At 56.3% G+C, this 56783-nt stretch carries 58 protein-coding genes (1 of these 58 only partly in view); 31 read left to right on the forward strand and 27 right to left on the reverse strand.

Going from position 1 to position 56783, the window contains the following annotated elements; genetic code table 11:
• The 3 genes from V6940_RS04130 to pcaH form a co-directional block, all read right to left on the reverse strand.
• Positions 1-714 carry the 5' portion of a LysR substrate-binding domain-containing protein gene (locus tag V6940_RS04130; protein ID WP_333494928.1) on the reverse strand. 210 nt of this gene lie to the left of the window's left edge, so 714 of the gene's 924 nt are visible here — the first part of the coding sequence; its start codon is at positions 712-714; its stop codon lies beyond the left edge, outside the window.
• Positions 715-882: 168 nt separating this feature from the next.
• A complete protein-coding gene (gene pcaG / locus V6940_RS04135) occupies positions 883-1503 on the reverse strand; it encodes a protocatechuate 3,4-dioxygenase subunit alpha (RefSeq protein ID WP_333494929.1) in 621 nt (206 codons plus the stop codon).
• Complete coding sequence (gene pcaH, locus V6940_RS04140; protein ID WP_333494930.1) at positions 1500-2240, reverse strand: protocatechuate 3,4-dioxygenase subunit beta; 741 nt, start codon at positions 2238-2240, stop codon at positions 1500-1502. Before pcaH ends, pcaG begins: the two co-directional genes overlap by 4 nt.
• Before the next feature lie 226 nt (positions 2241-2466).
• Here pcaH and hglS point away from each other — a divergent pair, with 226 nt between their 5' ends.
• The 4 genes from hglS to rimL all read left to right on the forward strand — a co-directional run bounded on the left by hglS (position 2467) and on the right by rimL (position 7794).
• The gene (gene hglS / locus V6940_RS04145) at positions 2467-3810 is read left to right on the forward strand and encodes a 2-oxoadipate dioxygenase/decarboxylase HglS (RefSeq protein ID WP_333494931.1); all 1344 of its coding nucleotides are present in this window, start codon (positions 2467-2469) and stop codon (positions 3808-3810) included.
• A 46-nt stretch (positions 3811-3856) separates the two neighbouring features.
• Positions 3857-5362 carry a carboxylesterase/lipase family protein gene (locus V6940_RS04150; protein WP_333494932.1) on the forward strand — a complete coding sequence of 502 codons (1506 nt, stop codon included), beginning with the start codon at positions 3857-3859 and terminating at the stop codon, positions 5360-5362.
• Between the two features lie 113 nt (positions 5363-5475).
• On the forward strand, positions 5476-7131 hold the full coding sequence (locus V6940_RS04155) for a glucan biosynthesis protein D (protein ID WP_333494933.1): 1656 nt from the start codon (positions 5476-5478) through the stop codon (positions 7129-7131).
• A gap of 114 nt (positions 7132-7245) precedes the next feature.
• Complete coding sequence (rimL, locus tag V6940_RS04160) at positions 7246-7794, forward strand: 50S ribosomal protein L7/L12-serine acetyltransferase (RefSeq protein WP_333494934.1); 549 nt, start codon at positions 7246-7248, stop codon at positions 7792-7794.
• Here rimL and ydcK read toward each other — a convergent pair.
• Positions 7789-8769 carry a YdcK family protein gene (gene ydcK, locus V6940_RS04165; RefSeq protein WP_333494935.1) on the reverse strand — a complete coding sequence of 327 codons (981 nt, stop codon included), beginning with the start codon at positions 8767-8769 and terminating at the stop codon, positions 7789-7791. The genes rimL and ydcK overlap by 6 nt on opposite strands.
• Positions 8770-8916: 147 nt before the next feature.
• Here ydcK and V6940_RS04170 point away from each other — a divergent pair, with 147 nt between their 5' ends.
• From V6940_RS04170 to V6940_RS04195, 6 genes are all read left to right on the forward strand, one after another.
• Positions 8917-9885, forward strand: a complete 969-nt coding sequence (locus tag V6940_RS04170) for a threo-3-hydroxy-L-aspartate ammonia-lyase (RefSeq protein WP_333494936.1) — start codon at positions 8917-8919, stop codon at positions 9883-9885.
• A 58-nt stretch (positions 9886-9943) separates the two neighbouring features.
• Complete coding sequence (locus V6940_RS04175) at positions 9944-10579, forward strand: helix-turn-helix transcriptional regulator (protein WP_333494937.1); 636 nt, start codon at positions 9944-9946, stop codon at positions 10577-10579.
• 48 nt (positions 10580-10627) lie between these two features.
• Positions 10628-11257 carry a LysE family translocator gene (locus V6940_RS04180; RefSeq protein ID WP_333494938.1) on the forward strand — a complete coding sequence of 210 codons (630 nt, stop codon included), beginning with the start codon at positions 10628-10630 and terminating at the stop codon, positions 11255-11257.
• A 58-nt stretch (positions 11258-11315) separates the two neighbouring features.
• Positions 11316-12320, forward strand: a complete 1005-nt coding sequence (gene tehA, locus V6940_RS04185; protein ID WP_333494939.1) for a dicarboxylate transporter/tellurite-resistance protein TehA — start codon at positions 11316-11318, stop codon at positions 12318-12320.
• Positions 12317-12913 (forward strand): tellurite resistance methyltransferase TehB, encoded by a 597-nt coding sequence (gene tehB, locus V6940_RS04190; RefSeq protein WP_333494940.1) that lies wholly within the window; start codon positions 12317-12319, stop codon positions 12911-12913. The genes tehA and tehB overlap by 4 nt, the downstream gene beginning before the upstream one ends.
• Positions 12914-13059: 146 nt before the next feature.
• On the forward strand, positions 13060-13728 hold the full coding sequence (locus V6940_RS04195; protein WP_333010617.1) for a DUF3313 domain-containing protein: 669 nt from the start codon (positions 13060-13062) through the stop codon (positions 13726-13728).
• Between the two features lie 62 nt (positions 13729-13790).
• On the opposite strand, the gene V6940_RS04200 is transcribed toward V6940_RS04195, so the two are convergent.
• The 5 genes from V6940_RS04200 to V6940_RS04220 all read right to left on the reverse strand — a co-directional run bounded on the left by V6940_RS04200 (position 13791) and on the right by V6940_RS04220 (position 19302).
• Complete coding sequence (locus V6940_RS04200; RefSeq protein WP_333494941.1) at positions 13791-14963, reverse strand: cytochrome c biogenesis protein DipZ; 1173 nt, start codon at positions 14961-14963, stop codon at positions 13791-13793.
• Between the two features lie 99 nt (positions 14964-15062).
• Entirely contained in the window at positions 15063-16397 is a 1335-nt protein-coding gene (locus V6940_RS04205) for an ATP-binding protein (RefSeq protein WP_333494942.1), read from the reverse strand.
• The gene (locus V6940_RS04210) at positions 16394-17131 is read right to left on the reverse strand and encodes a response regulator (RefSeq protein WP_333494943.1); all 738 of its coding nucleotides are present in this window, start codon (positions 17129-17131) and stop codon (positions 16394-16396) included. Before V6940_RS04210 ends, V6940_RS04205 begins: the two co-directional genes overlap by 4 nt.
• 37 nt (positions 17132-17168) lie before the next feature.
• Positions 17169-18110 carry an alpha/beta hydrolase gene (locus V6940_RS04215; protein ID WP_333495005.1) on the reverse strand — a complete coding sequence of 314 codons (942 nt, stop codon included), beginning with the start codon at positions 18108-18110 and terminating at the stop codon, positions 17169-17171.
• 292 nt (positions 18111-18402) lie between these two features.
• The gene (locus tag V6940_RS04220) at positions 18403-19302 is read right to left on the reverse strand and encodes a DMT family transporter (RefSeq protein ID WP_333494944.1); all 900 of its coding nucleotides are present in this window, start codon (positions 19300-19302) and stop codon (positions 18403-18405) included.
• A 183-nt stretch (positions 19303-19485) separates the two neighbouring features.
• On the opposite strand from V6940_RS04220, the gene V6940_RS04225 reads away from it, so the two are divergent.
• Positions 19486-20355 (forward strand): AraC family transcriptional regulator, encoded by an 870-nt coding sequence (locus V6940_RS04225; RefSeq protein WP_333494945.1) that lies wholly within the window; start codon positions 19486-19488, stop codon positions 20353-20355.
• Here the strand turns inward: V6940_RS04225 and V6940_RS04230 are convergent.
• Positions 20332-21498 carry a benzoate/H(+) symporter BenE family transporter gene (locus tag V6940_RS04230; protein ID WP_333494946.1) on the reverse strand — a complete coding sequence of 389 codons (1167 nt, stop codon included), beginning with the start codon at positions 21496-21498 and terminating at the stop codon, positions 20332-20334. The genes V6940_RS04225 and V6940_RS04230 overlap by 24 nt on opposite strands.
• 135 nt (positions 21499-21633) lie before the next feature.
• Between V6940_RS04230 and V6940_RS04235 the strand changes: the two genes are divergently transcribed.
• Complete coding sequence (locus V6940_RS04235) at positions 21634-22209, forward strand: helix-turn-helix domain-containing protein (protein ID WP_333494947.1); 576 nt, start codon at positions 21634-21636, stop codon at positions 22207-22209.
• Positions 22210-22408: 199 nt separating this feature from the next.
• Positions 22409-24367, forward strand: a complete 1959-nt coding sequence (locus V6940_RS04240; protein ID WP_333495006.1) for a peptidase U32 family protein — start codon at positions 22409-22411, stop codon at positions 24365-24367.
• Between the two features lie 88 nt (positions 24368-24455).
• On the opposite strand, the gene V6940_RS04245 is transcribed toward V6940_RS04240, so the two are convergent.
• From V6940_RS04245 to V6940_RS04265, 5 genes are all read right to left on the reverse strand, one after another.
• Positions 24456-24815, reverse strand: a complete 360-nt coding sequence (locus V6940_RS04245) for an acid shock protein (RefSeq protein ID WP_333494948.1) — start codon at positions 24813-24815, stop codon at positions 24456-24458.
• Between the two features lie 126 nt (positions 24816-24941).
• Positions 24942-25067, reverse strand: coding sequence for a DUF2474 domain-containing protein (locus tag V6940_RS04250; protein WP_333494949.1), 126 nt, complete (start codon positions 25065-25067; stop codon positions 24942-24944).
• Positions 25067-26077: a cytochrome d ubiquinol oxidase subunit II gene (gene cydB, locus V6940_RS04255; RefSeq protein ID WP_333494950.1), complete on the reverse strand. Its 1011-nt coding sequence runs from the start codon at positions 26075-26077 to the stop codon at positions 25067-25069. Before cydB ends, V6940_RS04250 begins: the two co-directional genes overlap by 1 nt.
• Complete coding sequence (locus V6940_RS04260; protein WP_333494951.1) at positions 26074-27465, reverse strand: cytochrome ubiquinol oxidase subunit I; 1392 nt, start codon at positions 27463-27465, stop codon at positions 26074-26076. Before V6940_RS04260 ends, cydB begins: the two co-directional genes overlap by 4 nt.
• A gap of 145 nt (positions 27466-27610) precedes the next feature.
• Positions 27611-27937, reverse strand: a complete 327-nt coding sequence (locus tag V6940_RS04265; RefSeq protein WP_333494952.1) for a hypothetical protein — start codon at positions 27935-27937, stop codon at positions 27611-27613.
• Between the two features lie 127 nt (positions 27938-28064).
• Between V6940_RS04265 and V6940_RS04270 the strand changes: the two genes are divergently transcribed.
• The 9 genes from V6940_RS04270 (at position 28065) to V6940_RS04310 (ending at position 36132) form a co-directional block, all read left to right on the forward strand.
• Positions 28065-29477 carry an aminotransferase-like domain-containing protein gene (locus tag V6940_RS04270; RefSeq protein WP_333494953.1) on the forward strand — a complete coding sequence of 471 codons (1413 nt, stop codon included), beginning with the start codon at positions 28065-28067 and terminating at the stop codon, positions 29475-29477.
• A 273-nt stretch (positions 29478-29750) separates the two neighbouring features.
• Positions 29751-30896: a putative ABC transporter substrate-binding protein YdcS gene (gene ydcS, locus V6940_RS04275; RefSeq protein WP_220440131.1), complete on the forward strand. Its 1146-nt coding sequence runs from the start codon at positions 29751-29753 to the stop codon at positions 30894-30896.
• Between the two features lie 17 nt (positions 30897-30913).
• Positions 30914-31927 (forward strand): ABC transporter ATP-binding protein, encoded by a 1014-nt coding sequence (locus V6940_RS04280; RefSeq protein WP_333494954.1) that lies wholly within the window; start codon positions 30914-30916, stop codon positions 31925-31927.
• A 12-nt stretch (positions 31928-31939) separates the two neighbouring features.
• Positions 31940-32869: an ABC transporter permease gene (locus V6940_RS04285; RefSeq protein ID WP_255581374.1), complete on the forward strand. Its 930-nt coding sequence runs from the start codon at positions 31940-31942 to the stop codon at positions 32867-32869.
• Positions 32859-33674 carry an ABC transporter permease gene (locus V6940_RS04290; protein ID WP_333494955.1) on the forward strand — a complete coding sequence of 272 codons (816 nt, stop codon included), beginning with the start codon at positions 32859-32861 and terminating at the stop codon, positions 33672-33674. The genes V6940_RS04285 and V6940_RS04290 overlap by 11 nt, the downstream gene beginning before the upstream one ends.
• A 14-nt stretch (positions 33675-33688) precedes the next feature.
• Positions 33689-35113, forward strand: a complete 1425-nt coding sequence (patD, locus tag V6940_RS04295; protein ID WP_333494956.1) for an aminobutyraldehyde dehydrogenase — start codon at positions 33689-33691, stop codon at positions 35111-35113.
• Between the two features lie 35 nt (positions 35114-35148).
• The gene (locus tag V6940_RS04300; protein ID WP_333494957.1) at positions 35149-35394 is read left to right on the forward strand and encodes a hypothetical protein; all 246 of its coding nucleotides are present in this window, start codon (positions 35149-35151) and stop codon (positions 35392-35394) included.
• 130 nt (positions 35395-35524) lie between these two features.
• Positions 35525-35761 (forward strand): hypothetical protein, encoded by a 237-nt coding sequence (locus tag V6940_RS04305; protein WP_333494958.1) that lies wholly within the window; start codon positions 35525-35527, stop codon positions 35759-35761.
• A gap of 197 nt (positions 35762-35958) precedes the next feature.
• Complete coding sequence (locus tag V6940_RS04310; protein WP_185669074.1) at positions 35959-36132, forward strand: GhoT/OrtT family toxin; 174 nt, start codon at positions 35959-35961, stop codon at positions 36130-36132.
• 2 nt (positions 36133-36134) lie between these two features.
• Here V6940_RS04310 and V6940_RS04315 read toward each other — a convergent pair whose 3' ends face one another.
• A complete protein-coding gene (locus tag V6940_RS04315; protein WP_333494959.1) occupies positions 36135-37166 on the reverse strand; it encodes an AI-2E family transporter in 1032 nt (343 codons plus the stop codon).
• A gap of 402 nt (positions 37167-37568) precedes the next feature.
• On the opposite strand from V6940_RS04315, the gene mdtJ reads away from it, so the two are divergent.
• The 3 genes from mdtJ to V6940_RS04330 all read left to right on the forward strand — a co-directional run bounded on the left by mdtJ (position 37569) and on the right by V6940_RS04330 (position 40517).
• Entirely contained in the window at positions 37569-37937 is a 369-nt protein-coding gene (gene mdtJ / locus V6940_RS04320; RefSeq protein WP_185669073.1) for a multidrug/spermidine efflux SMR transporter subunit MdtJ, read from the forward strand.
• Positions 37930-38259, forward strand: coding sequence for a multidrug/spermidine efflux SMR transporter subunit MdtI (gene mdtI / locus V6940_RS04325; RefSeq protein ID WP_185669072.1), 330 nt, complete (start codon positions 37930-37932; stop codon positions 38257-38259). The genes mdtJ and mdtI overlap by 8 nt, the downstream gene beginning before the upstream one ends.
• Before the next feature lie 92 nt (positions 38260-38351).
• A complete protein-coding gene (locus V6940_RS04330; RefSeq protein ID WP_333494960.1) occupies positions 38352-40517 on the forward strand; it encodes a putative bifunctional diguanylate cyclase/phosphodiesterase in 2166 nt (721 codons plus the stop codon).
• Here the strand turns inward: V6940_RS04330 and V6940_RS04335 are convergent.
• From V6940_RS04335 to V6940_RS04350, 4 genes are all read right to left on the reverse strand, one after another.
• A complete protein-coding gene (locus tag V6940_RS04335) occupies positions 40514-41338 on the reverse strand; it encodes a trypsin-like serine peptidase (protein ID WP_333494961.1) in 825 nt (274 codons plus the stop codon). The two genes, V6940_RS04330 and V6940_RS04335, sit on opposite strands and share 4 nt — an antisense overlap.
• Positions 41339-41671: 333 nt before the next feature.
• Positions 41672-42160 (reverse strand): acid resistance repetitive basic protein Asr, encoded by a 489-nt coding sequence (asr, locus tag V6940_RS04340; protein ID WP_220440138.1) that lies wholly within the window; start codon positions 42158-42160, stop codon positions 41672-41674.
• A 171-nt stretch (positions 42161-42331) separates the two neighbouring features.
• The gene (locus V6940_RS04345; RefSeq protein WP_333494962.1) at positions 42332-43528 is read right to left on the reverse strand and encodes an MFS transporter; all 1197 of its coding nucleotides are present in this window, start codon (positions 43526-43528) and stop codon (positions 42332-42334) included.
• 187 nt (positions 43529-43715) lie between these two features.
• Positions 43716-44966, reverse strand: a complete 1251-nt coding sequence (locus tag V6940_RS04350) for an MFS transporter (protein WP_185669067.1) — start codon at positions 44964-44966, stop codon at positions 43716-43718.
• A 114-nt stretch (positions 44967-45080) separates the two neighbouring features.
• Between V6940_RS04350 and V6940_RS04355 the strand changes: the two genes are divergently transcribed.
• The 3 genes from V6940_RS04355 (at position 45081) to bioD (ending at position 48156) form a co-directional block, all read left to right on the forward strand.
• Entirely contained in the window at positions 45081-45998 is a 918-nt protein-coding gene (locus V6940_RS04355) for a LysR family transcriptional regulator (protein ID WP_333494963.1), read from the forward strand.
• A 113-nt stretch (positions 45999-46111) separates the two neighbouring features.
• The gene (gene mlc / locus V6940_RS04360) at positions 46112-47329 is read left to right on the forward strand and encodes a sugar metabolism global transcriptional regulator Mlc (RefSeq protein WP_333494964.1); all 1218 of its coding nucleotides are present in this window, start codon (positions 46112-46114) and stop codon (positions 47327-47329) included.
• Between the two features lie 131 nt (positions 47330-47460).
• Positions 47461-48156, forward strand: coding sequence for a dethiobiotin synthase (gene bioD, locus V6940_RS04365; protein ID WP_185669100.1), 696 nt, complete (start codon positions 47461-47463; stop codon positions 48154-48156).
• Here the strand turns inward: bioD and clcB are convergent.
• Genes clcB through ynfE form a run of 5 tightly spaced genes read right to left on the reverse strand, consistent with a single transcriptional unit; the run spans position 48109 to position 54004 of the window.
• The gene (gene clcB / locus V6940_RS04370; protein ID WP_333494965.1) at positions 48109-49404 is read right to left on the reverse strand and encodes a voltage-gated ClC-type chloride channel ClcB; all 1296 of its coding nucleotides are present in this window, start codon (positions 49402-49404) and stop codon (positions 48109-48111) included. The genes bioD and clcB overlap by 48 nt on opposite strands.
• A 15-nt stretch (positions 49405-49419) precedes the next feature.
• On the reverse strand, positions 49420-50034 hold the full coding sequence (gene dmsD, locus V6940_RS04375) for a Tat proofreading chaperone DmsD (protein ID WP_333494966.1): 615 nt from the start codon (positions 50032-50034) through the stop codon (positions 49420-49422).
• Between the two features lie 47 nt (positions 50035-50081).
• A complete protein-coding gene (locus tag V6940_RS04380) occupies positions 50082-50939 on the reverse strand; it encodes a dimethyl sulfoxide reductase anchor subunit family protein (RefSeq protein ID WP_333494967.1) in 858 nt (285 codons plus the stop codon).
• A 1-nt stretch (position 50940) separates the two neighbouring features.
• The gene (locus tag V6940_RS04385) at positions 50941-51558 is read right to left on the reverse strand and encodes a DMSO/selenate family reductase complex B subunit (protein ID WP_185669061.1); all 618 of its coding nucleotides are present in this window, start codon (positions 51556-51558) and stop codon (positions 50941-50943) included.
• Between the two features lie 10 nt (positions 51559-51568).
• Positions 51569-54004, reverse strand: coding sequence for a selenate/tellurate reductase subunit YnfE (gene ynfE, locus V6940_RS04390; RefSeq protein WP_333494968.1), 2436 nt, complete (start codon positions 54002-54004; stop codon positions 51569-51571).
• A 271-nt stretch (positions 54005-54275) separates the two neighbouring features.
• Here ynfE and V6940_RS04395 point away from each other — a divergent pair, with 271 nt between their 5' ends.
• Complete coding sequence (locus V6940_RS04395; protein ID WP_333494969.1) at positions 54276-54677, forward strand: dTDP-glucose pyrophosphorylase; 402 nt, start codon at positions 54276-54278, stop codon at positions 54675-54677.
• A gap of 33 nt (positions 54678-54710) precedes the next feature.
• Here the strand turns inward: V6940_RS04395 and V6940_RS04400 are convergent, their stop codons facing one another.
• Complete coding sequence (locus tag V6940_RS04400; RefSeq protein ID WP_333494970.1) at positions 54711-54965, reverse strand: DUF1161 domain-containing protein; 255 nt, start codon at positions 54963-54965, stop codon at positions 54711-54713.
• Positions 54966-55149: 184 nt separating this feature from the next.
• Between V6940_RS04400 and V6940_RS04405 the strand changes: the two genes are divergently transcribed.
• Positions 55150-55860: a YnfC family lipoprotein gene (locus tag V6940_RS04405; RefSeq protein WP_333494971.1), complete on the forward strand. Its 711-nt coding sequence runs from the start codon at positions 55150-55152 to the stop codon at positions 55858-55860.
• Between the two features lie 57 nt (positions 55861-55917).
• Here the strand turns inward: V6940_RS04405 and V6940_RS04410 are convergent, their stop codons facing one another.
• The gene (locus V6940_RS04410) at positions 55918-56256 is read right to left on the reverse strand and encodes a DUF1283 family protein (protein WP_185669057.1); all 339 of its coding nucleotides are present in this window, start codon (positions 56254-56256) and stop codon (positions 55918-55920) included.
• 150 nt (positions 56257-56406) lie between these two features.
• On the opposite strand from V6940_RS04410, the gene V6940_RS04415 reads away from it, so the two are divergent.
• Positions 56407-56733 carry a YnfA family protein gene (locus V6940_RS04415; protein ID WP_333494972.1) on the forward strand — a complete coding sequence of 109 codons (327 nt, stop codon included), beginning with the start codon at positions 56407-56409 and terminating at the stop codon, positions 56731-56733.
• Positions 56734-56783 lie beyond the last annotated feature (50 nt).

The raw sequence follows: 56783 nt of genomic DNA on the forward strand, positions 1-56783 counted from the left end.
GAGCGAGGCGGAGAGCGTCTCGATACAACCCGCAGGCATCTTGCAGCCCTGACTTTGCAGCAAGGTTTCCGCGTTCTGGCGTGGGACGGTGCCTTTTGGTGACACCACCACTGGCCACTCCAGTACGCGGCTCAGGGTAATATTCTCGTGCAGTAGTGGGTGATCGGGACGTACCACCAGCTTCAATGACTCCAGGAACAGCAGTTCATAGTTCAGCCCGGTCATCAGTTCCGGGTCAGACATGCGGCCAATCCCCAGATCGATATCCCCGGACTTCAGCGCGGCCAGCAGCATGGTGTTATTCATGGTGGCCACCTGGAGCGTTACGTCTTTTTGCTGCTGGTGGAACTGACCTATCACGGCAGGTAATACACCCAGGGCAGCGGTCGGCAGGGCACCGATGCGTACCACATCATTGTTAACACCTTCTTTACGTATTAACGCCTGACCGGCAGTATTCAGCGCATCAAGCACCTTCACCGCATGGGTTAAAAACTGTTCACCGACGAGAGTCAACTGCGCGCCCAAACGGCCGCGTTCGAAAAGGCGAGTACCGGTAAGTTGTTCGAGTTCGTTGAGCGTCTTGGAGAGCGCTGGCTGGCTTAAATTAAGGGTTTCAGCCGCACGCCCTAAAGTTCCCTGTTGGGCGACGGCTACGAATGTGTGCAGATGGCGCAGACGAATGCGCTGACTAAAGAGAGCATTTTTTTCCATAAGCGATGTTAAAAACAGAGCGGTACGGGTGACAAGTGATGTTGTTTAAATTTGATAACTTGCTAGCAAATTATTATTAACATTTGTACGGTTTAACCGACAAGTGATTTGTTAGATTTGAAGATATCCCCGGCGTTGCGTTGCTCGGCCGGGGAAAGCGCACCGACCTTACAGATCAAAAAACACGGTTTCGTTCTCACCCTGTAAATAGATATCGAAACGGTACACCGTCTCGTTGCCACGCGTCTCTTTGTGCCCAATCAGCGTCTTGCGGCGCACTTCCCATTCAATCAAATTCAGCACCGGGTCTTTCGCGTTCGCCTCCTGCTCATCGGAGAAATACATCCGCGTATTGAGGCCGATATTGATCCCGCGCGCCACGATCCACAGATTGACGTGCGGAGCCATCATGCGCCCGTCGCGACCTACGGCCTGGCCGGGTTTTATGGTGTCAAAGCGCCACACGCCGCTATCAAAGTTAGAGCAGGCGCGACCCCAGCCGCGGTAATCCTCATCCAGCGCTTTTTCCTGCTGCTGGTCCGCCACATGGTTGTAGCGCCCGGCGGCGTTAGCCTGCCAGATCTCAATCAGCACATCGCGCACCGGCGTGCCGGAACCATCGAACACGCGCCCCTCAATGGCAATACGTTCGCCGGGCGTATGGTTGTTGGCAAGCGTAGCGCCGAAGTTCTTCTCAAAGATATGGAAGCCCGCAGCATCCGGAGCCAGGCCGATATGCACATACGGGCCTGCGGTTTGTGAGGCGGTTTCCGGTAAATAGTCTTTCATCGTGCAGCCCCCTGGGTGCGATTTTCAAACAGCGTGGCGCGTTGACCACGCAGCACCAGATCAAAACGATAGGCCAGACAGTCCAGCGGCACGGCGGCGTGGGTATCCAGCTCAGCAATCAGTGTGCGAACGGCATCATCGTTATTGATGGTTTTGACGATAGGGCACTGCTTGATAAGCGGGTCACCCTCAAAGTACATCTGGGTAATCAGGCGCTGGGCAAAGGCTTCACCAAAAATGGAGAAGTGAATATGTGAAGGACGCCAGTCGCTTACCTGGTTGCGCCACGGGTACGGGCCGGGCTTGATGGTGCGGAAGAAGTAGTAGCCGTTTTCGTCGGTCAACACGCGTCCACAGCCACCGAAGTTAGGATCAATCGGAGCCAGATACTGGTCTTTCTTGTGACGGTAACGCCCGCCGGCGTTGGCCTGCCACACCTCAACCAGCGTGTTTTTCAGTGGACGACCGAAGCCGTCGCGCACGTAGCCGTGAACGATAATCCGTTCGCCAATCGGCAGACCGTCTTTGGCATAGTTGAGGATTAAATCGTTATCCAGCGGGCCGAGATCCTGCTGCGAAAAGACCGGACCGGTAATTTCTGACAGTGAATTTTGCAGCGAAATAAGGGCGTTACGCGGTGAACGCAGAACGCTGGTTTTATAGCCTGGCGCGTAGGCTGGGGGATGGTTATTGTAATCCCGGTGAATCACTTCTTGCGGTGACCATTTCGTGCTCATAGGTGGCTCCGTGTAGGGTATTTATTATTGCCGCAGACAGTGTGTGTAAATACATTGTTAATTTAAAGTGAATTTAAGGTGTATTTTAAATAACCTCTGGTTATGTAATCAGAACCATTCACTCAATAAGTTCAGTCAGTTGCCGCGATCACAGTTTGTAAATTCTTACCGCATAGCGTCATGGCCTTTCCTACACTGCAAATATATCCACAGGAGACATGGCATCATGGCGCACACCCTTTCGGCAGATGATATTCGGGAAGAGTTTTCACAAGCGATGTCGGCTATGTATCAGCAAGAAGTTCCGCAATATGGAACGTTGTTGGCATTAGTGGCTGACGTCAATCTGGCGGTACTGGAAAATAACACGCGTCTGTATGAACAGCTGGCTAACGCGGACGAACTGGCACGCCTCAACGTTGAACGCCACGGCGCGATTCGTGTCGGTACGGCACAGGAGCTCGCTACGCTGTGCCGGATGTTTGCCATTATGGGAATGTTGCCGGTGGGCTATTACGATCTGTCGGTGGCTGGCGTGCCGGTACATTCGACGGCGTTTCGCCCGGTGGAGGATGCGGCGCTGCAGCGCAACCCGTTCCGTATCTTCACCTCTTTATTACGCCTTGAGTTGATTGACGACCCGGCACTTCGCCAGAAAGCCGCGCAAATCCTCGCCCAGCGCGATATCTTTACCCCGCGCTGCCGGGCGCTGATGGATCTCCATGACGAGCAGGGCGGATTAACCGCGCCGCAAGCGCAGGAGTTTGTCCGCGAAGCGCTGGAGACGTTCCGCTGGCATCGACATACTACCGTGGATAAAGAAACCTATCAGGCGCTACACCAGCAGCACCGGTTGATTGCCGACGTGGTCTGCTTCCCCGGTTGTCACATTAACCACCTCACGCCGCGCACGCTGGATATTGACCGCGCTCAGGAACTGATGTCTGACTACGGTATTGAACCGAAGGCGGTGATTGAAGGCCCGCCGCGCCGCTCGGTACCGCTGCTGCTACGCCAGACCAGCTTTAAAGCGCTGGAGGAACCGGTGCAGTTTGCGGGTGAGTCGAGCGGCACGCATACCGCGCGCTTTGGTGAAATTGAGCAGCGCGGGATCGCGCTAACGCCAAAGGGCCGGGCTTTGTACGACAAGTTGCTGAGCGAGGCGGGGGTGGGCAAGGATAACCTGAGTCACCAGCAGCATCTGCAAGAGGTGTTCAAAGCCTTCCCGGACAGCGAGTTCTTACTGCGCCAACAGGGATTGGCCTGGTTCCGCTACCGCTTAACGCCGACCGGCGACGCCCATCGGCAGGCGATTCATCCGGGTGATGATCCACAGCCCTTTATCGAACGCGGCTGGATTATCGCCCAGCCGATCACCTATGAAGATTTTCTGCCGGTCAGCGCGGCGGGGATTTTCCAGTCGAATCTGGGCGGCGATGGGCAGACGCGTACGCACGGTAACGCCAGCCGAGACGCATTTGAATCAGCGCTGGGTCGCCAGGTACTGGACGAATTCAGTCTGTACGAGGAGGCGTCGCTGCGTAGCAAACGTCGTTGCGGTCTGCTCTGAAACAGGTACTCTGCATAGCAGTGAAGACAATCAGGATGAAGAGTGAATGCAGAATAGCGCAACGCGGGTGGAGACCCGGCAGGGGACGTTAACGGGCGTCGTGGACGAGGATGTGTATCGCTGGAGCGGCATTCCTTACGCCGCACCGCCGGTGGGTCCGCTGCGCTGGCGCGCGCCACAGCCGGTTTCACCGTGGCAGGGCGTGCGCCAGGCGGATACATTTTCGGCTGCTTGCTGGCAGAGCGCGGAGTACTGTCAGGAGCTGGGCGGCGGCGATCCTGGCCGCTTTTCTGAAGACTGCCTCTATCTGAACGTCTGGTCGCCCATTAAGCGTCAGAAGCCGTTGCCGGTCATGGTCTGGCTGCACGGCGGTGGTTTTACCATCGGTTCAGGCGGGTTGCCGCCTTACGATGGCAAGGCGCTGGCGCGACGCGACGTGATTGTGGTCACGCTCAACTACCGCCTTGGCCATCTCGGCTTCTTTGCTCATCCGGCATTGGAGAGCGAAGACGGCGAACGGCTGTACAATTTTGGCCTGATGGATCAAGTCGCTGCGCTGCGCTGGGTGCATGAGAACATCGAATCGTTCGGTGGCGATCGTGACAATGTCACGTTATTTGGTGAGTCAGCCGGGGCGCGCAGCGTCCTGTCGCTAATGACTTCACCGAAAGCCGCCGGCCTGTTCCACAAAGCCATCATTCAAAGCGGCTATACCTTGCCCGACCTACCGCGCGACGACGCGCTGGCTCGTGGCGAGCGACTGGCCGAACATTTCAATCTGCCGAACGCGACGGCGCACTCTCTGCGAGAGATTCCTGCCGAGGCGTTCTGGCCGCTCACTGCCCCCCATAATATTGGCCCAGCCCCGATTGTCGGCGACGCGGTGCTGCCGCTGCCAATGCTCGACGTTTTCTTTGCCGGTAAGCAGCACCTCATGCCGGTGCTGGTTGGTTCTAACAGCGATGAAGCCAGCGTGATGGCGGTATTCGGCGTGGACTTAGCTGGGCAGATCCAAAAACTTCGCCGCGAGCGCCGTCTGGGGCTAGGGCTGATTAAGCTGCTCTATCCGGGCGTAAAAGGCGATGAGGAACTGGGCCGTCAGGTGTGTCGTGATATGGCGTTTACCACCCTGGGCTACGTGGTGATGCAGGCCCAGCAACGGGTGAATCAACCTTGCTGGCGTTACTGGTTTGATTATGTTGCCGAGGCCGAACACGACACCTATCGTCACGGCGCGTGGCATGGCAATGAGGTGCCCTATGTCTTTGATACACTGGGGCAAATAACGCCCTCGTGCGACTACGTCACGCCACGCGATCTTCAGGTGGCGGCTCAGGTCGCCGACTACTGGGTCAGCTTCGCCCGTGATGCTAGCGCAAGCCATACCGTATTGACGGGGCCGGTACGCTGGCCCGCCTGCGTACGTGGTCGCGACCGGCTTTTACGTATTGGTTTACGCAAGCACGCCGGGTTCCATGTGGAAAATCGCTTTATGCGCGCGCGCCTGGCGCTGTTCAAACGCGTAATGAAGCATCATGTGAGTCTGGATTGACAGTTTTTGTTGCGCTAGCAATTGGATTATCAATCAATTTTGTCTAGAGTGGGCGGCAATAACGCCATTTTTATTTTGCAGCATTCCGACTTTAAAAGGACGCTTTGCCAGGCATGAACCGCAGACACTTTCTTAAATCTTCAATGGCTGTTGCCGCCGTGTGCGGGACTTCCGGTTTCGCATCGCTCTTCTCCCAGGCCGCGATGGCAGAGGACTCCGGCATTGCCGACGGCCAGACGCGTCGCTTTGATTTCGGCGTACTGCAATCCATGGCGCACGATCTCTCTCGCCAACCGTGGAGTGGCGCACCGCGCCCGCTGCCGGATACCCTGGCTAATCTGACGCCGCAGGCCTACAACAGCATTCAGTACGACGCTGAACATTCACTGTGGAACAACGTCAAAGAGCGCCAGTTGGACGTGCAGTTCTTCCACGTTGGGATGGGCTTCCGTCGTCGCGTGCGCATGTTCTCGCTGGATCCAACAAGCCACCAGGCGCGTGAAATTCACTTCCGCCCGGAGCTGTTCCAGTACAACGATGCCGGTGTTGACACCAAACAACTGGAAGGGCAAACCGACCTCGGTTTTGCCGGTTTCCGCGTCTTTAAAGCCCCGGAGCTGGCGCGCCGCGATATCGTTGCTTTCCTCGGCGCGAGCTACTTCCGCGCGGTAGACAGCACCTACCAGTACGGCCTGTCCGCGCGCGGTCTGGCGATTGATACCTATACCGACTCGCTGGAAGAGTTCCCGGACTTCACCTCCTTCTGGTTCGAAACCGCGAAGCCGGGCGATACCTCCTTTACCGTCTACGCGCTGATGGATAGCGCCAGCGTCACCGGGGCGTACAAGTTCGTGGTCCACTGCGAAAAAGCACAGGTGATCATGGATGTGGAGAACCATATCTATGCGCGTAAAGACATCAAGCAGCTCGGCATTGCGCCGATGACCAGCATGTTCAGCTGCGGCAATAACGAACGCCGCGTCTGCGATACCATCCACCCGCAAATTCACGATTCTGACCGCCTGGCGATGTGGCTTGGCAACGGTGAGTGGGTGTGTCGTCCGCTGAATAACCCGCAGAAGCTGCAGTTCAATGCCTACCAGGATAAAAACCCGAAAGGCTTCGGTCTTCTGCAGCTTGACCGCGATTTCACCCACTACCAGGACGTTATGGGCTGGTACAACAAACGCCCAAGCCTGTGGGTTGAGCCGCGTAACCAGTGGGGTAAAGGGGCCGTCAGCCTGATGGAGATCCCAACCACCGGCGAAACGCTTGATAACATCGTCTGCTTCTGGCAGCCGGAAAAACCGATGAAGGCGGGCGATACGCTGAACTTTAGCTACCGCTTGTACTGGAGCGCAATGCCACCGGTACGTTCTCCGCTGGCGCGCGTACTGGCGACCCGTACCGGTATGGGCAGCTTCCCTGAAGGTTGGGCACCGGGTGAGCATTATCCGGAAAAATGGTCCCGTCGTTTCGCTATCGATTTTGTTGGCGGCGATCTGAAAGCCGCTGCACCGAAAGGTATCGAGCCGGTGATTACCCTCTCCAGCGGGGAAGCGAAGCAGATTGAGATCCTCTACGTTGAACCGTTCGACGGCTACCGCATTCTCTTTGACTGGTACCCAACGTCCGATTCGACCGACCCGGTGGATATGCGCCTGTTCCTGCGCTGCCGCGGCGACGCCATCAGCGAAACCTGGCTGTATCAATACTTCCCGCCAGCGCCGGATAAGCGTCAGTACGTTGACGACCGCGTAATGAAATAACCTCGCTGTCGTCATGTAGGCCGGATAAGGCGTCGCCGCCATCCGGCTCTCTGCGCCGTTATGCCTGATGGCGCTGCGCTTATCAGGCTTACGATCACTTGCTGAGAATTGAGAATGACCACCGCTGAAACCATCACCGTCAATGATTCCGTTACCCTCCATGCCGTCAATGAAAGCCACGTTTCGGGGCTGTACCAGCTGGTGCAGCGCAACAAAGCGTGGCTTCAGCAGACGCTGAACTGGCCGCAGTACGTCAACAGCGAACAGGATTCCCGCCAGAACGTGCAGGGCAACATGATGCTGCATCAGCGCGGCATCGCCAAAATGTTCCTGATTTTTGTCGATAACCAGATGGCAGGCGTGCTGTCGTTCAACCAGATCGAGCCCTCGAATAAAACGGGCTATATCGGCTACTGGCTGGATGAGGGCGCGCAGGGAAAAGGGACGCTGTCGGCGGCGTTACAGGCGTTTATTCGCTATTACGCCGAACGTGGAGAAATTCGCCGCTTTGTGATCAAGTGTCGGGTAGATAACCTGCGCAGCAACCAGGTGGCGCTGCGCAACGGTTTTCAACTGGAAGGGTGCTTACGCCAGGCGGAGTTCCTTAACGGCATTTATCACGACCAGAATATCTACGCGCGGATCGTCGACGCCACGCTATAGCGCACCGAAGAGCGGGGTGCGGGTAATTCGCTGTGCCCCGGTTATCGCCTTACGCCCGCGAAGATGAATCGCCTCTCCCGGTAGCGCTTCCACCACCACGCTATCGGTGATATCAATGTGATACTCGATCAGCACATCGCCAATGACCCGTGCATCCCCCTGAATCAGCACGTGATCGTCGAGCAAAATCGGCCCGCCCTGTAAGTGCGCATTGCCGCCGACCAGCACGTGGTGCTTCAACACGCAGTTGCCTTCAACCACCGCGTTTTCCGCCACCTGCGAGCTGTAGCGCAAGGTGGGGATCTCATCCTCGGCGCGCCCGGCGATAATGCGCGCATGGCCGTAGACTTTGGCGCAGTCGCACACCCAGATATTGTTCTCTTCGTTGCCGTCTAAGCGGGCGTTGTCGAAAACCTCCGCCCGATGCTCAACAAAGGCATGAACCAGCAAAGCTTTGCCGTAGATTTGCGCCTGATGTACAACCCGACAGTGCCGCAGTTGGGCAGCATCGTAGATTTGGAGCACCTGTTCGCTATCGGCGGTTAAGCCTCGGGCACCAACGACCTGCGACTGCTCGGCGATATGGGCGTAGCCAAACAGGTGGCAGTAGCCATGAACCTGCGAATCGTGCACGGTAGCATCGCCGCTCACCCGCGCATGGTGGCTGATGCGGCTGGCCTGAATCCACGCATTGCCACCAACCTCAGCCTGATGGCTGATTTCACAAGGCTGCGTCACCCTCGCGTTTTCGGTCACTCTGGCCCCGGCATAGACCAGGCTGTTCTCATCATAAATCCAGCATTCGCCATCGTGGCTCAGCGACAGTTCGTTTTCGACCCAGCCACCGAGGCTACCGACGGTCACATCGGCAAAATCCTGCAAAGCAATAATCTGACGCACCATTACGCTCTCTCTGGCGCCGGGTTCGCCAATTTGCACGCTGCGCGTTTCATCGCTGAGACGATATTTTTTCATCATGGCCTCGGTGGGTATGCAGATAGAGTAAATGTAGCAAATCATCGCGAGAGTTGAGTGAATCAGTGGTGGTGAAAGCTGAAGAGGTGTATAACCCATAATTAAACAAAGTGTATTAATTAATACGAAATGTATTGAGGTGATGAGATGAGTGAACAAAAGCTCCCTGACTATGGCGATGTGGTGGCGGCGGCGGAACGTATTGCGGGTTATGCCAATCGGACGCCGGTCATGACATCGCGGACGGTCAACGACGAGTTTGGCGCCGAAGTGTTCTTCAAATGCGAAAACTATCAGCGCATGGGCGCCTTCAAATTCCGTGGCGCCATGAATGCGCTACAGCAGTTTACCCCCGAACAGCGGGCCGCGGGCGTGGTCGCCTTTTCCTCCGGCAACCACGCCCAGGCCATTGCGCTGTCGGCAAAGCTATTGGGCATTCCGGCAACCATTGTCATGCCGCTGGACGCGCCAGCGGTTAAAGTGACGGCGACGAAGGGCTATGGTGCGCAGGTTGTCACCTATGACCGCTATACCGAAGACCGCGAGCAAATTGGTCGCGACCTGGCAAAACAGCACGGCCTGACGCTGATCCCGCCGTACGACCACCCCCACGTGATTGCCGGGCAGGGTACGGCGGCGAAAGAGCTGATTGAAGAGGTTGGCCCGCTGGATGCGCTATTTGTCTGCCTCGGCGGCGGCGGGTTACTCTCGGGGTCGGCGCTGGCGGCGCGTCATCTATCACCGGAATGCCTGATCTACGGCGTTGAGCCAGAGGCGGGCAACGACGGGCAGCAATCCTTCCGCAGCGGCAGCATCGTGCATATCGATACGCCTAAAACCATTGCCGACGGCGCGCAAACTCAGCATCTGGGAGCGATCACCTTCCCGTTAATTCAGCAGAACGTTGATGACATTCTGACCGCCAGCGACGACGAACTGATTTCCGCGATGACCTTCTTCGCCGAACGCATGAAAATGGTGGTAGAGCCAACCGGTTGTCTCGGCTTTGCTGCCGCACGAGCGCGTAAAGCCGCGCTGCGCGGGAAAAAAGTGGGGATTATCGTCAGCGGCGGCAACGTGGATATCAGCCGCTATGCTGCCTTGCTGGCAGGTTAATACTCAGCTGCCTGTGCAGGCAGGCGGCATTCATCTTATGGAAGGCAAGGCAAAACAGATGGCAAATGATGACGACCACTCCCTGCTGAACCAGATTGAGACCATTGCTAAAGGGCTCAGCGACACCTTTTCGCCGTTCTGCGAAGTGGTGGTGCATGATCTGACACACCCGGAACACTCAATACTGGCAATCCACAATAATTTGTCCGGCCGCGAGGTGGGGGAACCTACGACAGAAATGGGGCTCGCGCGTATCGCCTCACCGGACTTCCCGTCGGTGGTGGCCAACTACGCCAACCAGTTTGCCGACGGTCGCCCGGTGAAAAGCACCTCAATCGGTATTAAAGATACCTCGGGGCAGTACGTCGCCGCGCTGTGTCTGAACGTTGACATGACGCTGTTTCGTGGGATGCAAAGCGCGCTGGCGCAGTTTACCGCGCTGGACAGCGCTCCGGTTGAGGAGCACCTGGAGCCGTCGGGGCTGGAGACGATTCGCCAGCGCATTGACCGCTTCGCCGCTCAACGTGCCACTACCGCGCGGGCGCTCAGCCCAGATGACCGAAAAGCGGTGATTCAGGCGCTGCGAGCGGAAGGTTTGCTGGCGCTGCGTAAATCGATGGATACCGTGGCGCAGCATCTGGGAATATCGCGGGCGACGTCCTATCTTTATGCGCGACAGAAAAATGAAGTATAACGGGGTACTCGTTTTGTCCTTCAACACCGACAGCCTCCAGGGGGAGCGATGCTTTTATCCAGTCTGATAGCAATTGCAGCCGTATTAGTGATGGGCGTAATGAGCCCCGGCCCGAGTTTTATCTACGTGGCGCGAACTGCCGTGGTGCATTCCCGCATGCACGGCCTGGTGACGGCGCTGGGCACCGGCGTTGGCGCGGCGACATTTGCCATGATGGCGATGCTGGGGCTGCAAAAGGTGCTTAATGCGGTGCCGGAGCTGTTTATCGGCCTTAAAATTGCGGGCGGAGCCTACCTTATCTGGATGGGGATTAAAATTTTCCGCGGTGCGCGCCAGCCAATGGCGATAGCGGTAGGGGGCGAAAAACGGGAAATTTCGCTGTGGAAAGCATTTCGTGACGGCCTGCTTACCCAATTGAGCAACCCCAAAACGGCGATTGTCTTTGCCTCTATTTTCACCGCGCTGCTGCCGGCTAATATTCCGACCGCGTTTTACTACATCGTGCCGGTAATGAGCTTTGTGATTGATGCGGGTTGGTATTCGCTGGTGGCGCTGGTGCTGTCGGCGGAAAAACCGCGTCGCGTTTATCTGCGCATTAAAGGCGCAGTAGACCGCACTTCTGCCACGGTATTGGGGATCTTAGGCGTGAAGCTTATCTATACTTCCTTTTCGCGCTAGCGTGTCATTAAAGAATCATTTAAAATACAACTTAACAAAATTTGATTAATTAAACTAAATGCATAATAACGAGAATGAAGCTCGGGTGCTTAATCTGCCCGTCGGCTACTTTGGGATGGTATTGGGGACCATTGGAATGGGCTTTGCCTGGCGTTACGCCAGCACCATTCTGCCGGTAAGTCATAGCATTGGCGATGCGCTGGTGGTGCTCGCCATCGTGATGTGGGGGTTGCTGACACTGGCTTTCCTGACGCGGGCGGTACGCTTTCCGTATAGCGTCTGGCAGGAGATGAATCATCCCATTGCCAGCAGCTTTGTCAGCCTGTTTCCGGCGACGACTATGCTGGTGGCCATTGGCGTAACGCCGTGGTCGAGACCGCTGGCGCTGGCGCTGTTTTGCGTTGGCGTGGCGTTGCAACTGAGCTACGCGGCCTGGCAAACCGCCGGGCTGTGGCGTGGGGAGCATCCGGCGGACGCCACCACGCCAGGGCTCTATCTCCCCACCGTGGCTAACAACTTCATCAGCGCGATGGCCTGCGGGGCGCTGGGCTTTAACGACGCCGGGCTGGTATTTCTTGGCGCAGGGGTTATCTCGTGGATTACGCTCGAGCCTGCCATTGTCCAGCGCTTACGCAGCGGCGGGGTGCTCTCCGTACCGCTACGTACTTCGCTCGGCATTCAACTGGCACCGGCGCTGGTGGCCTGTAACGCCTGGTTGAGTATCAATGGCGGCCATGCGGATGTGTTTGCCAAAATGCTGTTCGGCTACGGCCTGCTGCAGCTGCTGTTTATGTTGCGCCTGATGCCCTGGTATCTGCGCCAGGCGTTTAACGCCTCGTTCTGGAGCTTCTCGTTCGGTATTTCCGCGCTGGCTTCCACCGGGCTGCATCTTGGCCACGCCAGCGGTTCCGGTTTTTTCCATAACCTGGCGCTGCCGCTGTTTATTTTCACCAATATCGTGATCGGCCTGCTGCTGATTAAAACGCTGCTGTTGCTGCTTCAGGGTAAACTTTTGACTCGTGTTGCTCCGTCAACACTGATGAAACCGAAGGATGAACAATGACCACTCGTGACGAAAACTACTTCACCGAAAAATATGGCCTGACCCGCACCCATTCCGACGTGCTGTACGCAGCAACGCAGGTTGCGCCGGGTAAAACGTTGGATCTTGGCTGTGGCAACGGACGTAATAGCCTCTATCTGGCGGCAAACGGCTACGATGTGACGGCGTGGGATAAGAACCCGATGAGCATCCAGAACCTGCTGTCGATTCGCGAAGCGGAAGGGCTGGAAAACCTGCAGGCGGCGGTGAAAGATCTCAACACGCTGACCATTGACGGTGAATATGATTTTATTCTCTCCACGGTGGTAATGATGTTCCTTGAGTCGAGCACCATCCCGCGCCTGATCCCCAATATGCAGCGCTGCACCAAACCGGGCGGCTACAACCTGATTGTCGCCGCAATGGATACCGACGATTTCCCTTGCACCGTCGGTTTCCCGTTTGCTTTTAAAGCTGGTGAGCTGAAAAACTATTACGAAGGGTGGGATCTGCTGAAATATAACGAGGACGTCGGCGAACTTCATCGTACCGATGAAAACGGTAATCGCATCAAATTACGCTTTGCCACCATGCTGGCACGCAAGAAATCATAATTGGTATTTATATAACGGGCGCAAGCCCGTTATGCCATGAATCATTTTTGCGAATAATGAGAGCCCACTCCATTTTTGCCGCGACAAACTCCTGATTCATTTGCTATAACTTACTGGCATTTGTGCATTTATCAGGGATTATTCTCATGCGTACTCAAGCGTTTTTCAAAGCGGCGGCCCTTGTGGGCGTTCTGGCATTAGCGGGCTGTGCATCGAAGACCACCACTCCCCAACAATATTCAGGATTTTTAAAAGATTATTCTGGCCTGAAGGAAGCAACCACGGCGTCAGGAAAAACGGAACTGCGTTGGATCTCTCCGGACTACAAACCGGCTAACTACGCCAACGTCGTCTACAACCCGGTAACCTACTACCCGGTACCGAAGCCGACGACGCAGGTTGGGCAGAAAGCGCTGACCGACATTCTGAACTACACCAACACCGAGCTGAAAAAAGCCATCAGCGAGCGTAAGCCGCTGGCGACGACGGCTGGCCCGCATAGCCTGATCTTCCGCGGTGCGATTACTGCCGTTGACTCCAGCAAAGAAGGCCTGCAGTTCTACGAAGTGATCCCAATCGCGATGGTGGTTGCGGGTACTGAAGCGGCGACCGGCCACCGTACCATGAATACCAACCTCTATTTTGAAGGCGAACTGATTGACGCGGCGACGAATAAACCGGTCATTAAAGTGGTACGTAAAGGTGAGGGTAAAGACCTGTCTAACTCCAACTCCCAGCTGACGCTGGATACGTTGAAACAGGTTATCGATGATATGGCCATTGATGCCGTTAAATTCGATCCATCCCAGAAGTAATTTTACTTTAGGGTGAAAATGAATAAAGGGCGACACGCAGGTGCCGCCCTTATTTTATTCATTCATGCTCTGGCTTCTTTTAATAGTTGCGCAATTGCAGACTCCTGCTCGGCATAATTTCCTTCGCCGAAAAAGGTATAGCGTAACTGCCCCCGAGCGTCGAAAAGATAGTGGGCCGGCCAGTATTGATTCCCAAAAGCGCTCCAGATTTGGTAATTATTGTCGGTGACGACGGGATAGTTTATTTGCCATTTTTTTACTGCTTCCTGCACCGCGCTTAAATTTTTCTCATGCGGATACTCCGGCGTATGTACCCCAATCACCTCCAGCCCCTGCGGCCGATACTTTTCCGCCCACTGCCGCACGTGCGGTAGCGTATGCTGGCAGTTAATACAGTCGAAGGTCCAGAAATCGATCAGTACCACTTTGCCCTTCAGCGATTCGCTAGCGAGCGGTGCGCTGTTGATCCAGCCTGTACCGCCGCTCAATGGTGGCAAAGCGCTGTCAGCAACCGGCTGGAGCTTCACTGGGGTGGCCGGAAGCCAGCCGACCAGATTTTTCTCCAGTTGGGCAGAAAGCCCCGTCGCCCCTTGCAGTACGCTGGTGGTACCGGAAGCAATGAGCGCCACGGAGGCCAGCATCGTTACCCCCGCTAGCTGTTTTAACCGCTCGACCATCACCGTCCTGTTGCGTAGCCAGTGCAGTACACGCTGCCCGCCGAGCCAGATCAAGCCCAGCATGATGGCACAACCGCTACCGTAGGCCGCAAGCAGCACGCCGCTGGAGACGCTGTTGCCCTGAACGATGCCGAGACTCAGGATAGCACCCAGCACCGGCCCTGCGCACGGTGCCCACAATAGCCCGGTGGCAATGCCCGCCAGCAGGGCGGCAATCACGCCACGACGGTTCAGACTGCGGTCGTTCACCTGGTTTCCTAATCGCACCACCGGGTCCATCAGCCGCTGGGCGAGACGTGGTGAGATGAGCGACAGCGCCACCGCGCTAAGAAAGGCAAGCGCCAGCCAGCGACCCGCCAGTGTGACCTGAGTGACCCAGGCACTGGCGACGGTGACCAGCAGCGACAGTGCGGTAAACATCACCACCATCCCGGCGAGCATCGCTGCCAGATGTCGTTTTTGTCCTTTCACGCTGGCAAACAGAAACGGGATCACCGGCAGCGTGCAGGGGCTTAGCAGGGTCAACATCCCGCCGAGAAACGCGATAATAATAGCCATCAGACACCTCATATCAATGAAGCCTGCCGAGCAGGCGATGAGGTGATTTAATCGTATCGATGTCGTGGGAATGTTTCGGCAATCGGCCGTTTTGTCAGCTTAATTGTCGACGATTGCCTCAGATACATCAGGATACAAAGGCAGCAGCAATCTGGCTGACAGGCCACCCTGCGGTCGATTGCTCAGCGTGAGTTTTCCCTGCAAGCGAACCGCGAGCTGCGAGGCGATAGCCAGACCCAGCCCGGTGCCGCCGGTATGGCGGTTGCGCGATGATTCCAGCCGATAGAAGGGTTGCAGTACGGCTTCCAGCTCATGCTCAGGAATGCCCGGCCCACTGTCGTCAATCACAATGGCCAGCCAGCGATCGTCGGCGGACTGGAGGGTCAGCCGTGCGGTGTCGCCGTACTTTAGCGCGTTATCGACAAGATTGGTCACGACCCGTCGCAGCGCCTGTGGGAAGGTGGTGAGCGGCATGGGGTGACCCGACGAAACGAACGTGACCGGATGCCCGGTATCGGTGTAGTCGCAGACCAGGGTATCCAGAAAGGCGTTAAGGTCGAGGCGCTGGCCCGGCTCCTGCATGCTTTCGGTGCTGCGGGCGTAGGCGATACCTTCGCGCACCAGCCGGGTCATGGCATCCAGATCCTGCATCAGCTTTTCCTGCAATGCGGGCTCCCGCGCCATCTCCACCCGAAGTTTCATACGGGTGATGGGGGTTTGCAGGTCGTGGGAGATAGCGGCGAGGATCTGCGTGCGCTCTTTTAGATAGTGCTGAATGCGCGCCTGCATGGCGTTGAACGCCCGCGCCGTTTGTTGCACCTCAAGCGGGCCGCGCTCCGTCATGGGCTGTGGGGTGGTGGCCGCCGGTTCGAGGGTTTCAACTGCGCGGGTAAAGCGCCGTAGCGGACGCACCACCTGACGCACTGCCAGCCAGGCGAAAATCAGCAGCAGTAATGGCTGTGCGACCAGGACAACGGGTAACCAACGTGCCAGCGCCGGGAGCTGCGGGTACATGTCGATGGTGAGCGGCTGACCATCACTCAAATGAAGGTGGGCCTGAATATGCTCCTGCGGGCCAGGCAGATGGCTGACGGTAAGGGCATATTTTTCCCCCAATGCATTTTGCAGTGTCTGCACGATGCTGCGCGTACGCCAACCGGTCGGCGCAGGGCCGGACTCGCCGCTTGAGATCAGGTATTGATAGTTACCACGTGCCAGACGGGGAAGCCAGACATTGCGCTCGCTGGCGGGGAGTCGGTCGAGAATAGCCACGCTGGTGGCAACATCATTTTCGAGGGTGTTGAGCATCACGCTGCGCGCGCTGGTCATTCGCTCGTACAGCAGCAGCGACAGCGTCAGGCCGTTGGCCAGCAGCAGGCCGCCAAGCACGATTAACACCAACTGATAGAGCAGGGATTTTGGCCATAGCCTCATTCGCGGTGTTCCCGAATTTCAACCGCCATCGCCAGCACGTAGCCTTCGCTGCGCACCGTTTTGATATAGGCCGGTTCACGGGCGTCGTCGTTTAAGCGTTGGCGCAGGCGGCTGACCAGAAGATCGATGGAGCGTTCGAACAGCTCCGCGTCGCGCCCCTGTGTTAAGCTGAGCAACTGGTCGCGGCTTAATACGCGCTGTGGATGATCAACAAACACGCGCAGCAGGCGATATTCCGCACCGCTTAATGCCACCGCCAGGCCATCATTATCTATCAGGTGGCGAGCGGCGGTATCGGGTTGCCAGTCGCCAAAGGCAATCAAACGTCCGGTTTCGGTGATTTGCAAATTGGGCGGCAGGGCGCGGTAGCGGCGTAGAATCGCCTTAATGCGTGCCAGCAGTTCGCGGGCGACAAACGGCTTCACCAGATAGTCGTCGGCGCCCATTTCCAGCCCCAGAATGCGGTCTGCGTCATCGCCGCGCGCGGTCAGCATCAGCACTGGGACGTTCTGGCGATCGTTACGCAACTGGCGGCACAGGGTTAACCCGTCATCGCCAGGCATCATAATATCCAGCACCACTAAGTCGACCTGATTACCACTCATATAGGCGCGCATCGCCTTGCCGTTGCTGGCCCCTGTTGCCCGGTAGCCTGATTTCTGCAAATAGTCGACGACCAGCTCACGGATGTCGTGGTCGTCGTCCACCACCAGGATATTGTCGATATGTTCCATGCATTCTCCAGAAAAGGGCTTGGGGGCCACTATCAGCTTACAGCTTATCGGCATCAACCACTGCCATGGTGAAATCAGCCGGGGCTTCCTGCGGCGGGTTATGGCCGACGTGGGTACCGAAGGTACGATGTTCATATTTGCCGGTAAAGTGTGCTGCATAGGTTTTCGGATCCGGGTGAGGTGCACCGTTGTTGCCACCTTCAATCGTGATCGTCGGTACCGTTATCGGCGGCAGCGTCGCCAGCTTCTGCTCATATTTATCATATTTTGCTTCACCTTTTTCCAGCCCCTGGCGCCAGCGGTAGTTGCTGATAGTTATCGCCACGTGGTCAGGATTATCCAGCGATGCGGCGCTGGTGTTGAAGGTGCTGTCGCTAAACTTCCAGTCCGGCGAGGCCTGCTGCCAGATAAGTCTGGCGAATTCGTGGGTGTGCTTCGCATAGCCTGCCTGGCCGCGTGGCGTGGCGAAATAGAACTGATACCACCACTGCAGTTCCGCTTTCGGCGGCAGCGGCTGTTCGCCAATTTTCTGGCTGCTGATCAGATAGCCGCTCACGGAAACCAGCGATTTCACACGTTCCGGCCACAGCGCCGCGACGATATCGGCGGTGCGTGCACCCCAGTCGTATCCGGCAAAATCGGCCTGCTTGATGTTCAATGCGTCCATTAGCGCCACAATATCGGCCGCCATGGCGGAAGGCTGCCCGTTTCGCGGCGTGCTGGCGGCGAGAAAACGAGTGCTACCGTAGCCACGAAGATGGGGGACAATCACCCGAAAGCCTTTGCGGGCAAGCGCTGGAGCCACTTCTGCGTAGCTGTTGATATCGTACGGCCAGCCGTGAAGCAAGATAACCGGCTGCCCGTCGCGGGGACCAATATCGACGTAGCCGACGTCGAGTACACCGGCGTGAATCTGATGCACCGTTTTGAACTCGCTGGCGTAGTCGGTTGTAGCCAGTGCGGGCAACGCAGAGGCCATCAGCAGAGTGGCCAGATACAGACGGTGAAAGCGGGATACGGAAGAGGCTGAAGCGTTCATGAATTTCTCCTGGACAGAGGCTTGATATCATCAAATCAAAAACGATAGCGAACGAAGTATAGGCGGCTATCGCGACCTGATAATAAAAACAGCCGGACGTGTCGAGGATGTGTGGGATTGCGGGGATTTTGCCAGCTAGTGTATCCGGGGTGAGGACAGATACAGTGTGATACAAACAAACGACCGGGCTACACGCAATATCGTAGCCCGGCCGAGCAACGCGATGCCGGGATCACGCCCGACTTAAAAACGGCACTCGCCACATTTCCGGTTTGGCAAACATCACCAGGTTCCCCAGCAGAATCAGTACCAGCCCGACCACCGCGTTCGCATGCCACTGGTAGCCCTCATAGATTGTCGACAGCGTCAGCGCGACCAGCGGGAACAGCAACGTACTGTAGGCGGCGTTGCTGGCCCCAATACGCCCGACCAGGGTGAAATAGACGCCGAATGCAATCACCGAGCCGAAGATCGCCAGATAGAACAGGGCGCCCATATAGCTCACCGTCCACTGCGGGGTGAAATCATCACCGCGAAGCAGGGCGATAACGCCGATGATGATGGTGCCGTAGAGCATCGCCCAGGTGTTGGTGGTCAGCGTCTCCAGGCCACGGCGCTGGTGACGCATGCTGAGCATATTCCCCAGCGAAAAACCGTAGGTTCCGAGCGCGCTGAGTAAAATCCCGGCCAGCAGCGTGCTGCTCATGCCCACCGCCTGCAGGTCATCCCAGAAGAGGGTGACGATGCCGCATAACCCCAGCAGCGCGGCGAGGTAGAAACGCTTCGGTGGCGTCTGACGGAAAAAGATAAAGCTGTTGATGGCGTTAAACAGCACCGCCATGGAGAAAATCACCGACTCGAGCCCGGTGTTAATCCATTTTGCGGCGGTATAAAAACAGAGGAAGTTAAAGCCGAACACGCAGCAGCCCTGCACGATGCAGAACAGGTGATCGCGCAGCGCCAACGGGCGTAGACGGCGCAGACTCAGTAAAATGGTCATCATGGTGAGGCTGGCAATGGCAAAGCGCCAGAAAATGGAAACCGCCTCAGGAACCGGGCCCTGCTGTAAAAAGATGGCAATCCAGGTGGTTCCCCAGATAACAACGACCAGAGCATAGAGCAGCGCGTTCATAATTCCTCGCAAAATCACAATGAAAAACGCAGTGTGCGGGAATGCGACACACGGCGCTTGCAGAAGGCTGCGGGGGACTTGCATATTCTTGCGGTTTTTTTGTCTGCGACGCGCTGAGAACGCTAGATTCTGCGGGCGACAGTCCCTAGACTGAGACTATCGATAATCGTGATAGATATGTTAATGGCCTACGCAACGTTTGAAAGATTACAGAGTCAGAATGCCCAACTGCGGGAAACCGTTGCGCTCAACTCTGGGATACAGCTGGCGGCCTGGTATAACAAATGCGATAACCTGACGGTGAAGAGCGATCATCACACCCTGAGCCTGTACGTGGCCGACGGCTATGAAAGCTACCAGAAAACCCCTCACGGCTGGAAAAACGGCGGCGGGCCTGACCGTTTTTGCCTGATGCCAAAGGACAGCGAATCAACGTGGGACATTCGCGGCGATCTGTCGTTTGTCCATCTCTACTGCACCGATGAACACCTGCGGAAGGTTGGTGAGCAGGTATGGGATCGCAGCCCGGCGACCCTGACCCTCGACGAACAGATTTTTGGCGATGACCCGAAAATTACGCTGCTCTACCGCCAGTTTCTGCTCGGTTATGATTGGCAGCAACCGGCAAACCAGCTGACGCTGAGCAGTGCCAGTACGCTGCTGCTAACGCACCTGATTCAACATCATGCCAACGTGCAGTGGCGGCTACCGACGGTAACCGGCGGGCTGGCGCCAGCGGTACTGCGTAATACACTCGACTATATCGATGCGAATCTCTCCGCGCCGCTGACGCTTGCCGACCTTGCCGCGCAGGCGACCTTAAGTGAATATCATTTTGCACGTATGTTCCGCCAGAGCGTGGGGCTGGCACCGCATCAGTACGTGATGCAGCGCCGGATGGACCGCGCACAGCAGTTGGTGCGCTACACGACACAATCCCTGACCGACATTGCTCTGGGCTGCGGATTTAGCTCAGCCAGCCACTTCAGTAACCGCTTTAAAGCGACGAACGGCGTGACACCGTCACAACTACGCGCGAGCCTTGCGGGATAACAGCGCAAAGCTGACGCCGCCAATCACTAATCCCCAGAATGCCGACCCTACGCCTGCCAGGCTTATCCCGCTGGCGGTGACCAGGAAGGTGACCATTGCCGCATCGCGTTCCCTGTCGCTGCTCAACGCCTGGAACAGGCTACCTCCCAGCGTACTGAGCAGCGCTAATCCCGCCAGCATTTGGATCCATGCCGTCGGTAATGCCGACATCAGTGCGGTGATGGAACCACCAAAGACGCCAGCAATCAGATAGAAAATGCCCGCTGCCGCCGCAGCCTGCCAGCGCTTTAGCGGGTCGGGATGCGCATCCGGGCTCTGGCAGATGGCGGCGGTAATCGCAGCAATACAGACGGAATAGACACCGAACGGCGCCAGCACAAGACCAAAGGCCCCGCTGACCACAATCAGCGGTGAAATCGGCACGCGATAGCCGGAGGCCTGAAGCGTGGCGAGTCCGGGTGCGTTTTGCGATGCCATCGTGACCAGGAAAAACGGGATACCGATGCTCAGTAGTTGAGTGAGAGAGAAATGCGGCGCGATATACTGCGGTGCGACCACTGCCAGACTTAGTGATTCGGTGACAACGTCACCTTTAGCCGCGGCGACCACAATACCGATCGCCAGCGCCGCTACCACCGCGTAGCGTGGGGCGAGCGCTTTAAACAACAGCCAGCCAACCAGCATACTGCCGCATAGCACCAGTTGCCCCTGTAGCGAGGCAAAGGCCTGTAGGCCGAAGCGCAGCAGGATGCCTGCCAGCATCGCGGCGGCCAGCGAATGCGGAATCAGCTTCATCAGTCGGGCAAACCAGCCGGTGAGACCGCAAATCACAATCAACGCATTAGCAAAGATAAAAATGCCCACCGCATCATTCAGCGTTGCGCCTTGCAAGCTGCCAACCAGCAACGCCGCGCCGGGGGTAGACCAGGCGGTTAAGATAGGCACTTTACGCCATAGTGTCAGCACCAGCGTACCGACACCCATTGCCAGGCCGAGCGCGGTCATCCAGCCGGAGATTTGTACCGCGGTTGCGCCCGCCGCCGCTGCGGCCTGCCAGATGATCGCCGCAGAGCTGGCGTAGCCGACCAGCACGGCGACAAAGCCGGCCAGTACGGTAGGAAAAGGAATGATAGGAGATCGCATAAAAGTCTCTTGTGCGTTATAGCGTCCATTTAATGTAGCATTGTGCGTTATAGCGCACAACGCCAACGTGGGATTTGCTAAAACGGCACGGGCGGCGTGGGGTATACTTTGGCGATGGAAGTGAATGGAGGTGGAATGAATATTGCGCAACACCTGGCGGTAACGCTGAAATCCTTACGTCAGCAGCGCGGCTGGAGTCTCTCGAAGTTGGCGGAAGAGACCGCCGTGTCGAAGGCGATGCTGGGGCAAATCGAACGCAACGAGTCCAGCCCGACGGTGGCGACGCTGTGGAAAATAGCCACTGGTCTGAACGTGCCGTTTTCGGTCTTTATTACGCCGGAGATACCGGGCGCAGAGCAGTCGTTTGACCCGCAACAGCAGGCGATGGTGGTGACGCCAGTGTTCCCCTGGGACCCGGTACTTTGCTTTGACCACTTTTCTATTACCCTTGCGCCCGGCGCATTAAGCGAATCAACCCCGCATGAAAAAGGGGTGATTGAACACGTGGTGGTGATTAGCGGGCAGCTTGATATGTGCATTGAGGGGGAGTGGCGGACACTGTATCCCGGCCAGGGGTTACGCTTTGCCGGCGACCTGGCGCATGCCTATCGCAACAGCGGTGAGCAGGTAACCCATTTCCACTCTATCATTCATTATCCCAAAGAAAACGCCGCAGGCAGGCCTGCGGCAAATCATGACAATGAACCATAACGTGGCCGTTACGAGGAAAGTCCGGAATACGAAACCGACTCTAACGGACTGATGCCGAAAGCGGAAATGCCCATTTCGGTAATAGGTTACTGAAATTATGCTAATCGCGGCGCACAAGCGGTGGAAACTGTTTTCGTCCGTCGCGGCTTCTGGCTACAATAGCCGCCATTTTGTGACTCGACTGGATAACCCTGACTGTATGCGCCAGCAGAACACTCTTCTTGAACTCCTTAGCCCGGCTCGCGATACCGCTATTGCTCGTGAAGCGATTCTTCATGGTGCCGATGCGGTGTATATCGGCGGCCCTGGTTTTGGGGCGCGCCATAACGCCAGCAACAGCCTGCAGGACATCGCCGCGCTGGTGCCATTTGCCCATCGTTACGGTGCGAAAATCTTTATTACCCTCAACACCATTCTGCATGATGATGAGCTGGCGCCAGCGCAGAAGCTGATTACCAGCCTGTACGACGCGGGCGTGGATGCGCTGATCGTGCAGGATATGGGCATTATGCAGCTCGACCTACCGCCGATTGAACTGCATGCCAGCACCCAGTGCGATATTCGCACCGTTGAGAAAGCCAAATTCCTGTCGGACGTCGGGTTCAGCCAGATAGTGCTGGCGCGCGAGCTGAATCTGCAACAGATTAAAGCCATTCATGACGTGACCGATGCGACCATCGAGTTCTTTATCCACGGTGCACTGTGCGTGGCCTACTCCGGGCAGTGCAATATTTCGCATGCTCAGACCGGGCGTAGCGCCAACCGTGGCGACTGTTCACAGGCCTGCCGTCTGCCGTACACCCTGAAAGATGACCAGGGTCGCGTAGTGGCGTTTGAAAAACACCTGCTGTCGATGAAAGATAACGATCAGACCGCCAACCTTGGCGCGCTGATTGACGCGGGCGTGCGCTCCTTCAAGATTGAAGGGCGCTATAAAGATATGAGCTACGTGAAGAACATCACCGCGCACTATCGCCAGATGCTCGATACGCTGATTGAAGAACGCGGTGATTTAGGCCGTGCCTCTGCCGGACGCACCGAACATTTCTTCGTGCCGTCAACGGACAAAACCTTCCATCGCGGCAGCACCGATTATTTTGTCAACCAGCGCCAGATGAACATCGGTGCGTTTGACTCGCCGAAATTCGTCGGCCTGCCGGTCGGCGAGGTGCTGAAGGTCAATAAAGATACCCTCGATGTAGAAGTCAGCGAGCCGCTGGCCAACGGCGATGGCCTGAATGTATTGATTAAACGTGAAGTGGTCGGCTTCCGTGCCAATACGGTAGAAAAAATCGGTGAAAACCGCTATCGCGTGTGGCCAAACGAGATGCCTGCTGACCTGCATAAAGCACGTCCGCATCAGGTATTGAACCGCAACCTCGATCACAACTGGCAACAGGCGCTGTTGAAAACCTCCAGCGAGCGCCGCATTGCGGTGGATATCGAGCTGTCTGGCTGGCAGGAACAGCTGGTGCTGACGATGACCAGCGAGGATGGCGTTAGCGTGACGCATACCCTGGACGGCGAATTTGCGGCGGCGAACAATGCGGATAAAGCGCTGAGCCAGCTACAGGACGGGATCGCCAAACTGGGGCAGACGATCTACTATCCACGCGGGGTTGAGGTGATGCTGCCGGAGGCGCTGTTTGCGCCTAACAGTATGCTGAACCAGCTACGTCGCGAAACCGTAGAGATGCTCGATGAAGCGCGTCTGGCGGCCTACGTACGCGGAAGCCGTAAAGCGGTAACCACACCGCCACCGGTCTATCCGGAAAGCCATCTTAATTTCCTTGCCAACGTGTATAACCACAAGGCGCGTGAGTTTTATCATCGCTACGGCGTACAGTTGATTGATGCGGCCTATGAGGCGCACGAAGAGAAGGGCGACGTGCCGGTGATGATCACCAAACACTGTCTGCGCTTTGCCTTTAACCTGTGTCCAAAACAGGCGAAGGGGTCGATTAAGAGCTGGAAAGCCACGCCGATGCAGTTGATTAACGGTGACGAAGTGCTGACGCTGAAATTTGACTGCCGCCCGTGTGAAATGCACGTGATTGGCAAAATCAAAAACCACACCCTGAAGATGCCGCTTCCGGGCAGCGTGGTGGCATCGGTCAGCCCGGACGATTTGCTGAAAACATTACCGCGCCGGAAATAGCGCCGCTTTGTAGCACGGCCGAGCAACGAGACGCCGGGAAAGGCAACAATGCCAAACAAAAAAGGCCGGAATCTCCGGCCTTTTTTACTTAGTTATGCTGCCCGTCTTTCGGTGGCAGCTTGTTGTCACCGTCGTGTTTTGGCGGCTGGCCTTTACCATCATGCTGCGGGCCTTTATTGTCGTGCGGCGGCTGGCCTTTGCCGTCATGCTGCTGGCCTTTATTGTCGCGTGGCGGCTGGCCTTTGCCATCCTGCTGCGGACCTTTGTTGTCGCGTGGCGGCTGGCCTTTGCCATCCTGCTGCGGACCTTTGTTGTCGTGCGGCGGCTGACTATTATGCTGCTGTTCTACAGGCGGCTTTTTCGGCGGCTCTTGATGGTCGGCGGCGAAAGCGGTTGAACACAGACCCATTGCCAGGATTGCAGACAGTGCAATAATTTTCTTCATCATGTACTCCATACATTGCTTTTGTGTATGGGACGTAGTTGACCAATAAAACATGGAGGAAATGTGAAGGCCCGTCCAATTAAGAATAGTCCGGGCACGTAAAGCTTAAACCTTCATCCCGTTGTTATATCAGGATTTAAATCCAGCCGCAGTCATTAGCACACGAAATAGACTCCCCACAATGGCGAGCGTTAAAACGCTGCCGCCCCATAATGCGACCAGCCAGAAAAAGCGTGAAACCCAGCGATTTTTCATCAGTGGTAGCCCTCATCCTGCGGCACTTTGCCGCGAAAAACGTAATAACTCCAGAAGGTGTACACCAGAATAACCGGGATAATAAACAGCGCGCCAATCAGCATAAATTCCTGGCTTTGCACGGGCGCTGCCGCCTGCCAGAGCGTAATGGACGGCGGAATAATGGCGGGCCAGATGCTGATCCCAAGCCCGCTAAAGCCGAGGAACACCAGCACCAGCGTCAGAATAAACGGCTGCGCATGGCTGGTATCTCGAGACAGATGCCGCCACAGCAGGGCGCTGGCGGCGATGACCAGCAGGGGCACCGGCAGCAGATAATAGAGGTTCGGCAGGCTAAACCAGCGTCGGGCAATGGCCTCGTGCTGCATTGGCGTCCAGAGGCTGATAATAGCGATAATCGCCAGTAGCGCCAGCAGCAGCCCGCGCGCGCTGCGCTTCATCGTGTGCTGTAGCGAGGCTTCGCTTTTCATTACCAGCCAGGTGGCCCCCAGAAGCGCATAGGCGATAGTTAGCCCCACGCCGCAAAATAGCGTAAACGGCGTGAACCAGTCGAAAGCGCCGCCGCTGTAGGCACGTCCCGTGACCTCAAAGCCGTTAATCACCGCGCCGACGACGATCCCCTGGCAAAAGGTTGCCAGAATTGAGCCGCCCATAAAGGCCTTGTCCCAGAACGGCCGATGCGACGGTGTGGCATTGAAGCGAAACTCGAAGGCCACGCCGCGAAAGATCAGGCCGACCAGCATCAGCGATAGCGGAATGGTCAAGGCGTCGATAATTACCGCGTAGGCCAGCGGGAATGCGCCAAATAGCCCCGCGCCGCCGAGCACCAGCCAGGTTTCATTACCATCCCAGACTGGCGCCACACTGTTCACCATCACATCGCGCTCCTGCGCGCTGCGGGTGAAGGGAAAGAGAATGCCAATCCCCAAATCAAAACCGTCCATGACGATATACATCAGGGTGGCAAACACAATAATCACAAACCAGATGATGGACAGGTCGATGTTCATACTCGCTCCTCTTTGTGGGGCATCGCGGCGGACAGCGGACGTGCTGGGGTTCCTTGCGGCTCAGGGCTAAACGGCTGTGGGCCTTTGCGGATCAGGCGCACCATATAGCTGTAGCCCACGCCGAAGACCGAGCTGTAGACCACGAAAAAGGTCAGCAGGCTGATGCTCATATGCAGATCACCGTGCGCCGAGACGGCATCCGCCGTGCGCTGCAGCCCATAAACCACCCACGGCTGGCGGCCCACCTCTGTCGTCACCCATCCGGCGAGGATCGCTATCAGGCCAGAAGGGCCCATCAGCAGCGCGAACCACAGGAACGGGCGCGAGGTGTAAAGGGTTTGCCGCTTGCGCAACCATAGCGCCATCACACCCAATAGCAGCATGAGCATGCCAAGCCCGGCCATGATGCGAAATGACCAGAAGACGATGGTTGAATTGGGTCTGTCTTCTTTGGCAAATTCTTTCAGCGCCGGAACCTGTTTATCCAGACTGTGGGTGAGGATCAGACTGCCCAACGCCGGGATCTCTAGCCCAAAGCGAGTACGTTCCTGCTCCATATCCGGCCAGCCAAACAGCAGCAGCGGCGTGGGTTCGCCCGGTGGGTTTTCCCAGTGGCCTTCAATGGCGGCAATTTTTGCCGGCTGATGCTTGAGCGTATTGAGGCCGTGCATATCGCCGACCATTGCCTGAATGGGGGCGACAATAAGCGTCATCCACAGCGCCATGGAAAACATGGTGCGGATGGCTGGTGTCTGGTTGCCGCGTAGCAGATGCCAGGCTGCCGACGCACCGACGAACAGCGCGCTGCTCAAGAAAGCCGCAATGGACATATGCAGCAGCCGGTAGGGGAACGAGGGGTTAAACACGACGGCAAACCAGTCGACCGGCACCACCTGGCCGTTGACGATTTCATATCCCTGCGGGGTCTGCATCCAGCTGTTGGAGGCGAGGATCCAGAAAGTGGAGATGAGGGTGCCCAACGCGACCATGCAGGTGGCAAAGAAGTGCAGACCCGGGCCGACGCGGTTCCAGCCGAACAGCATCACGCCGAGAAAACCAGCTTCCAGGAAGAAGGCGGTCAGCACTTCATAGGTTAAGAGCGGGCCGGTAATGCTGCCCGCAAACTGCGAAAAGCCGCTCCAGTTGGTACCAAACTGATAGGCCATCACCAGCCCGGACACCACCCCCATGCCGAAATTGACGGCGAAGATCTTTGACCAGAACTGATACAGCGAACGCCAGACCGGGTTACGGGTTTTCAACCACAGGCCTTCAAGCACCGCCAGATAGCTGGCAAGACCGATGGTGATGGCGGGAAAAATGATGTGGAACGAAACGGTAAAGGCAAATTGAATTCGCGCGAGGTGAAACGCATCAAGACCGAACATGCAAACTCCGTGGAGAAGAAGACTCGGCTTGATTTTAGAGGGTGGGGCGTCTGGCGGGCAGAGACAGTCGACGGGTATTAAATGATAACAGTTTTAACATTCTGGTCATTTTTCGACGGCTGTTATCGCCGCCTCTCTCGGTTGACTACCCGCGGGTGAATCGTGAGGCGAGCTTTTTGGTTCGTGGGTAAAGGCAGGTCAGAGCGCTGCCGAGCGCCACGATAAACAGCAGTGGGTTAACCAGTTCTAACGTTTCACTATGTAATTCCTGGGAGGCGATGATCGAGGAGAAGCACAGCGCAGCGGAGTAGCCCAGCAATTCAATACTTGTCATTTTCATGTAAAAAGAGGTTCGCATCGTTTTCAGCAAGTTGCACATCATGGCGACCTGACATTTTTTTGCCATGGCTACGTGGCGCGCGCTGACGTATTTCCCACCACATGGGCAGATTTGATGTTGCAGATCAATCATTCACGGCGTTAAACCCAGATGCAGGTGGACGTCAAAATCAACTTCAACCCATATCAGTTACATAAAAATGCATATTTTGTAACGCTGATATAATATGGACGTAATCTAAGATTCACCGGGATTTGCCATGAAAAAATATCAGCGCCTCGCCGAGCAGATGATGGAACAGATTGCCCTTGGGGTGTGGCTGCCGGGAGATAAACTGCCGTCGCTGCGTGAGCAGGTGGTGAACTGCGGCATGAGCTTTATGACCGTCAGCCACGCGTACCAACTGCTGGAAAGCCAGGGACGCATCGTGGCGCGCCCGCAGTCCGGCTATTATGTTGCCCCGCGCGCGGTAACAACCCGAGCGGTTACGGCGCCAGCGCAGGTCATGCCTGATAACGCCGTCGACATCAACACCTATATCTTTGAAGTGCTGCAGGCCAGCCGGAATGCCTCGGTGCTGCCGTTTGCCTCCGCCTTTCCCGACCCCAAACTGTTCCCGCTGCCGCAGCTTAACCGCTCGCTGGCGCAGGTGAGCAAGACTGCAACGGCGATGAGCGTGATTGAAAATCTGCCGCCGGGCAATGACGAACTACGTCATGCCATCGCGCGGCGCTATGCGCTCCAGGGCATGACCATCTCCCCGGATGAAATTGTTATCACCGCCGGTGCGCTGGAGGCGCTTAACCTCAGCCTGCAGGCAGTGACGGAGCCGGGCGATTGGGTGATCGTCGAGAACCCTTGCTTTTACGGCGCGCTGCAGGCGCTGGAGCGTCTACGGCTCAAAGCGCTGTCGGTCGCCACCGATGTGCAAGAGGGCATCGACCTCGATGCGCTGGTGCAGGCGTTGCAAACCTACCCGGTGAAAGCCTGCTGGTTGATGACCAACAGCCAGAACCCGCTTGGCTTTACCCTGACGCCGGAAAAGAAAGCACGCCTGGTAGAGATCCTCAGCGAATACAACGTCACACTGATTGAGGATGATGTCTACAGCGAGCTCTATTTTGGCCGCGATAAACCGCTGCCGGCAAAGGCGTGGGATAAAAGTGATATGACGCTGCACTGTAGTTCATTTTCAAAATGCCTCGTGCCTGGGTTTCGTATTGGCTGGGTGGCGGCGGGCAAGCACGCCAGGCGTATTCAGCATTTGCAGCTGATGAGCACGCTGTCGACCAGTTCGCCGATGCAGCTGGCGCTGGTCGATTATCTGGCGACCAAACGCTATGACGCGCACCTGCGACGTCTACGTCGTCAGCTTGCTGAGCGCAAACAGCAGGCCTGGCAGGCGCTAATGCGTGCGCTGCCGCCTGAGGTGCACATCCACCATAATGACAGCGGCTACTTTTTGTGGCTGGAGCTGCCAGCGGGTCTGGATGCCGGAGTGCTGAGCGCAAAAGCGCTGGAGCACCATATCAGCATCGCGCCGGGCAAAATGTTTTCCACGACCGATAACTGGGCGTCGTTCTTTCGATTTAATACCGCCTGGGGATGGAGCGAGCGCGAAGAGCGGGCGGTTGAAACCCTCGGTACACTAATTCGCGGGATGATGAAATAATCCCCGGCTGCACCTGCCATTCCCCGATAGCTCTCCTGATAACACCCGGTCATAGGAAATATGCATAACGCCATTGGCCGGTAACCCCTTGTCTATAATCCATATTATCTCAGCCCGTTTCCCATTTTTGCGGAATGCGCCCTTGGTCACAACCTGTGCAAATATCTCGCCGCTGTACGGGTAGAGCGTCTGGCGCTGTCTATTTTTAGTAAGGGAGATATTTTTAACGGCAAGGCTGCCGCTCAAATTCATTGTGACAGGAGTAATAACTTTATGAGCAAGAAATTTGCCCGCAGCAGCCTGTGCGCGCTGGTGATGACCGTGGCGACCGCGAATGCCGCCGAGCCGCCAACGTCGCTGGGAAAAGCAGAAGGTCGGCTGGATATTATCGCCTGGCCGGGCTATATCGAACGAGGCCAGACCGATAAAGGCTACGACTGGGTGACGCAGTTTGAAAAGGATACTGGCTGCCAGGTTAACGTCAAAACCGCCGCGACCTCTGATGAAATGGTCAGCCTGATGGCGAAGGGAGGCTACGACCTGGTGACCGCCTCGGGAGACGCCTCGCTGCGCCTGATTATGGGTAAACGCGTGCAGCCGATTAATACGGCCCTGATTGAGAACTGGAAAACCCTCGACCCCCGTCTGGAAAAAGGGGCCTGGTTTAACGTCGACGGTAAAGTTTACGGTACGCCGTATCAATGGGGCCCGAACCTGCTGATGTACAACACCAAAACCTTCCCAACGCCGCCAGACTCCTGGAACGTTATCTTCGTTAAACAAAATCTGCCGGATGGCAAAACCAACCAGGGCCGCGTGCAGGCCTATGACGGCCCAATCTACATCGCCGATGCGGCGCTGTTTGTTAAAGCGACTCAGCCACAGCTGGGCATCAGCGACCCATACCAGCTTACCGAAGCGCAATACCAGGCCGTGCTGAAAGTGCTGCGCGATCAGCATGAGCTGATCCACCGCTACTGGCACGACACCACCGTACAGATGAGCGACTTCAAAAACGAAGGCGTAGTGGCCTCCAGCGCCTGGCCGTATCAGGCCAACGGGCTGAAAGGTGAAGGGCAGCCGATTGCCACCGTTTTCCCTAAAGAGGGGGTCACCGGCTGGGCGGATACCACCATGCTGCACGCTGAAGCGAAGCACCCGGTCTGCGCCTACAAATGGATGAACTGGTCGTTAACGCCGAAGGTTCAGGGCGATGTGGCGGCGTGGTTTGGTTCGCTGCCGGTGGTGCCGGAAGGCTGTAAAGCCAGCACGTTGCTGGGCGATAAAGGTTGTGAGACTAACGGCTACAGCTTCTTCGATAAAATCGCTTTCTGGAAAACGCCTATCGCCGAAGGCGGTAAATACGTGCCTTACAGCCGTTGGACGCAGGACTATATCGCCATTATGGGCGGTCGCTAATCATCCGGGAGTCCAACATGACGTACGCAGTAGAGTTTCATGACGTCTCGCGGCTTTATGGTGACGTGCGGGCGGTGGATGGCGTCAGCATTGCCATCCACGATGGGGAGTTCTTTTCCATGCTGGGGCCGTCTGGCTCCGGCAAAACCACCTGTCTGCGGCTGATCGCCGGGTTTGAGCAGCTATCCGGCGGCGCTATCTCTATTTTTGGTAAACATGCCAGTGAACTGCCACCCTGGGAGCGGGACGTCAATACTGTCTTCCAGGATTACGCGCTGTTCCCGCATATGTCGGTGCTCGATAACGTTGCCTACGGCCTGATGGTGAAAGGCGTCGGCAAAAAAGAGCGTCAGGCAAAAGCGGCGCAGGCGCTGGAAAAAGTTGCCCTCGGCTTTGTGGGGGCGCGCAAGCCCTCGCAGCTTTCTGGCGGCCAGCGCCAGCGTGTGGCGATTGCCCGTGCACTAGTGAATGAACCGCGGGTGCTGCTGCTGGATGAACCGTTGGGGGCGCTGGATCTGAAGCTGCGTGAGCAGATGCAGTTTGAGCTGAAAAAACTCCAGCAGGATCTCGGTATCACCTTTATTTTCGTCACCCACGATCAGGGTGAGGCGCTGTCGATGTCTGACCGGGTGGCAGTGTTCAACAACGGCCGCATTGAGCAGGTGGATACGCCGCGCGAGCTGTATCTGCGCCCACGTACGCCGTTTGTGGCGAGTTTTGTCGGCACCTCTAACGTGTTTGCCCCGGCGATGGCGGAAACGCTCTGCGGAATGACGGGAAGCTGGGCGCTGCGCCCGGAACATATACGTCTCAACGAAGGCGGCGAAGTTCAGGTTCAGGGGCGTATACAGGCGGTACAGTACCAGGGGGCGGCGACGCGCTATGAACTGCTGCTGGAGGGAGGCGAAAAACTGCTGGTCAGCCAGGCCAACTTCTCCGCGGGGCTCACTGCCGAAGGCCCGGCCGTGGGGCACGTGGTGCAGGCGTCATGGGCGCGCGATGCCATGGTGGCGCTGGACGGAGGGAGGTGAATGGAGATGAGTATGACGCCGGTTCCTCCCGCTCGCCGACAGGGGCGCTTATCCAGCCTGTTCTGGCGCAGGCCAACACTCGGGCTGTTTTTGTTACTGCTCGGTCCGCTGATGTGGTTTGGGATTGTCTATTTTGGTTCACTGCTGACGCTGCTGTGGCAAGGGTTCTATACCTTCGACGACTTCACTATGTCCGTCACGCCAACATTGACGCTGGCGAACCTCTACGCGCTGTTTAACCCCGCCAACTACGACATCATTATCCGTACGCTGGTGATGGCGCTGGCGGTCACCGTGGCGAGCGCGCTGCTGGCGTTCCCGATGGCGTGGTATATGGCGCGCTACACCAGCGGTAAGCAAAAGGCCTTTTTCTACGTCGCAGTGATGTTGCCGATGTGGGCCAGCTATATTGTTAAAGCCTACGCCTGGACGCTGTTGCTGGCAAAGGATGGGGTGGCGCAGTGGTTTCTGAACCATCTGGGTCTGGAGACGCTGCTAGCGGCGATTCTGACGATACCGGGCGTCGGCGGTAATACGCTGTCTACCTCCGGTCTAGGCCGTTTTCTGGTGTTCGTCTACATCTGGCTGCCGTTTATGATTCTGCCGGTGCAGGCGGCGCTGGAGCGTATTCCCGGTTCGCTGCTTCAGGCTTCCGCTGACCTCGGCGCTCGCCCGCGTCAGACCTTCCGCCACGTGGTGGTGCCGATGGCAATCCCCGGGATTGCTGCGGGTTCCATTTTCACCTTCTCACTGACCTTAGGCGACTTTATCGTGCCGCAGCTGGTGGGGCCGCCGGGCTATTTCATTGGCAATATGGTCTATTCCCAGCAGGGGGCTATCGGCAATATGCCTATGGCAGCGGCGTTTACGCTGGTGCCCATCGTGCTGATTGCCCTCTATCTGGCGTTCGTGAAGCGCCTGGGAGCGTTCGATGCACTCTGAAAGGGCACCGCTGTTTCTCAAGATTGCCGCCTGGGGCGGAGTTATCTTCCTGCATTTCCCGCTGGCGATCATCGCCATCTACGCCTTCAACACCGAAGACGCGGCGTTTAGCTTCCCGCCGAAAGGCCTGACGCTGCACTGGTTCAGCGAAGCAGCATCGCGTGGGGATATCTTTGATGCCGTGACACTGTCACTAAAAATTGCGGCGCTGTCGACGGCAATTGCATTGGTACTTGGCACGCTTGCTGCAGCAGCGCTGTGGCGACGTGACTTTTTCGGCAAAAGCGCTGTTTCGCTGCTGTTGATGCTGCCAATTGCACTGCCTGGCATCGTCACGGGTCTGGCGCTATTGACCGCCTTTAAAGCGGTCAACCTGGAACCAGGGTTGATCACCATTGTTATCGGTCACGCCACGTTCTGCGTGGTAGTGGTGTTTAACAACGTGATTGCCCGATTTCGCCGGACCTCGTGGAGCCTGGTGGAGGCGTCGATGGATCTGGGCGCTAACGGCTGGCAAACCTTCCGTCACGTAGTGCTGCCGAATTTAGGGTCGGCGCTGCTGGCCGGGGGCATGCTGGCGTTTGCGCTGTCGTTTGATGAAATTATCGTCACGACCTTTACTGCCGGGCATGAGCGCACGCTGCCGCTATGGCTGTTGAACCAGCTTGGCCGACCTCGCGATGTGCCGGTGACCAACGTGGTGGCGCTGATGGTCATGCTGTTAACGATGATACCGATTTTAGGGGCGTGGTGGCTGACTCGCGAAGACGATGGGGCCGCCAACGGTGGTACGACATTTAAATAAAACAGGATCATGCTATGCAACATAAGTTACTGATTAATGGTGAACTGGTCGCAGGTGAAGGGGAATCCCAACCGGTCTACAACCCTGCGACGGGTGAGATCCTGCTGACTATTGCGGAAGCCTCGGCGGCCCAGGTGGATGCGGCGGTGAATGCCGCTGACCGAGCGTTTGTTCAATGGGGGCAAACTACGCCGAAGCATCGCGCGGAGTGCCTGCTCAAGATGGCGGATGTCATTGAAGAACACGCCGCCACCTTTGCCCGTCTGGAATCGCTCAACTGCGGTAAACCGCTACACTGCGTGACCAATGATGAAATTCCGGCTGTGGTGGATGTGTTCCGCTTCTTTGCGGGTGCTGCGCGCTGCCTGAACGGGCTGGCGGCAGGCGAATATCTGGAAGGCCACACCTCGATGATTCGACGTGACCCGGTAGGCGTGGTGGCCTCGATTGCGCCGTGGAACTATCCGCTGATGATGGCGGCCTGGAAGCTGGCTCCGGCGCTGGCGGCGGGGAACTGCGTGGTCATTAAACCGTCTGAAATCACGCCGCTCACTGCCTTGACCCTGGCGGAGCTGGCGAAAGATATCTTCCCGGCGGGCGTGCTGAACGTGCTGTTTGGCCGCGGTAAAACGGTGGGTGACCCGTTAACCGGGCACGCCAAAGTGCGGATGGTGTCGCTAACCGGTTCGATTGCCACCGGAGAGCACATTCTGGCGCATACTGCGTCGTCGATTAAGCGTACGCATATGGAGCTTGGCGGCAAAGCGCCGGTGATTGTGTTTGACGATGCCGATATTGATGCGGTGGTGGAAGGGGTCAGAACCTTTGGTTTCTACAATGCCGGGCAGGACTGTACGGCCGCTTGCAGAATTTACGCGCAGAAGGGCGTTTATGAGCGGTTGGTGGAGAAACTCGGTGCGGCAATAGCGAGTCTGAAATCCGGGGCGCCGGAAGAGGAAAGTACGGAACTGGGGCCGCTCAGCTCGCAGGCGCACCTGGCGCGGGTGAGCGACGCCGTGGCGCGCGCTAAAGCGCTGCCGCATATTAAGGTGGTGACCGGCGGCGAAAAAGCGGCAGGCGCTGGCTATTACTTCCAGCCAACGCTGCTGGCAGGGGCAAAACAGGAAGATGATATCGTCCAGCGTGAAGTGTTCGGCCCGGTGGTGAGCGTCACCGTGTTTGATACCGAAGAGCAGGTGCTGGGTTGGGCCAACGACTCCCAGTACGGACTGGCATCATCGGTGTGGACGCAGGACGTCGGGCGTGCGCATCGTCTGAGTGCACGCTTACAGTATGGTTGCACCTGGGTGAACACCCACTTTATGCTGGTCAGCGAAATGCCGCACGGCGGACAGAAACTTTCGGGCTACGGTAAGGACATGTCCGTCTACGGGCTGGAAGATTACACCGTGGTTCGCCATGTGATGATAAAACATTGATCGCGCGTTAAGCGCATGATCGGTAGGGAGATGGCGTGAATCAGGATTTTCAGGATATCAAAAATGAGTTTGAGAAATATGGCCCCGAGGCCGGTGAAAGTATCGCTCAGGAGATGTATGAGTCGCTGGCAAAGAGGCTGACGCCTTATTTCTTTAACCAGGAGAGCATCAATAAGCGAAGGCTAATCATCAAACTTGAGGAGGGGGAGAAAGAGGTAGGCACCCTGACCAGGTACGATTGGCTGGCGGCTTTTGAGAGATACAAACCTGAGGCTCACTAGCGACCTTTACTCATCATTTACCCCCTTCGCGGTAGGCGCGATGCCTGCCGCTACCTCTCCCTTGTTTTTGACATACCCGGTGCAACGTGCGAGGATCCGCGCCGTTGTAAAACCGGGTATAGCCAGAAAAATGAAAAAAAGTATTGTGTGTACTGCTGCGGTGATTGCTGTAGCAATGGGGATTGGGACCTACTATTCGGCCAGCCGGGTGGCGACCTGTGAAGGACAAAACCGCGTGAGCGCCGCCTGCGTCGCACAGGCCTGGGATGCGGAAAAAGTAAACTTAGTGCCGCAGTACGATCCCAACCACTATGTGAGCGACCCGACGACGGACAGCATCTTCGCGTCCACCGTGCCAAAGCGCTAACCGTACAGCATGTCACAGAAATAAAACCCAGCGCGGCGTAACGTAGTGCTGGGTTTTCTCTATTTAGCAGTCAATTCGGCTGGAGCCGAATGTCTGGATCGCACAATACTTCAGCGATAAGCGGCGAAAAACTTGATGTACGTCAAAAAACGTAGCATATTGCGCCGCTTTAACGATCAATTACAAGGACTCGATTGGTGACGCTATATCAACATATGCTCATCTTCTACGCCGTGATGGCGGTTATCTGCGCCATTATTACCTGGTTTCTTACCCGCGAAAGCACCTCAATTCGCCTGATCGCGACGCTGTTAATTGGCGCCACCTGGCCGTTTAGCTTTCCCGTGGCGCTGTTACTCTCACTGTTCTGAGGCTATTTGCTTAGGTCGCTGAGCAGGATGGCGATGCTTTTGCCGCCTTCGGTCTGCTCAAGGGCAATTTTAACGATAATGGTCAGCGGGACGGAAAGCAGCATGCCGACCGGGCCAAGCAGCCAGCCCCAGAAGATTAATGACAGAAACACTACCAGCGTCGAGAGTCCCAGCCCGCGTCCCATGATGCGGGGCTCGAGAATGTTGCCGAACACGAGGTTAATGACCAGGTAGCCCGCAAGGACGATCAGCGCATCATAAAAGCCGCTGAACACCAGCACCTGAAGAATAGGGGGAATAGCCGCCAGCACCGAACCGATGTTCGGGATATAGTTGAGCGCAAACGCCAGCAGTCCCCAGATAAAGGCGAAACGCACTCCGAGCAGTTCCAGCATCGCCCATACCACCAGACCAGTCACCACGCTGATAGCGGTTTTCAGCACCAGATAGTGGCTTACGCTATCCAGCGCCCGCTGTATCGCTGCCATACCTTCCGTCGGTTTTGCCATAATTTGCTGCAGTTTGGCCGGGAGCTGCGGGACCTCCAGCAGCATAAATACCACCGTCAGCAGTAGTAAAAAGATCGACGACATGGCGTTTGAAAGCTGGGTCAGAAAGCGTGAGACCAGCGTCATAGCGGCATTAGGGTCGATATACTTAATCAGCTCATCCGGGCTGACGCTGATGCCAAAGCGCTGCAGCCAGGGTTCAAGATTATAGATGGGAACCGCCAGCGACGAACGGTACTGCGGTAGGGTGCGTGTCAGTTCATTGAGCGAGGTGCCAAGCGTGGCCAGCAGCAGCACGGCGGCGAGGATAATCACCCCAATCAGCAGTGAAATCCCCAGCACGCGTGGCACGCGCCAGCGCACCATTAACTGCACCACCGGGTTCAGCACCACCGCGATAAACAGCGCCAGCACGAACGGCACGATGATATCAGCGGCAAAACGAATGCCGGTGAGAATGATGACCAGCATGCCCAGCATGATGACAATTTTTAATCCATTAAGCGTAATGATCGGCCTGGACATGTTGTTAGCTCCTGCTAAAACCTATGCAGAATATGATAATTGCGAATCAACTAATAATAAATGCATTAACATCAAACAGCCTCAGTAAAGATTTGCAAACATTTTGAGATACTTCGACATCTGTGTTAGAAATTAGCTGTGTTTAACTACCGAGGACAATTTTAATCCGCAACGATGAGAAGCAATACCGCGGATAATTGTAATTTTATGGACAATATGTTCAGGACGTTCAGCCTTACCAAACCTTCTGTTTTACCTTCCTTTTCTGCCTTCTGTGGTGAGCAGCACTGGCGCAACGCGCTATAGTACCCTTCTTCGTTTGAGCTAAATTTTAATCATTTTATTTCAGTTTGCGCATCGCCGTGAACTGCACGGATTATATTCTCATGCAGGAGAAGGACCATGTTTTACTGGATTTTATTAGCCCTGGCCATTGTTGCTGAAATTACTGGTACGCTTTCTATGAAATGGGCGAGCGTATCTGATGGAAACACCGGCTTTATTTTGATGCTCGTAATGATCGCCTTGTCGTATATTTTCCTTTCGTTTGCGGTTAAAAAAATCGCTCTGGGTGTAGCCTATGCGCTGTGGGAAGGCATTGGTATCGTATTGATCACCCTGTTCAGCGTACTGCTGTTTGACGAAAGCCTTACGGTGATGAAAGCCGCGGGTCTGGCAACCTTGATTGCCGGTATCGTACTGATTAAGTCCGGTACCCGTAAGCCCGCGAAGGCGAACAAAACGCTGCACAAAGAGGTGAATCATGCATAACTTTGAGATGATTCACGGCTTATGGCTGGCAGGCTCCATCGTACTGGAAATTGTCGCTAATATTTTCCTCAAGTTCTCGGACGGCTTCCGTCGCAAAAGCTACGGCATCCTGTCGCTGGTCGCCGTACTGGCCGCGTTCAGCGCGCTGTCACAGGCGGTGAAGGGGATTGATCTCTCCGTCGCCTACGCCATCTGGGGTGGTTTCGGCGTCGCCGCGACGCTGGCGGCGGGGTGGATCCTCTTCGGCCAGCGACTGAACAACAAAGGCTGGGTGGGTTTAGGCCTGCTGTTGATCGGTATGGTGATGATTAAGCTCGCCTGATGTGATCGCTGCCTGAGAAATCGGGCAGCGAAATCTCGTGTCTGTATTACGCTTGTAACAAAGGGTTAGCGTATTTGATGCGAGGGTGAACTATGTTCGATCCGTCACGTTGGCGTAATATCGCCACAGCCAGAACGCTGTTCGTGATTATCTTCTTCGCGGGCATTGGCCTGATTTTTTCTATTATTTCGCTTCTCTACCTTTCCCAAAGCCTTATCACCAGCAAAACCAATGATATCGACGCTCGGCGCTCGGCGCTCTCCGTTGACGGCGCGATGCAGACCTCTATCAACCGCGTCCTCTCGCTGGTTATCGATAACGCCATCTGGGATGACGCGGTGCGCGAAGTTTATGCACCAAAGCTGGATACCACCTGGCTGTACAACACCTGGGGCGCGGGTTTTAAAATCAATAATCTTTATGACGGCACCTTCGTGCTGGACGAAAATTACCGGGTGCTGTGGGGATCGTTTCGCAGTTCGCCGTTTAACGAGCACGATCTCGCGTTTTTTGGTGATGGGCTAAAAGCGCTGATAGCCCACAATGAAGACCCACTGCGCCGGGGAAAAAATAACTTTGCTGGGATAACCAAAACCCGGGAAGGTCTCGCCTTTATCGGCATTGGTCTGGTTCGCCCGATGGTTGGACGTTTGCAGGTTTATGACGCCACCCGTCGCTATCTGGTGATTACCCGACACATCAACCCGTTGTTGTTGAGCACTCTGGGCAATACTTTCCAGATTGAAAATCTGACCCTCACCGATTCGCCGCAAAACAGATACAACATACCGGTACGGACCTCCAGCGGGGAGATAGTCGGCTGGCTTGATTGGCAGCTTCGCCAGCCGGGCGTAGAGGCGGCACAGGCAGCTTCGCCGGAAATTCGTGAAATTGTGCTGCTGGCAACCGGGTTAATTCTGCTGTTTATCCTCGTCAGCAGCCTGGGGCTGTGGAAACTGGCGCGCGGCGAGCGGCAGGCGCGGGAGATTGCGTTAACCGACTGGCTGAGCCATCTACCCAACCGGCGGGCGTTGATTGAGCAGCTTGAGCGAATCAGCCGCCGTGGCGATCGGGATATCAAAACGGTGGTGTTTATCGATCTCGATGGTTTCAAGGATGTTAACGACATTTATGGTCATGATGTCGGTGATATTTTGATTATTCGCATCGCAGACATGCTGCAAACGCTGGTGCCGCACGGCGGTATGCTGGCGCGCATGGGCGGCGACGAATTTGCGATGACCGTTGGAGGTGCGCACTCTGAAGCCAGTGCCTCAGCGTTTGCCGGCAGCGTGCTGGACTACCTGAGTACGCCGATCCGCATTGGTGAACGAACGCTGCATATCAGCGCCAGTCTCGGTATCGCCAGCGGTACGTTTCAGGAGAAAACCAGCTCAGAACTGTTCCGTCAGGCAGATATTGCCATGTACCACTCGAAAATCACCGGCAAAGGGCGTATTACCCATTACGATGCCGAGCTGAGCAGCGCGCGCGAGTATCAACTGTCGCTGGAGGACGATATTCGTCACGGGCTGGAGCATGATGAGTTTGAAGTCTGGTACCAGCCGATCGTCTGCGCTCGCTCGCAGGCAATGGTCGGGGTGGAAGCGCTGGTGCGCTGGCCACGGCGGCCGAAGGGCGAACTGATGCCGGATGCGTTTATCACGATTGCCGAGACCAGCGGGCTTATCTATTCGCTCGGGCAGTTTGTGCTGGCGCGAGCCTGTCGGGATCTGCTGGCACATAACGATTTGAAGCTGTCGGTGAATATCTCCCCGGCCCAGTTCCGCGACCCGGAGTTTGAGGATAAGGTCTCAAGCGTACTGAAATCCTCCGGCTTCCCGCCGGCACGACTGCAACTTGAAGTCACCGAAACCTACGTACTGGAAAGACCGGAACGGGCGAGGGCGGCGATTTCTGCGCTGAAAGCGCTGGGCACCGCCGTGGCGTTGGATGATTTTGGCACCGGCTATTCCAGCATTGGCTACCTGCGGCGTTTCAACTTCGACACCATTAAAATCGACAAATCGCTGGCCGGGCTGGTGGACGATGACGATCAGGCGGCGGCGCTGGTCGGAGGGACCATTCGTATTGCCAGTGCGCTCGGTATGACGGTGATTGCGGAAGGGGTTGAAACGGAGAAACAGATGAAGTTACTGCGGCTCGCAGGCTGCGATCAGCTGCAAGGATTTTACTTCAGCGAGCCGATGCCGTTCTCGTCGCTGCTGGCGTTACGCCACCAGCAGCGACAGAGTTAGTTTCCTGCGGCCAGCGCTTCCAGCTTATCGCGAAAACCGGTCACCGAGATGGCGCGGTTGTCGGCACGCTGGCGGTCTTTTGCTGCTGGCGCGGAGCTTTGCACGGCAATCACCTGCCAGCCTGTGTCCGTTTTCAGTAGTAGCGGTGAACCGCTATCGCCCGGCAGCGTATCGCACTGGTGAGAGAGCACCGAGGTCTGCGCCCAGCCCGTTACCGTACAATCCTCATGGCTGTACAGCGAATCAAGGTGGTCAAGCGGATAACCCGACTGGGTGACTTTGCGGCCTGTTGCTTTCAGCGCGGCGGTGAGGTCATCTTTATTGCCCGCAAATACCGGCAGCGGCGTGATGCCAGAAGGCGGGTTGCGCAGCACGATAATGCCAAAATCCCACGGCGCGGCGGAAGCAGGAACAATCCAGCCGTCGCCATCCGCTTTCAGACGTTTGCCTAAAGAAGGATCGACACGGCCTTCAATATCATGAATTTCATAGCGCCAGGTCCCTTTCTGCGAAATAAAGCGCAGCGCAACGGCTTTATCCAGCTTGCCGCGCGGTGGCTCAAGCAGGCAGTGCCCGGCGGTTAGCGCCAGGTGGGGAGAAATCAAGGTTGCCGTACACAGATTGCCGCTAGCGGTTTCCAGCTGGCCAATCGCATCCCAGGGAGCCTGGGCGGGATGGCTGACAAGGGTACGATCGTCCTGACCAAAGAACAGGGTTTTAATGTCTTTTGCACTGATGCCAATATCATCGTCATCAGCGTGGGAAATCAACGGCAGTACGGATAACGTTCCCAGTAAACAACACACAAAGGCTGTACGCATATCACTCTCTGATGGGGCAATTATGATTATAAAAAATAAACCCAATGAGACTACTATAGACGGGAGAAGCAAAAAGTGGGAGTAAAATCAGCGAACTACGCTCAGTAAAAGAAAAACTGGGTTGCGATCAGTGCGCAGATGATAAGAAATGCCAGGATGAGCTCGAAACGATAGCGCCGCAACATGATTGCTCTCCAGGAAAAAATCGGCGCTATATAAGCGCCGATATGATAATTGATTAACTCAGGTGGTCACCAGGATTCAGCGTTGCTGCTAGCCTCCCGGCGCCACCTGTATCAGCGTATTGCTACGCGGATACGTCATCAAGAATGATTATGCAGCTGGCTGAGCGGCTGGTTTAGCAGCAGTGTGTTTAGCGGCTTTGTGGTGCTTTTTAGCAGCCTGAGCTTTCTGTGCTACAGCTGGTTTAGCAGCGGCTTTGTGGTGCTTTTTAGCAGCCTGAGCTTTCTGCGCTACAGCTGGTTTGGTTGCTGCTTTGTGATGCTTTTTAGCAGCCTGAGCTTTCTGCGCTACAGCTGGTTTAGCCGCTGCTTTTTTGTGTTTTTTAGCAGCCTGAGCTTTCTGCGCTACGGCTGGTTTAGCCGCTGCTTTTTTGTGCTTCTTAGCGGCCTGAGCTTTCTGCTCTGCAGCTGGTTTAGCGGCTTCTTTCTTGTGTTTTTTGTGGTGAGTGGCTTTAGCCGGTGCCGCATGAGTTGCGGTAGCGGAAGCAGCCGGAGCCGGAGTTGCAGTTGCGTCAGCAGCAAATGCAGCGGAAGACAGACCCATAGCAGCGGCAACAACCAGAGCTAATACTTTTTTCATTCTGATACCCTCGAATTGGTTTTTTCATTCAACCCCACTGCGGGGCCGTTGAAGTAACTATATCGATGAGCGAGCCGGCTTTCCGTGAGTGATTGGTTTCGGCGTGTAACGTAATGTACGAGATTTGTTGTACATCCGTAACGGGGCAGTTTTTGACCGCCCCGCAAGGGGTTAGCTCTGGCAGGGGGTCTGTCGGGTGCGCTGGGAAAGGTACACGCGCAGGATCAGCGCGAAGGCCCAGGCCACGACGATAGCGGCGATCAGGTAAATGCTGCCTAAACCCTGATAACCAGCAATCCAGCCAGCCACCGGGCCGGTGAGGCCAAGTGCCAGGTCGAGAAACGCGGAATAAGTCCCCAGCGCGGTTCCCTGATTTTGTTCTTCCACCTGCTTCACGGCTTCAACGCCGAGCGCCGGGAAGACCAGTGAGAAGCCCGAACCGGTCAGGAACGCGCCAACGCCCGCCATCCATGCGTTCGGGGCAAACCAGATGATCAACAGCCCCAGACACTCCACCACGTAGCAGATAAGCGATACCCGCAGCCCGCCAAAGCGGGTGATGGTGTTGCCAAGCACCAGACGAATACAGATAAACCCAATGCTGAACAACGACAGGGTAAACGCCGCGCCCGCCCAGCCGTGAGAAGAGAAGTAGAGAGTGATAAAGGTGGCAATGACGCCGAAACCAACGGTGCCTAGCCCGAGTCCCAGACCGTATGGCCAGATCTTGCGGGCCACGACATGAAAGGGCGCTCTGACGCCGGCGCTGACGCTGACGTCTGCGCGGGTGCGAGCAAAGAGCAGTCCGATCACGGCAATAATCACAATCAGCGCCGCAAAACCGCTGATGCCGAACCACCCGTTGAGCACAACGCCCAGCGGTGCACCTGCCGCCATCGCCACATAGGTGGCAACGCCGTTCCAGGAGATCACCCGTGAGGTGTGAATCGCACCGACGGTTTTAATCCCCCAAAGCGTCGAACCGGTGGACGTGAAGCTTTCGCCAACGCCGAGGAATACACGACCAACCAGCAACAGCGCAACAGCCAGAATAGGGCTAGCGTGAGCCGCTGCCGCTGCGAGGGTGAACAGGCCGCTCATCAGGCAGCAGACGATCCCCAGACTGACGACTTTTTTTGGACCCCAGATATCGGTATAGCGTCCAGCGTGGGGGCGGCTGACCAGTGTTGAAATGTACTGCAGACTGATTACCGCGCCAGCGACCAGAGTGCTGTAGCCAAGGTTATAGTGAATAAACCCCGGCAGCACCGCGAGCGGCAGGCCGATAGAGAGGTAGCAGATACAGGTAAAAACAACGATCGAGATAATGCGTAGGTTCAGTTGGGTATTACTGGCACTGGTCGTCATAGCGCTACATTGGTAAGACAAAAGTGGGGCCATTATAGGAATTGCCAGCTAGTATGGCGAGATGGCAACGCATTTTATGTCAATAGTATAAGTATTAGTTATCAGTACCGTAGCCCGGCCAGGCGGAGCGCCGCCGGGGATGTCCCGGAGTCGGCATTGCCTTGTCCGGGCTACGTGGCGTTGTGGACTAATGCAGGCGCTTATGCAAGGTGAAGCCCACCAGTAGCGCGCCGACCAGCAGCAGCGCGATAAACCCACCAACGCCGTTCCAACCGTAGTTATGCCAGAACACGCCGCCAAGCGTCCCGGCGATGCTGGAACCGAGGTAGTAGCTGAACAGATACAGCGACGACGCCTGGCCTCTGGCGCGCCGAGCGCGCGGGCCAATCCAGCTGCTGGCAACCGAGTGGGCGGCAAAGAACCCGGCGGAAAAGAGCAGCATACCGGGGAAAATCACCCATAGCGGCGAGAACAGCGTCAGCAACAGGCCGAGCAGCATTACCCCGGTAAAGAAGATCATCACCGGCCCGCGACCGTAGCGCGTGGTCATCATCCCCGCTTTTGGCGAGCTCCAGGTGCCGGTCAGATAGGCCACGGAGAGGAGACCAACCACCGCCTGGTTGAGCGACCACGGCGACAGCATCAGGCGATAGCCGATGTAGTTAAAGAGGGTGACGAATGCACCCATCAACAGAAAACCTTCAACAAACAGCAGCGGCAGGCCGCGATCGCGCCAGTGCAGATGCAGGTTAATCAGCAGCGTTTTCGGTTTTAGTGAGCTCGGACGGAAGTGGCGAGACTCCGGCAAAATGCGCCAGAACATCACCGCTGAAGCCAGCGCAAAGGCGCTGATAACCGCCAATGCTACGCGCCAGCCAAAGAAGTCAGTAAAGACCCCGGTCAACAGGCGTCCACTCATCCCGCCTATTGAGTTCCCGCTGATATACAGCCCCATCGAAAAGGCGACAAAGCTGGGGTGAATTTCTTCGCTCAGGTAGGTCATCCCGACCGCCGCCACGCCGCTAAGTGACAGGCCAATCAGCGCGCGCATTATCAGAATGCCGTGCCAGCTGGTCATCATTGTGGAGAGCAGCGAGCAGCAGGAGGCTAGCAGCAGCGCGGTGACCATCACCTTTTTACGGCCGATGGCATCGGAGAGCGGGCCGGTAAACAGCAGGCCGACCGCCAGCATTGCCGTCGAGATAGAGAGCGAAATACTGCTCCCCGCAGGTGAAATACCGAACTCATGCGACAGCACCGGCAGGATTGGCTGAACGCAGTACAACAGCGCGAAGGTTGCCAGCCCGGCAGAGAACAGCGCGAGCGTTACCCGAATAAAGGCGGGCGTACCACGGCGAATAAAAGCGTTTGACTGAAGGGGGGTATCATCGCGGACATCAATGGCAGGCGCGTCGTCTGCGGTGGTTGTGCGGCTCACGGGAAATCCTTGCATAAAACAGTGGGTAATATCGACTCAGGTCACATAATCAGAGTAGGAAATTGTAAATATTCTGTCTAATATATTAATAATCTCAATTGATACTTTTAAAATATGAATATTGAACTTCGCCATCTGCGTTATTTCATTGCCGTCGCCGAAGAGCTGCACTTTGGCCGCGCGGCGGCGCGGCTCAATATCTCCCAGCCGCCGTTAAGCCAGCAAATCCAGGTACTCGAGCAGCAGGTTGGGGCGCGGCTGTTTGCCCGAACCAACCGCAGCGTGAGCCTGACGGAAGCGGGGCGGCAGTTTCTTGCCGATAGCCGCCAGATTTTGCTGCAGGTGAACGAAGCGGCCGCGCGGGCAAGCCGTCTGCATCACGGGGAGACGGGAGAGTTACATATCGGCTTTACCTCTTCAGCGCCGTTTATCAAGGCGGTTTCTGACACGCTCTCTACCTTTCGTCAGCGCTACCCGGATGTGCATATCCAGACGCGAGAAACCAATACCCGGGAGCAGATTTCGCCGTTAACGGAGGGGGCGCTTGAGCTGGGCCTGATGCGCAATACCCAACTTCCTGACACCCTCGACTGGCAGGTGATCCTGCGCGAACCGCTGCTGGCGATGATTCACCGCGACCATCCGCTCGCTAATAAACCAGCGGTCAGCCTGGTGGAACTGGGGAAAGAGCCATTCGTCTTTTTTGATCCACATGTGGGCACCGGGCTGTATGACGATATTCTGGGTCTGATGCGCCGCTACGACGCGGTGCCGACCATCACGCAGGAGGTAGGCGAGGCGATGACGATTATCGGTCTGGTGGCTTCGGGCTTAGGGGTGTCGATACTGCCGGCGTCGTTTCGCCGGGTGCAGTTGCACGAAATGCGCTGGGTGCCGATTACCGAAGAGGATGCGGTGTCGGAAATGTGGCTGGTATGGTCTAAACACCATGAGCTTAGTCAGGCGGCACAGCGTTTCAAACAGCATCTGTTAAACGCGGCAAAGGTGAGCGTTTCGCTGTCAAATGTGTGAAAAATTGTGCAGTAAATCACAAGGCTAAGTAAAAATTTGACGCAGGGCGTTCAAGTACTTCACCATAGCCCAAAGTGTTTATTTCGAAGCGCGAAAATAAGGGAGTTTTTACGGTGGTAGCGGACAGTCAGCCAGGGCATATCGATCAAATCAAGCAGACCAACGCAGGGGCAGTTTATCGCCTTATTGATCAGCTCGGCCCGGTGTCGCGTATCGACCTTTCCCGCCTTGCGCAACTGGCCCCCGCCAGTATCACCAAAATTGTTCGCGAACTGCTGGAAGCTCACCTGGTTCAGGAAACGGAAATTCAGGAAGCGGGCAGCCGCGGCCGTCCTGCTGTGGGCCTGATGGTGGAAACGGAAGCCTGGCACTATCTTTCCGTGCGTATCAGCCGAGGCGTTATCCATCTGGCGCTGCGCGACCTCAGCAGTAAGCTGGTGGTGGAAGAGCAACTGGATCTGGCGCTGGAAGATGAGATCCCGTTCCTGACTCGGGTGGTGTCCCATATTGACCAGTTCTTTATTCGTCACCAGAGCCTGCTTGAACGTCTGACCGCGATTGCCATCACCCTGCCGGGTATTATCGATACCGAGAACGGCATTATTCATCGTATGCCATTTTATGATGTCACCGATGTTCCGCTGGGCGGTACGCTGGAGGCGCATACCGGCGTGCCGGTGTATATTCAGCACGATATCAGCGCCTGGACGATGGCCGAGGCGCTGTTTGGCGCATCACGCGGCGCGCGTGATGTGATTCAGGTGGTTATCGACCATAACGTCGGTGCCGGGGTGATTACCGATGGGCGTTTACTGCATGCTGGTAGCAGCAGTCTGGTGGAAATCGGGCATACCCAGGTCGATCCGTACGGTAAGCGCTGCTATTGCGGTAACCACGGTTGTCTGGAGACCATCGCCAGCGTGGAAAGCGTGATGGAACTGACTCAGGTGCGCATGCAGCAGTCGATGAGTTCCATGCTGCATCAAAAGCCGCTCAGCGTGGAGTGGCTGTGTCAGGCCGCGATGCAGGGTGATTTGCTGGCAAAGGATATCATCAGCAGCATTGGCACCAACGTCGGGCGAATCCTCGCCATTATGGTTAACCTGTTCAATCCGCAGAAAATTTTGATTGGCTCGCCGTTTAATCAGGCGGCCGATATCCTCTTCCCGGCGATTGGCGACTGCATTCGCCAGCAGTCGCTGCCCGCCTACAGCAAGCACATTGCGGTAGAGCAGACACAGTTCTCGAATCGCGGCACGATGGCGGGGGCGGCACTGGTAAAAGACGCGCTGTATAATGGAACATTGCTGATTAGACTGTTACAGGGTTAACAATTTTTAGCAGTTTTGCAAAAAATTGCGCTATCTCAATCTGACCCATTCGCACATCACGTAAACTTTCACTCCGTTGAATTATTCATTGCCATGATATTTTCATGGCGCAGGAGTGGGGTTAGTTTGTGATGCTTAATCGTTTCTTTATTACTGGTACTGATACTTCTGTCGGCAAGACGGTGGTTTCTCGTGCGCTTTTGCAGGCGCTCGCCGCCAGCGGGAAACGGGTGGCAGGATACAAACCAGTTGCCAAAGGCAGCAAGGAAACCGCAGAGGGGCTGCGCAATAAAGATGCGCTGGTTCTGCAGGCCGTTTCATCGCTGGACTTACCCTATGACGCTATCAACCCGATTGCGCTGAGCGAAGAAGAGAGCAGCGTCGCCCACAGTTGCCCTATCAACTACACCTTACTGTCTGACGGCCTGGCCAATCTGAGCCAGCAGGTCGATAACGTGGTGGTTGAAGGGACCGGCGGCTGGCGCAGCCTGATGAACGATTTGCGCCCGCTCTCGGAGTGGGTGGTGCAGGAACAATTGCCGGTGCTGATGGTGGTTGGCATTCAGGAAGGCTGCATTAACCATGCGTTGCTGACCGCTCAGGCCATCGCTAACGACGGTCTGCCGCTGATTGGCTGGGTAGCGAATCGTATCAACCCAGGCCTGGCACACTACGCGGAAATTATCGACGTCCTCAGCAAAAAGCTACCGGCACCGCTGGTGGGTGAGCTGCCGTACCTGCCGCGTCCGGAACAGCGTGAGCTGAGCCAGTACGTTGACTTAGCGATGCTCCGTAACGTGCTGACGGTAGATAGAATTCTGGCGTAAGGTTCGCGACAGTACCGACGCCAGTACGCAGGCAATCAGTAAACCGGGTAGTAACGTATACTGCCCGGTCATTTCACAAATCATCAGCGTTGACATAATCGGCGCATGCGTCGTTGCCGCCAGCAGCGTGGCCATCCCCGTGACCCCCAGCAGTATTGCCATCGCCTCATGGGCAGGAAACACCAGCCCCCACGTATTAGCAAACAAAATCCCCACAGCCAGGCCAATAAACAGCGTAGGGGTAAAGACCCCACCGGGCGCACCTGAGCCGCTGCTGGCAAGAATGGCGAGCAGTTTGCACACAAAAATCCCGGCGATAATAGCGAAGCTCGGCGGCGTCAGCAGAAAACCCTGCACCACGCTATAACCGTTGCCCCAGACGGCGGGTGTTAACAGCGAAAGCAAACCGACAAACAGCCCGCCAAGCGCGAGCTGCCAGGGGGGCGAGAGTTTCAGCCGCAGAAAGACCTGGTGGCTCGTGTCCATCAACCACATCAGCAACGGGCCACCCAGCCCACAGACCAGACCGGTAGCAAGCATCAGGGCGTAATGCGCGGCGGTGAGCGCGGGTAGGTCGCCAACGCGGTAGAGCAGCTCTGCGCCGCCGTTCATCAGTTGGGTGGTCAGTAGCGCCACTACGGCGGCAATCACCACCGGGCCGAGTGAGGCTAGCATCAGGGTGCCGAACAGGATCTCAGCGATAAACAGGCTACCCGCCAGCGGTGCGTGATAGGCGCTGGCCATCCCCGCAGCAGCACCGCAGGCAATCCACAATTTCCATTCATTTTTTGGCGTGAAGCGCTGGGCAAAAAAGGAGGCGGCGAGGGCAGCCAGCAGGATCATGGCTCCTTCCCGGCCGATGGCGCTACCGCTGATGACCACCAGCAGCGAGGCGGCGGATTTAATCAGGCTGGCACCCGTATCAAACTTGCCTTCGTCGCTTTCCAACGCTTCCATGTAGTCGGTTGGAGCGTGGGGGCGCTGGCGGGTGTGGCGCTGCCATGCCCATAACAGCATCCCGGCGGCAAGCCCGCCGAGAGCAGGGGTTATCAGCCGTCGCCACCACACCAGCCCTTCAGCGGCGTTGACCAGGCTGCCGCTGTCGTTGCTAAGAAATAGCCACTCCCCCAGATACATAGCGTGACGAAAGAGCGCCACCGCCAGCGCCGCGAGGACACCTACGACGGTGGCAATCAGCAGGCGACGAAACATCGCCGTAATATCGGGGTAGTGATGGAGACGCTGCATCGTTTTCCTGGTGGCTTAGCGGTACAGCTTTTTGTCAGCGACGGGGATCAGTAGCGAGGATTGCCACTGTGCCAGCGTTTGTTGTGCAAGCTGCCCCAGCGCAACAAAGAACGGATGATCGGCCTTCTCGGTAAACTCGGCGAGGAAGCGCGGCGCCCACGGCAGGAGATGCCAGGCCAGCAGTTGATTACAGGCGTCATCACGACCGTTTTCCAAAAGCCAGGCCGCCAGCATCAGCAGGGTGCCGAAGTGATCTTCCGGCTCGTTTTGCTCTACATCGAAAGCAATCTGGTTTTCACGCATCCACTGACGTAGCGCCAGAGTTGAGTCGCCAAACAGCACGTTTTCACGATCCAGCCAGACGGATCCCCACGGTGGTGACGGCAGCGCTGACGGCCCGATAAACAGGCGTTGCCAGGCTTGAGGAAGCGACTCATCACATTGCGCAGCAAACCCTGCGGAAAGAGTATCGGCATGTTCAACGGCATACGGCCACTGCTCAAGCCACTCACCGTCGGTGAACGCGGCAACCAGCGGCTCGGCGAGCGTGCTATCAGGTGCGAAATAGAACAGGGCACCCAGTACCCGGGCAGAGAACGCTAAGGCGTCGTTGTGCTGAACGTCATTCATTACTGCATTTCCTTATTGGGGCGCGGGAAACCTCCCGCGCCGATGATTTACCCGGCAATCGCCATGCCGACGGTCATATGCAGGCCATAGAACAGCCCGCGACCGATAAGTTCGCCAACCAGTACCAGTACTAACCCCAGCGCCAGCCCCACAGCGCGTGGCGGAACGCGGCGCAACAGCGGGCAGATCCAGCAGCCCAAACCTGCTGCCAGCAGGACAAAGCGCCACACCTGCAAGCTGCCCCAGTCCGGCAGCAGCGCGTTAGCTTGCTGAACCGAGCTGTGAATGAAGCCCAGCTCTGAGGTTTGCAGCACGACGACCGCCAGGCTGAGTAAATAGCCCAGCACGCTGACCGCGGCGAAGAATTTACCGTTAAACGGTACTTTCGCCAGTTTCAGCAGCAGCGCGGCAAACAGCGGCCCGGTGAGTAATATGGTTAAGAAGAACGATGCCGTCGTGTAACCATTATACCAGGTTGGTACGGTATCTATCTGATAAACACGCGTCATTGCCCAGACAAATAGTAGCCCAAGTACCATACTGACCAATAGCCAGACGCGCCCGAGCGCCGCAGGCATTTTCCCGAGGACTGACAGCAGCCACCAGAAACCGCCGACGGCAAAGAACACGGAGCCGCTGGCAATCTCATTACTCAGCGCCGATGCGCCCACGCGGTTCAACGAATTGAACGCCCGCAGCGGCGAGCCAAGGTGCAGCACCGAGGCGAAGAATGCTATTCCCATAATAACCCAAAGGAAAAACATAGTGAGCACAATACGGCGCCGATCCGCCGGTTCATGGCGCGCTGCCAGCCAGCCTAACCCAGTGACGATTGTCGCGCCTGCTACGCACTGCCCCAGCACGGTAAACAGCACCAGCGGCCATTCATGCCATCCACTTCCCATCTCACACCTCCTTCGGATTGGCCAGATAGCCAGTGGTATCGCCGCACGGACGTGCATTGGCGTTGGGTTTAATCACAATGCTAGGTTTGGTGAAGTGCGCGGACGGCAACGGCGCCACCGCCGCAAGCGTACCGTGCTTTTGACGCAGTTCTTCGATAGGCCCAAAGTCCAGCGCACGCAACGGGCAGGATTCCACGCAAATCGGCTTTTTGCCTTCCGCCACACGCTCATGACAACCGTCGCATTTGGTCATGTGACCTTTAGCTTCGTTGTACTGCGGCGCACCATATGGGCAGGCCATATGGCAGTATCGACAGCCGATGCAGACATCTTCGTTGACCACCACAAAGCCGTCTTCGCGTTTATGCATCGCGCCGCTTGGGCACACTTTGGTACAGGCCGGGTCTTCGCAGTGGTTACAGGCGATGGACAGATAGTAAGCAAAGACGTTCTGGTTCCAGACGCCGTTGTCTTCCTGCCAGTCGCCGCCCGCGTATTCGTAAATACGACGGAAACTAACGTCCGGAGTTAAGTCTTTGTAATCTTTACAGGCCAGCTCGCAGGTTTTACAACCGGTGCAGCGGGCCGAGTCGATGAAAAATCCGTATTGGGTGCTCATGGGCTAATCCTTATACCTTCTCGATCTCAACCAGGTTGGTATGCTGCGGGTTGCCTTTCGCCAGTGGAGAAGGGCGATGCGTGGTCAGCGTGTTGATGCAGGAGCCGTGGTCAATCCGGTCGCCGTTCATCTCGGCGTCGTGCCAGGCGCCCTGGCCCATTGCGGACACGCCCGGCATAATGCGCGGTGTGACTTTTGCCGGAATTCGCAACTCACCGCGGCCGTTAAACACGCGCACCATGTCGCCGTTCTGGATCCCGCGTTTTTGCGCATCCAGCGGATTTAGCCACACTTCCTGACGGCAGGCGGCTTTCAACACATCAACGTTGCCGTAGCTTGAGTGGGTGCGAGCTTTAAAGTGGAAACCAAACAGCTGTAGCGGGAAAGTGCCGCGCAGTGGGTCGTCCCAGCCTTCAAAGGTGGAGGCGTAAACCGGCAGCGGGCTGATGGTTTCATCTTTCTCAAGCTGCCATTTCGCGGCGATATCGGCCAGGCGGCTGGAGTAGATTTCAATTTTGCCCGACGGCGTTTTTAACGGATTGGCCTCTGGGTCTTTGCGGAAGCTCTGGTAGGCGACAAAGTGCCCGTTCGGGTCTTTGCGCTTGTAGATGCCCATCTTTTTGAGCTCATCATAGGTCGGCAAATCCGTGTCTTTGGCGCGCATTTTGGCATACAGATATTGCAGCCACTGCTCCTGAGTACGCCCTTCGGTGAACTTCTGATACACATCGTCGCCCAGACGTTTCGCCACTTCACTTAAGATCCAGTAGATCGGTTTGCGTTCGAATTTTGGCGCCGTTGCCGGCTGGATAAAGATCAGGTAGCCCATATTCCCTGCGTAGTCGTTAGGAATAATATCTTCCTGTTCAACGGTCATCAGGTCAGGCAGCAGGATATCGGCGTACTTCGCCGAGGCGGTCATAAAGTTCTCAATCACCACGATCATTTCGCATTTGCTGTCGTCCTGCAATATCTCGTGGGTTTTATTGATATCCGAGTGCTGGTTAATGATGGTATTGCCTGCATAGTTCCAGAAGAACTTGATAGGCACGTCCAGTTTATCTTTGCCGCGCACGCCGTCGCGGGTGGCGGTCATCTCGGCACCGTGGTCAATCGCATCGGTCCAGGTAAAGCAGGAGATAGCCGTTTTGACCGGGTTTTCCAGCACCGGGAAACGCTCTATGGTGATGGTATAGGTCGATTCGCGCGCGCCGCTGTTACCGCCGTTAATACCGACATTACCGGTCAGAATCGGCAGCATGGCAATTGCACGGGCAGAGAGCTCGCCGTTTGCCTGACGCTGCGGCCCCCAACCCTGGCAGATATAGGCCGGCTTAGCGCTGCCGATTTCACGTGCCAGCTTGATGATTCTGTCAGCAGGAATACCGGTAATGCTCGATGCCCACTGCGGGGTTTTCGCTACGCCGTCATCGCCCTGACCGAGAATATACGCCTTATAGTGACCGTTGACCGGCGCGCCTTCCGGTAGGGTTTTCTCGTCGTAACCAACGCAGTACTTATCAAGGAACGGCTGATCGACCAGGTTCTCGTCAATCAGTACCCAGGCAATGCCAGCCACTAGCGCGGCGTCGGTACCCGGACGAATCGGGATCCACTCATCTTCGCGGCCAGCAGCGGTATCGGTATAGCGCGGATCGATAACGATCATGCGCGCATTTGAGCGTTCGCGAGCTTGTTCAAGATAATAGGTGATGCCGCCGCCGCTCATGCGAGTTTCCGCCGGGTTGTTGCCGAACATCACCACCAGTTTACTGTTTTCGATATCGGAAGTGCTGTTGCCGTCATTGGTGCCGTAGGTATACGGCCTGGCGCAGGCAATCTGGGCGGTACTGTAGGTGCCGTACTGGTTGAGCGAGCCGCCGTAGCAGTTCATCAGGCGCATCACGGCGGAGCCGGAAGGTGAGGAGCGAGTGATATTGCCGCCGACGATACCGGAAGAGTAGTTAATGTAGACGGATTCGTTGCCGTAATCTTTCACTACGCGTTTGAGGTTGCTGGCGATCGTGTCCAGCGCTTCATCCCAGCTAATGCGCTCGAATTTACCTTCGCCGCGTTTACCCACGCGCTTCATCGGATAGTTCAGGCGATCGGGATGGTTGATGCGGCGGCGAATAGAACGCCCGCGCAGGCAGGCGCGTACCTGGTGATCGCCATAGACGTCGTGGCCAGTATTGTCGGTTTCGACCCAATAGACCTCGTCGTCTTTCACATGCAGGCGCAGCGCGCAGCGACTGCCGCAGTTGACTGAACAGGCGCCCCAGACCACTTTGTCCTCCGGCTGGCTGGCCTGATGCACGGCGGCAGCCGTCGCGCGTAAAGAGAAGGGGAGCGAGAGACCGCCCGCTGCGAATGCTAAGGAGCCGATAGCCGACGATTTAATGAGGGTGCGTCGGCTTAGCCCCCCTGGCTTTTCCTGATCAGACATTACTCACTCCATTATTTTTGTTTAATGATTCCAGCGTGAAATTAAAAACCTGCTAACAATGGAGAGGAATGATACCTGGTTGGTGGTATACAAGTATTAATCCCGGTCAAAACATAAGGTCATCCTGATAGGGTATTTGCGCGGCGGCGTTTGCCAGGTGAAGAGGTCATGTGCATAATTGTTTTACAACATAAAAACAGTTTTGTTACGGTCTGCGGGTTCCCGCAGGCTGGTTTTCTTACCGCTAATCCGTTACTTATGGAACCTACCCATGCAGGATATTGATTCGTCCGTTATTCCGATGCCCGCGATTGAGACGGTCACGGTTCCCTACAAAGGGTTAAATTTTTTGCGCCCCGAAATTTTGCTCGATTTTATCAGCGTAACGGACGGCAAAGTCCTCGCCGTGACGCCGGTTGCCGTGCTCTATTCCACCATTGGGGTACTGAGATCCGCTGAGTTGCGCAAAATTCCGGTGCTGGTATCCGGGCGCGTGGTGTATCCCATTAGTTCTCAGACGCTGCCGTGTCTGCACTCGAAATTAACCATTAACACCACGTCGCAAAAGCTGCGTTTTCAGGGCGGGCTGGATGCGCTTTCTGACGATCATTCGCTGCGCGATGGCGTGCTGATTGGGATTGCGCTGGATTTTGTCGTGGAGAAGAAGGGCTAAACGACACCGCCTCTCAAGTGAGGCGGTAGCGCATTACTGGGCGTTATCGGTGCGGGTGTAGAGAATTTTAAAGGTGTCATTTGCGCAGTGTCCGACGACCTGTGCCCCTTGCTGATCGGCCTGATCGTTAGGCACGATATCAAGAGTAAAGGCGCTTTCAGCGACGCCGTTTTGCATGATCTTCTGCTGAATGTCGCTCCTGACACGTTCACAGGAATCAGGTACGGCGGCCAGTGCGGGCATAGCGCCTGCGAGCAGTAGTGCCAGTATCCAACGTGAAGACAGCATGATCGGCTCCTTTTCATAAGATTCGTGAAAAGTATAGCAGCGCGGGTGTAAGCGTTTGTCTTTAAATCTCATTTTCTGATATTTCTTAGCCATGGCGGTTATTTTTTGATTTCCGTCTGACCAGACTATAAACAATTATATATTGCTAATATAATTGAATAAATTCCCGAAACAGGATTGTGGTGTGAAGAAACTGATTTTACTGGCCTCGGCGCTTGCCGTACTGAGCGGCTGTGATAACAGCACCACGCCGGCCGCGTTCACCCCGGAAATGGCAAGTTTTTCTAACGAATTCGACTTTGACCCACTGCGTGGTCCGGTGAAGGATTTCAGCCAGACGCTGCTTAACGAAAAAGGCGAGGTGGCAAAGCGGGTGAGCGCACAGCTGTCGCCGGAAGGTTGTTTCGATATGCTGGAGTTTCATGATATCGAACAGGATACTGGCGCACTGCTGGTATTGAACGCTAACTATTATCTTGACGGCGTTACCCACGAGAAACGCGTGCGATTACAGGGCAAATGCCAGTTGGCTGAATTCCCTTCGGCGGGTGTGAAATGGGAAACCGACGACAACGGCTTTGTGGTCAAAGCGCTCGGTAAAGATAGCGAGGTGGATTACCGCTATGACAATGAAGGGTATCCGTTGGGCAAAGTGTCTACGTTAAAAGGGGTCACGCTGTCGGTTATCTCAACCCCATCGCAGGATTCGCGTAAAAAGCTCGACTACACCGCCGTGAGTATGCTCAATAAACAGCCGGCGGGTAACGTTACGCAAAGCTGTGACTACGATCGCCACGATAATCCGGTGAGCTGTGATTTAGAGGTGGTGGACCAGAGCGTGAAGCCGTCGGTGACGCAGCGCTACACCATCAAAAACACCATTGAGTATTACTGATGTGAATAGATAATTGGCAAAGAAAAGGGCGCTGAGAAGCGCCCTTTTTTGCTGCGATTAGCGAACAACGCGCCCGGTTGAGCGGTCAAGGCAGCGCAGGGTGTTGGGTTCCCAGTACGCATTCACGTTGGTGCTTTTCAGGCAATTGTCGCGGGCATCAAAAGCAACATCTGCTTTATCCCACTCTTTTTCAGCGCGTTTGTTCACTTTCTGGCGCAGCTGACGGGTGTCGTTCCATTGTTCTTTATCCATCGCCGCGTTCTGGCGACTCTGTGCGCTATCGCCAGATTCAATAACCAGTTTGTTGGTTTCAGCAGAAGCGGAGGCGGTGTACACAATGGCACCCAGCGTCAGCATAGCCGTCAGGCAAAGGCGTTTGCTAAGTGTAATTTTCATCGGTGAGTTCCTTTAACGTGGTGAATACGATGACTCCTGAAAGCAGTCTACTACAACTCTGGCGACGGGCATACCCGCGAAAATCCCGTGGTCGAATCCGGTTGATTTTTGCGTATCATAGGGAAATTCGTATGTTGATGAAGATAAACGATGTTAAAAACTTCGCTGCTCTTTTTTGCTACCGCGCTGTGTGAAATTATCGGCTGCTATTTACCGTGGTTATGGTTGAAGCGGGGGGCGACGCCGCTGTTGCTGGTGCCGGCAGGGTTAGCGCTGGCCCTGTTTGTCTGGCTGCTCACGCTGCATCCCGCCGCCAGTGGCCGCGTTTATGCCGCATATGGCGGGGTGTATATCTTTACTGCTCTGCTATGGTTGCGGGTCGTTGAAGGCGAGAAGCTGACGATGTATGACTGGCTCGGTGCCGCCGTTGCACTTTGCGGGATGCTGATTATCGTCGCCGGTTGGGGACGCGCTTGACGCCTGGCCCGAAAGGGCCAGAACCCTTCTTTTTTACTTCGTCGTTCTCG

This window comes from Kluyvera sp. CHPC 1.251 (genome assembly GCF_036759945.1).
GTDB lineage: Bacteria > Pseudomonadota > Gammaproteobacteria > Enterobacterales > Enterobacteriaceae > Kluyvera > Kluyvera sichuanensis.

Bases quoted from the DNA above. Each gene is read 5' to 3' on its own strand.
- pcaG (WP_333494929.1), bottom strand. From the start codon at position 1,503: ATGAAAGACTATTTACCGGAAACCGCCTCACAAACCGCAGGCCCGTAT.
- pcaH (WP_333494930.1), bottom strand. From the start codon at position 2,240: ATGAGCACGAAATGGTCACCGCAAGAAGTGATTCACCGGGATTACAAT.
- hglS (WP_333494931.1), top strand. From the start codon at position 2,467: ATGGCGCACACCCTTTCGGCAGATGATATTCGGGAAGAGTTTTCACAA.
- V6940_RS04150 (WP_333494932.1), top strand. From the start codon at position 3,857: ATGCAGAATAGCGCAACGCGGGTGGAGACCCGGCAGGGGACGTTAACG.
- V6940_RS04155 (WP_333494933.1), top strand. From the start codon at position 5,476: ATGAACCGCAGACACTTTCTTAAATCTTCAATGGCTGTTGCCGCCGTG.
- rimL (WP_333494934.1), top strand. From the start codon at position 7,246: ATGACCACCGCTGAAACCATCACCGTCAATGATTCCGTTACCCTCCAT.
- ydcK (WP_333494935.1), bottom strand. From the start codon at position 8,769: ATGAAAAAATATCGTCTCAGCGATGAAACGCGCAGCGTGCAAATTGGC.
- V6940_RS04170 (WP_333494936.1), top strand. From the start codon at position 8,917: ATGAGTGAACAAAAGCTCCCTGACTATGGCGATGTGGTGGCGGCGGCG.
- V6940_RS04175 (WP_333494937.1), top strand. From the start codon at position 9,944: ATGGCAAATGATGACGACCACTCCCTGCTGAACCAGATTGAGACCATT.
- V6940_RS04180 (WP_333494938.1), top strand. From the start codon at position 10,628: ATGCTTTTATCCAGTCTGATAGCAATTGCAGCCGTATTAGTGATGGGC.
- tehA (WP_333494939.1), top strand. From the start codon at position 11,316: ATGCATAATAACGAGAATGAAGCTCGGGTGCTTAATCTGCCCGTCGGC.
- tehB (WP_333494940.1), top strand. From the start codon at position 12,317: ATGACCACTCGTGACGAAAACTACTTCACCGAAAAATATGGCCTGACC.
- V6940_RS04195 (WP_333010617.1), top strand. From the start codon at position 13,060: ATGCGTACTCAAGCGTTTTTCAAAGCGGCGGCCCTTGTGGGCGTTCTG.
- V6940_RS04200 (WP_333494941.1), bottom strand. From the start codon at position 14,963: ATGGCTATTATTATCGCGTTTCTCGGCGGGATGTTGACCCTGCTAAGC.
- V6940_RS04205 (WP_333494942.1), bottom strand. From the start codon at position 16,397: ATGAGGCTATGGCCAAAATCCCTGCTCTATCAGTTGGTGTTAATCGTG.
- V6940_RS04210 (WP_333494943.1), bottom strand. From the start codon at position 17,131: ATGGAACATATCGACAATATCCTGGTGGTGGACGACGACCACGACATC.
- V6940_RS04215 (WP_333495005.1), bottom strand. From the start codon at position 18,110: ATGGCCTCTGCGTTGCCCGCACTGGCTACAACCGACTACGCCAGCGAG.
- V6940_RS04220 (WP_333494944.1), bottom strand. From the start codon at position 19,302: ATGAACGCGCTGCTCTATGCTCTGGTCGTTGTTATCTGGGGAACCACC.
- V6940_RS04225 (WP_333494945.1), top strand. From the start codon at position 19,486: ATGGCCTACGCAACGTTTGAAAGATTACAGAGTCAGAATGCCCAACTG.
- V6940_RS04230 (WP_333494946.1), bottom strand. From the start codon at position 21,498: ATGCGATCTCCTATCATTCCTTTTCCTACCGTACTGGCCGGCTTTGTC.
- V6940_RS04235 (WP_333494947.1), top strand. From the start codon at position 21,634: ATGAATATTGCGCAACACCTGGCGGTAACGCTGAAATCCTTACGTCAG.
- V6940_RS04240 (WP_333495006.1), top strand. From the start codon at position 22,409: ATGCGCCAGCAGAACACTCTTCTTGAACTCCTTAGCCCGGCTCGCGAT.
- V6940_RS04245 (WP_333494948.1), bottom strand. From the start codon at position 24,815: ATGATGAAGAAAATTATTGCACTGTCTGCAATCCTGGCAATGGGTCTG.
- V6940_RS04250 (WP_333494949.1), bottom strand. From the start codon at position 25,067: ATGAAAAATCGCTGGGTTTCACGCTTTTTCTGGCTGGTCGCATTATGG.
- cydB (WP_333494950.1), bottom strand. From the start codon at position 26,077: ATGAACATCGACCTGTCCATCATCTGGTTTGTGATTATTGTGTTTGCC.
- V6940_RS04260 (WP_333494951.1), bottom strand. From the start codon at position 27,465: ATGTTCGGTCTTGATGCGTTTCACCTCGCGCGAATTCAATTTGCCTTT.
- V6940_RS04265 (WP_333494952.1), bottom strand. From the start codon at position 27,937: ATGATTGATCTGCAACATCAAATCTGCCCATGTGGTGGGAAATACGTC.
- V6940_RS04270 (WP_333494953.1), top strand. From the start codon at position 28,065: ATGAAAAAATATCAGCGCCTCGCCGAGCAGATGATGGAACAGATTGCC.
- ydcS (WP_220440131.1), top strand. From the start codon at position 29,751: ATGAGCAAGAAATTTGCCCGCAGCAGCCTGTGCGCGCTGGTGATGACC.
- V6940_RS04280 (WP_333494954.1), top strand. From the start codon at position 30,914: ATGACGTACGCAGTAGAGTTTCATGACGTCTCGCGGCTTTATGGTGAC.
- V6940_RS04285 (WP_255581374.1), top strand. From the start codon at position 31,940: ATGACGCCGGTTCCTCCCGCTCGCCGACAGGGGCGCTTATCCAGCCTG.
- V6940_RS04290 (WP_333494955.1), top strand. From the start codon at position 32,859: ATGCACTCTGAAAGGGCACCGCTGTTTCTCAAGATTGCCGCCTGGGGC.
- patD (WP_333494956.1), top strand. From the start codon at position 33,689: ATGCAACATAAGTTACTGATTAATGGTGAACTGGTCGCAGGTGAAGGG.
- V6940_RS04305 (WP_333494958.1), top strand. From the start codon at position 35,525: ATGAAAAAAAGTATTGTGTGTACTGCTGCGGTGATTGCTGTAGCAATG.
- V6940_RS04315 (WP_333494959.1), bottom strand. From the start codon at position 37,166: ATGTCCAGGCCGATCATTACGCTTAATGGATTAAAAATTGTCATCATG.
- mdtJ (WP_185669073.1), top strand. From the start codon at position 37,569: ATGTTTTACTGGATTTTATTAGCCCTGGCCATTGTTGCTGAAATTACT.
- mdtI (WP_185669072.1), top strand. From the start codon at position 37,930: ATGCATAACTTTGAGATGATTCACGGCTTATGGCTGGCAGGCTCCATC.
- V6940_RS04330 (WP_333494960.1), top strand. From the start codon at position 38,352: ATGTTCGATCCGTCACGTTGGCGTAATATCGCCACAGCCAGAACGCTG.
- V6940_RS04335 (WP_333494961.1), bottom strand. From the start codon at position 41,338: ATGCGTACAGCCTTTGTGTGTTGTTTACTGGGAACGTTATCCGTACTG.
- asr (WP_220440138.1), bottom strand. From the start codon at position 42,160: ATGAAAAAAGTATTAGCTCTGGTTGTTGCCGCTGCTATGGGTCTGTCT.
- V6940_RS04345 (WP_333494962.1), bottom strand. From the start codon at position 43,528: ATGACGACCAGTGCCAGTAATACCCAACTGAACCTACGCATTATCTCG.
- V6940_RS04355 (WP_333494963.1), top strand. From the start codon at position 45,081: ATGAATATTGAACTTCGCCATCTGCGTTATTTCATTGCCGTCGCCGAA.
- bioD (WP_185669100.1), top strand. From the start codon at position 47,461: ATGCTTAATCGTTTCTTTATTACTGGTACTGATACTTCTGTCGGCAAG.
- clcB (WP_333494965.1), bottom strand. From the start codon at position 49,404: ATGCAGCGTCTCCATCACTACCCCGATATTACGGCGATGTTTCGTCGC.
- dmsD (WP_333494966.1), bottom strand. From the start codon at position 50,034: ATGAATGACGTTCAGCACAACGACGCCTTAGCGTTCTCTGCCCGGGTA.
- V6940_RS04380 (WP_333494967.1), bottom strand. From the start codon at position 50,939: ATGGGAAGTGGATGGCATGAATGGCCGCTGGTGCTGTTTACCGTGCTG.
- V6940_RS04385 (WP_185669061.1), bottom strand. From the start codon at position 51,558: ATGAGCACCCAATACGGATTTTTCATCGACTCGGCCCGCTGCACCGGT.
- ynfE (WP_333494968.1), bottom strand. From the start codon at position 54,004: ATGTCTGATCAGGAAAAGCCAGGGGGGCTAAGCCGACGCACCCTCATT.
- V6940_RS04395 (WP_333494969.1), top strand. From the start codon at position 54,276: ATGCAGGATATTGATTCGTCCGTTATTCCGATGCCCGCGATTGAGACG.
- V6940_RS04400 (WP_333494970.1), bottom strand. From the start codon at position 54,965: ATGCTGTCTTCACGTTGGATACTGGCACTACTGCTCGCAGGCGCTATG.
- V6940_RS04410 (WP_185669057.1), bottom strand. From the start codon at position 56,256: ATGAAAATTACACTTAGCAAACGCCTTTGCCTGACGGCTATGCTGACG.
- V6940_RS04415 (WP_333494972.1), top strand. From the start codon at position 56,407: ATGTTAAAAACTTCGCTGCTCTTTTTTGCTACCGCGCTGTGTGAAATT.